We start from the raw sequence: 57,671 nt of genomic DNA, 5'->3' as shown, positions 1-57,671 counted from the left end.
CACCGCCCGCACCCTGCGCGCCTGGGGGCTCGGCGAGGCGGCCGACACGGTGCTGCTGGTCGTCTCGGAGCTGGTCACCAACGCGCTGGTGCACACCCAGGGCCAGGTCCGGCTGGACCTCACGCTCACCGGGGACCGGCTGCGGATCGCGGTCGGCGACGCCTCCCCGCGGACGCCGGTCAAACCGGCGATCATCAACTGGCACGACACCGGCGGCCGCGGCATCCTCCTCGTCGAGGCCATGTCCGCCGCCTGGGGCACGATGCCGCTCAGCGGCGGCAAGCAGGTGTGGTGCGAAGTCCCCGTCCACCCCCCGCACCCCGAGACGACCGGCTGACGCGGCCTTCCGCCCCGCGATGGTTGACGCGGGAGCCGCCGCCCGCCCGAGGACCCGCGCCGAGGGCCCCTCCAACCGTCCGCGCTCAGCGCACGACAGGTCCTCCGGCGATGCCCGGGATCCTGAACTCGACTGAGGCGCACGGCGGTTGGTCAGGTCTCGCGGTCGCGGACGCGACCCCGGACTCGCGCCCGTGTCGTCCCGCCGCGAGCTGCCCCCGCGGGCGTGCAGCTACAAACCGCGTTCAACACAGGGCAGTTGCCCTCAGCGCGGCCGGGCTCGGGCTCGGCGTACCCGGCGCCCGGCCGGGTGGCTGCGCCCCCGCCGCGGGGTGCGCCCACCGGTCCGCGCGGCTCCCCTCCGCGCTCAGCGCCACAACAGGTCCATCCCGTGACACTGCCCGCGAGGGCCGGGACCTGAAACTCGACCGAGGCGCAGGGCGGTTGGACCGATCCGCTGTCGGGACGCGCCCCCGGGCCCGGGCCCGTGTCGTCCCGCCGCGAGCTGCCCCCGCGGGCGTGCGGCTCCAAACTGCATCCAGCGCAGGGCAGTTGCCCTCAGCCCGGTCGGGCCGCGCGGGTCCACGGAGGCGTCCCCGGACCGGAACGCGGTTCGCACCGGGCCTCTCCGTGCGGGGCCGGCCCGGTCTCGGCGTCCGGTAGTCGCCCGGGTCCGGGGGTGGGCCGGACGGCCTGGACTCACCGGTCCCACATCTCCACCTCGAGCCCTTCCCGATCCCGTGAAACCGCCCCGGAAACAAGAGAGTCGGGGGCAGGACCGGGGCCTGGGCGGGCCCCGTCCGGCGCCCGGGCACGCGGTGCTCCAACCGTGACCTGCAGCACCTCTTCCCGACATGCCGACCAGTCGGTATCGTGCGGCCACTCCGGGGCACCGACGCCCCGGGGCGTACCGGCCGAACCTGCCCGTCCCCCACCGCGCCCGCACACCCCTCGCCACGCAAGCCGCTTGGAGACCGCGCGATGACGTACCACGGCGACACCTGGCACCACCGGCAACCACCGCCACCCGGCGAGACGCTGCTGTCCTCCGTGTCGGGGCTGACCCTGGCCGCCGCGTCGTCCCCTGCGCACGACCTGTTCGGGCACGCGATGCGCGACGGGCGCGCCGGCCCGCGCACGGAGCCGGCGGTGGCCCGGTGGGCGGCCGTGGGGATCGGCGCGGCGGCGGTGGCACCGGCCCTCACGTACGCGTTGTTCTGGCGGGGCTTCGGCCGTACCGGCCTGCTTGCCGCGCTCTACGGCGGAACGGCGTGCGTCCTGCTGCTGACGGTGTTCTCGACGGCGGTGTCCGGCGGTCCCATGGCGCTTTTCCCCGGCCGTGACCTCCACTGGTTCCCGCTGCAGACCGCCGGGTTGGTGTCCATCCCCTTCGGCTTCCTCGCCGGCCGGCTCGGCAGCCGCTGGGACCGGCGGCGCCGCGACGGCACGGCCGCCGAGAGCCGACGGCTCTACGAGGCCGGCGAGGCACGGCTGCTCGCGGGCGCCGGCTAGCCGGACTCCCCGTCACCGGGGGCTTGTCAGCGCTTCGGACAGGGGTCACCCTCAGTCGGAACCGAATCCGATTCTGATTCGGTCGGGCTGGGAGGAGCCCTCCCGAACGGCAGGCCACCGAGCCGCCGGAGCGCCGGGCGGCCCGCACGATCCGACCCCGATCCCGATCCCCGACCCCGCCCCTCTCGTCCCGTACCACCCCGCCGAACTCCCAAGGAAGGGTGACTGGTGGAAAGCCTCCTGCGCATCGACGGACTCGAGGTCTCCTTCGGAGGCCTGTCCGCACTCGATGCGGTGTCCCTGTCGGTCCGGCCGGGCGAAGTGCTCGGCGTCATCGGCCCCAACGGGGCCGGAAAGACGACCCTGTTCAACGCCGTGTGCGGCTTCGTGCGCCCGGCCGCCGGGACGCTGCACTGGCAGGACCGGCCGCTGCCCTGGCCCCGACCGCACCAGCTGGCCCGGCTCGGCATCGCCAGGACCCTGCAGGGCCTGGGGCTCTTCCCCCGGCTCACCGTGCTGGAGAACGTCATGGTCGGGGCGACCCGGCACGCGCGGGCGGGCTTCGCCTCCGCGCTGCTGGGCCTGCCCCGTTCGGACCGCGACGAGCGGCTGCTGCGGCACCGCTCGCTGGCCGTCCTGCGGGAGCTCGGCGCGGAGGACGCCGCCGGCCGGCTCCCCGGCGAACTCCCCTACGGGGTGCAGAAGCAGGTCGCGCTCGCCCGGGCGCTGGTCGGCGAGCCCCGCCTGCTGCTGCTCGACGAACCCGCCTCGGGGCTGTCCGAGGAGGGCATGCGCGAGCTCGGCGAGGTCATCTCCGGGCTGCGCGAACGGATGGCGGTCGTCCTCGTCGAGCACCACATGGACCTGGTCATGCGGGTCTGCGACCGGGTCCTCGTCCTCGACTTCGGCAAGGCGATCGCCTACGGCACCCCGGACGAGGTGCGCGACGACCCGCTGGTGACCGAGGCGTACCTCGGCGACGAGGTCACCGCGGGGACACCGGCACCGGGCGGCACCACGACGCCGGCGGCGCCCGGGACGCGAGAGGGGTCCGCCCGTGCTTGAGGTCCGCGAACTCGTCGTCTCCTACGGCATGGTGCGGGCCCTGGACGAGGTGTCCCTCACCGTCGAGCGGGGCAGCATCACGGCCGTGCTCGGCGCCAACGGCGCCGGCAAGACCACGCTGCTGCGCACCGTCAACGGGCTCGTGCGGCCCCGTTCCGGCAGCGTCCTGCTCGACGGCACCGACATCGCCGGGCTGCCCGTCGAGGAGGTCGTGCGGCTGGGGCTGGCCCACGTGCCGGAGGGCCGCGGGGTCATCACCGAGCTGACCGTCCACGACAACCTGCGGCTGGGGGTCCTGTGGCGGGACCGGCGCGAGCGCAGGGCGCTGCAGTCGGCCGGCTTGGAGGAGGTGTACGCCCTCTTCCCCGCGCTGGCCGAGCGGCGCGCGCGGACCGCCGAGACCCTCTCGGGCGGGGAGCGGCAGATGCTCGCCATCGGCCGGGCGCTGATGACCCGGCCGCGGCTGCTGCTGCTCGACGAACCGTCGCTGGGGCTCGCCCCCCGGATCACCGCGCAGATCCTCGCCGTCCTTCGGGACCTGCGGGAGCGGCAGGGGCTCACCGTGCTCCTGGTGGAGCAGAACGCGCGCAGCGCCCTGTCCGTCGCGGACCAGGGCGTCGTGCTGAACCTGGGGCGGGTGGTCGCGGCCGACGCGGCCGCGCGCCTCGCCACCGCGGACGACCTCCGCCACGCCTACCTGGGGTTCTGACATGTACTTCATCAATCTGACACTGGGCGGGGTGACCAGCGGCATCGTGTACGCGGCGGTCGCGCTGGCCCTGGTGCTCATCTGGCGGGCGACCCGGATCGTCAACTTCGCCCAGGGCGGCATGCTGATGGTCACCAGCTTCATCGCCCTCGGCGTGATCCACGCGACCGGTTCGTACTGGCTCGGGCTGCTGGCCGCCCTCGCCTCCGGCTTCGTCCTGGGGGCGGTCGTGGAACGGGTGCTGGTCCGCCCGGTGGAGAACGGGCCGCCGATGAACGCGGTGATCGTCACCCTCGGGCTGCTGCTGTTCCTGCAGGCGGTGGCCGGGATGGTGTGGGGCGGTTCGCCGCGCTCCTTCCCGCCGCTGCTGGGCATCAAGGGCTTCACGGTGGGCGACGCCCGGCTGTTGCTGTCGCCGTCGGACCTGTTCGTCATCGGTGCCGTGCTGGTGGTGATGGCGCTGCTCGTGCTGCTCTTCCGGGTCACCCCGGTGGGGCTGCGGATGCGGGCGGCGGCGTTCTCCCCCGAGGTGGCCCGGATGTTCGGGGTGCGGGTCGGGCGGGTGCTCACGCTGGGCTGGGCGCTGGCGGGGGCGGTCGGGGCGCTCGCCGGGGTGCTGGTGGCGCCGGCGACCTTCGTCGGTCCCAACCAGTTCGACGCGGTGCTGGTGTTCGGCTTCGCCGCCGCGGTCGTCGGGGGGCTGGACAGCCCGCCCGGTGCGGTGGTCGGCGGGCTCGTGGTCGGGCTCACCCTCTCCTACGTCTCCGGGTACCTGGGGTCGGAGGTCGCGCTGCTGGGCGCGCTGGCGGTGCTGATGACGGTGCTGATGATCAGGCCCAACGGCCTGTTCTCGGGCACCTCCGTGCGACGGGTGTGAGGGGCAGATGACCGACACGACCGACACCACGAAGGACCTGGGCTCGCCCCTCGGCGGCCCGGCGGCGGCCGGCCTGCGGGCCCGGCTGCGGGGACCGGCGGACCGCACCGCGGTACGGCACCTGGTGCCTGCGCTACTCGGACTGCTGGTGGTCTGCGGCCTGAGCGCGCTGCTGTCGCCGTTCCAGAACCTGGAGGTGGCCACCGTCGCCACGTACGTGTGCGCGGTCGCCGGGCTGACCGTCCTGACCGGCACCAACGGCCAGATCTCGCTGGGGCACGGCGCGCTGATGGCGGTCGGCGCCTACGGGACCGGCCTGTTCCTCACCGAACTCGGCTGGTCGCTGGGCGTCTCGCTGGTGGCCGGCACCGCGGTCACCGCCGCCCTCGGCGCTCTGGTCGGGGCGGCGGCGGCGCGGCTGCAGGGCCCGTACCTCGCCGGTGCCACGCTCACCCTGGCCGTCGGGCTGCCGGCGCTGGCGAACTACCGGCACCTGACCGATCTGCTCGGCGGTGAGAACGGCCTCGTGGTGGCCTCGCCCCCGCCGCCCGAGGCGCTGGGCGCGTACTTCCCGCTGGAGCGCTGGCAGGCCTGGGTCTGCGTGCTGTGCGCGGTGGTCGTGCTGGTGCTCCTCGCGGACCTCGGGCGCAGCCGGGTGGGCCGGTCGTGGCGGGCGATCCGGGACGACGAGGTCTCCGCGGCGCTGGCCGGCATCCACGTGGCGCGGCTGCGGGTGCTCGCCTTCGTCGTCAGCGCGGCCTGCGCGGGCCTGGGCGGCGGGCTCCTCGCGGTGGTCAGCTCGCTGGCCGCGCCCGGGGCGTTCCCGCTGGCGCTCTCGCTGTCCCTGCTGACCGCGGCGGTGCTCGGCGGCCTCGGCAGCCTGGCGGGCGCCGTGTACGGCTCGGTGCTGCTCGTACTGCTGCCCAACTGGACGGGTGACGTGGCGGACGCGCTGCACCTGTCCCGGGGCTTCTACGCCAACCTGCCACTCGCCCTGTACGGCCTCGCCCTCGTCCTGTCGATGCTGCTGTTCCCGCAGGGCATCCAGGGGGCCCTCATCCGTCTGGTCCGGCGGCTCCGCACCCGGGGCTCCGGTACCTGACCGTCCACATCCCGTTCCCTCGACCAGCGTCACCCCACGTGAAATCCGTTCAGAACCCACCGAATCAGATTCGGTTCCAGGAGGGGTCATGAGAAGAAGTCACCGACACGGCCTGCGCCTGCGCGGCGGCGCCGCGCTGGCCGTGCTGGCCCTGGTGCTCACCGCGTGTTCCGGCGGCTCCGGAGGCGGTTCCGCCGCGCCGGGCGTCACCAAGGACAAGATCGTCATCGGCAGCCACCAGCCGCTCACCGGGCCCGCGGCTCCGGGCTACAGCAACGTCTCGGCTGGTGCCAAGGCGTACTTCGACCACGTCAACGCCAACGGCGGGGTCAACGGCCGGAAGATCGAGTTCCGGTACAAGGACGACGCGTACAACCCGACCCAGACGGTGAAGGTCACCAAGGAACTCGTCCTGGAGGACAAGATCTTCGCGATGGTGGGCGGGCTCGGCACGCCGACCCACACCAAGGTGGTCGACTTCCTCAACACCCGCCGGGTGCCGGACCTGTTCGTGGCCTCCGGCTGCCGCTGCTGGGACGAGCCCGACAAGCACCCGCAGACCTTCGGCTGGCAGCCGGACTACCTCGTCGAGGGCAAGATCCTCGGCCAGTACATCAAGGAGAACTTCGCGGGCAAGAAGGTCGCCTACTTCTACCAGGGCGACGACTTCGGCAAGGACGGCGTCGAGGGCCTGGACCAGTACATCCCCAAGGAGTCGGTGGTCAGCCGGCAGAGCTACCAGCCCGGCGGCACCGACATCGCCCCGCAGGTCACGGCCATCGCCCAGTCCAAAGCGGACGTGGTGGTGCTGTTCACCATCCCGACGTACACCGCGCTGTTCAAGCTCACCTCGCTCAAGCTCCAGTACAACCCGCAGATGGTGGTGACCAACGTCGGTTCCGACCCGACCACCCTGGCGGGCCTGCTGCAGTCCTTCGCCAAGCAGGCGGGCGGCACGGCCGACCCGGCGGCGCTCATGGACGGCATCATCACCGACACCTACATGCCGCCCACCAGCGACACGTCCAACAGCTGGATCAAGCTGTTCCGCGAGGTCCACGACAAGTACATCCCGAAGCTGCCCTTCGACGGCAACGTCGAGTTCGGGATGTCCATGGCCTACACCTTCGTGCAGGCGCTGCAGGGCGCCGGGAAGGACCCCACGCGGGAGTCGCTGGTGAAGGCCGTGGAGAAGGGCGGCTTCACCGGGCCCGGGCTGGTGCCGTTCCGGTTCAGCGGGGACTCGCACGCGGGCTACACCGGTGTCCAGATCGGCATCCTGAAGGGCAGCACCGAAGTCGCCCTGCAGGGCACGCCGCTGGTGACGGACGACGAGCAGGGCGCCATCACGCCGTACACCACGGCGCCGCCGGAGGCCCCGGCAGGCGGCATCCCGGCGTCCTGAACGACCAGGGGTAGTGTGCTGCCCCGCCAGGCAGTGGGTTCACGGCGCCACGCCGCCGTGACGGACGGAAGGTCCCGGGATGGGCGACACACGCGGTGACGAGCTGCTCATCGGCGATCCCGCGGACCTCCCCACGACCGGTGGGGCGTCCGGGCCGGCCCCGGCCCGGACGCCCGGCCGGGCGGCGACCACCCGACAGGCACTGCTCGCGGCGGCCCGCGAGGTCTTCGGGGAGTCGGGGTACGCGGCGGCGGGCATCGCCGAGGTGGTCCGCCGCGCGGACGCCAGCGTCGGCGGGCTCTACCACCACTTCGACGGCAAGGTGGACCTCTTCCTGGCCCTGTGGGAGGAGTTCCGCACCGCGCAGGCGCAGACCACGGCGCGGGCGGTGGCCCGGCTCCGGGCGAGCGGCGAGGACCGCCCGCGTGCCCTCTTCCTCACCGGCACCCGCGCCTACCTGGAACACACCAGGGCGCGGCGCGAGACGGCCGGGCTCTTCTACACCGGGGACACCCCGCCGGGCTTCGACCTGCTGGGCCGGCAGAACCTGAGGACCTGGATCAGCCACAACGCGACCCTGCTCGGCATCACCCACGAGCGGCCGGGCGACCGCGCCCTGCTGATCGCGCTCACGACGACGATCGCCGAGATCGGCCGGGAACTCGTCGCCTGCGACGACGCGCGGGAGGCCGCCGTCCTGACCGACACCGCCCTGGAACTCATCGGCAGGCTTTGCGACTTCGGACTTTCCGACGCTCAGGACGGCCCTCAGGACGGCGCCCGGGACGGCGCCCGGCATGGCGCCGGGGACAGCGCCGCGGGCTGAGTCCGCCCCCTCCTCCGTTCCCACCCGTACGGCCGCCGGACCCGTGTGCCGCGCGCCGTGGATCAGCCCTGCCCAGGGCGCGGCGGGACGGGCCCGAGCCCAGGGCTGAACATTACCTCCGGTAAATCTGCACACCGCACACGCGGGCGACATACGCCCGCACGTCCGCACGCGAACCGGGCCGCCCGTGCGCGCGGTTTGATCCGGAGTGCCCGGTTCCGCCACCACGGAACGACCCCGGGCTGTGAAGGAATTGCCACCGGGGCGTGGGAAATCCGGCACACCGGTGAAGCCGGGAATCCGAACCCAATTCGAACGCACCGGTCGGCAATTGGCCGTCCCAGCTGCCCCCGTGCTTGTATCCCGTGCCGTGGCGAAGAGGTTGCCCCCCTGATGATTCGCCACACGAAATGTGTTCACACGAAGGGAAACCCCCCATGGACTTCACCTCCCAGGTCGAGACCCGCGAGATCTCCGACGCGGACCTGGACAACGTCTCCGGCGGTCTCGTGGGCGGTCTCGTGGCCAACGCCACCGGCACCGTCGAGTCGATCGCCCCCGTCGCCGGCACCGTGTCCGGTGTCGTCGGCACCGTCGAGGGCATCTCGGGCGTCAACACCGGCGCCGTGACCGGCCTGGCCACCGGCCTGATCGCGGGTCTCTGAGACCGATCGATCCGCGGGCCCCGGATACCTCCCTTCCGGGGCCCGCGGACGCCATTGCGGCCTTGGGCCCCAATGGCGGGGGATGCCGCCGAGGGAAGAGTCCGTGCAGTTTCGCCAAAAGGCCCTTGCCAAGCTCCAGTCACCGGAAGAACTCGATCTCCCGGTGCGTTTCGCACGCCCGCAGGGCCGTCTCGTGCTCTCCGTCGCCATTCTCGTGATGGCCGCCGCGGCTTCCTGGGCGGTAAACGGTTCCGTGTCCTCGAAAATGAGCGCACCCGGAATTGTCGGCTACGGGCAGGGCAGTTACGTCCTGCAGAGCCCGGTCGCCGGACAGGTCACCCGGGTCCTCGCCGACGAAGGGGAACGCCTGCCCGCCGACGCCCCGCTGCTCAGCGTGCGCACACCGGACGGCGACACCGTCGTCCGCACCGTGGCCGCGGGCCGGGTCAGCGCCCTGGTGGCCACGATCGGCACCGTCGTCACCGTCGGAGCGGACGTGGCGACCGTGGAACGCGCCGCCCGCCCGGGCGACCCGCTCGTCGCCACCCTCTACGTCCCGGCGTCGGGCGCATCCTCGGTGCCGGTGGGCGCCGCGGTGGACCTCGCCGTCGAGTCCGCGCCGCAGGCCCGGTACGGGGTGCTGCGCGGCCACGTGAAGGTCGTCGGCCGCACCTCGCGCACCGCCCGGCAGCTCGCCGCCGACCTCGGCGACCCGCAGCTCGCCGAGCAACTCGCCCGCGCGGGACGCCCGGTGGCCGTCGTCGTGACACTGGACGCCTCCTCCCGCACCCCGACCGGCTACCGCTGGTCCAAGGGCGACGGCCCCTCGTACGAGCTGGACTCCATGACCCTGGCCACCGGCGCCGTCCACCTGGCCGCACAGCGCCCGATCGATTGGCTGCTCCCTTGACCGCGCCCGCCCGGACCCAGCAGCGGCCGCTGCCGCCCGCCGGCCGCCGCAGACATCGCCCCGAGCCCGCGCGCACCCGCCGGCAGCGTCCGCGCCGCAGGCCGCGCACCGTCCGTACGCCGACCGTGCTGCAGATGGAGGCCGTGGAGTGCGGCGCCGCCTCCCTGGCGATGGTGCTGGGCCACCACGGCCGGCACGTGCCGCTGGAGGAACTGCGCATCGCCTGCGGCGTCTCCCGCGACGGCTCCCGGGCCAGCAACCTGCTGAAGGCCGCCCGCGGCTACGGCTTGCAGGCCAAGGGCATGCAGATGGAGACCGCGGCCCTCACCGAGGTCCAGGCGCCCGCCATCCTCTTCTGGGAGTTCAACCACTACGTCGTCTACGACGGCACGGGCCGCCGCCTCGGCCGGCGCGGCGTGCACGTCAACGACCCCGACAAGGGGCGGCGTTTCGTGCCCCTGGAGGACTTCGACACCAGCTTCACCGGTGTCGTGCTGACCTTCGAACCGGGCCCGGACTTCCACCGCGGCGGCCGCCGCCCCGGCGTCCTGCGCGCCCTGCCGGCCCGGCTGCGCGGCACCAGCGGCACCATGCTCGCCGCACTGGTGGCCAGCCTCCTGCTGGTCGCGGTCGGGGCCGCGCTGCCCGCGCTCAGCCGCACCTACATCGACCTGTTCCTGATCGGCGACCAGACCTCCCTGCTGGGCGTGCTGTTCGCGTCGATGGCGGCGATGGTGGCGCTCACCGCAGCGCTCACCGCGGTCCAGCAGTCCAACCTGCTGCGCGGCCGCATCATCTCCTCCACCCTCGGCAGCGCCCGCTTCCTGCGCCACCTGCTGCGGCTGCCGGTCACCTTCTTCACCCAACGCAGCCCGGCCGACCTCGTCCAGCGCCTGCAGTCCAACGACGCGGTCGCCGAGACCCTCGCCCGCGACCTGGCGGCGGCCGCCGTCGACGGCGTCGTCGTCGTGCTCTACGCGCTGCTGATGTGGACGTACGACCCGCAGCTCACCGTGCTCGGGGTGGGCATCGCCCTGCTCAACGCCGTCGCCATGCGCGTCGTGACCCGGCTGCGGGCCACCCGTACGCAGAAGCTGCGCGCCGACAGCGCACGGCTCACCAACACCTCGTACACCGGCCTCCAGTCGATCGAGACGATGAAGGCCACCGGCGGCGAGAACGGCTACTTCCGCCGCTGGGCCGGCCAGCACGCCTCCACCCTGGAGGAACAGCAGCGGCTCGGCGTGCCCAGCGCCTGGCTGTCGGTCGTCGCCCCGACCCTCGCGACGCTCAACAGCGCGCTGATCCTGTGGATCGGCGGCCTGCGGGCGGTGGAGGGGCACATCTCGATCGGTCTGCTCGTCGCCTTCCAGGCGCTGGTCACCCGGTTCACCGCGCCCATCACCCGGCTCAACGGCGTCGCCGGCCGCATCCAGGACTTCGCCGCCGACGTGGTGCGCCTCAAGGACGTCGAGAACTTCCCCGTCGACTCCCTGTACACGCGCCCCGGCTCCGGGGCGGACAACCGCCGTCTGAAGGGCCACGTCACGCTGGAGGACGTCACCTTCGGCTACAGCCCCCTCGACAAGCCGCTGCTGTCCGGCTTCTCGCTGTCCGTCGCCCCGGGCCGGCAGGTCGCGCTGGTCGGCGGCTCCGGGAGCGGCAAGTCCACCGTCTCCCGGCTCATCGCCGGGCTCTACAGCCCGTGGGAGGGCACGATCCGCATCGACGGGCAGCGCCTGGAGGACATCCCGCGCGGCGCGCTGGCCGCCTCCGTCTCCTTCGTCGACCAGGACGTCTTCCTCTTCGAGGGCACGGTCCGCGACAACGTGGCGCTGTGGGACCCCTCCATCCCCGACGCGGACGTGGAGGCCGCGCTGCGCGACGCCTGCCTGTACGAGGTCGTCGCCCGCCGCCCCGGCGGCGTCCACAGCCGGGTCGAGCAGGACGGCCGCAACTTCTCCGGCGGCCAGCGGCAGCGGCTGGAGATCGCCCGGGCCCTCGTCCGGCGGCCCAGCGTGCTGGTGCTCGACGAGGTGACCAGCGCCCTCGACGCGGAGACCGAACAGGTCATCATCGACAACCTGCGGCGCCGCGGTTGCGCCTGCGTGGTGATCGCGCACCGGCTCAGCACGGTCCGCGACAGCGACGAGATCGTCGTCCTCGACCACGGCACGGTCGTCGAGCGCGGCCGCCACGAGGAACTGATCGCGGCGGGCGGCGCGTACGCCGCACTGGTCAAGGAGCACTGAGGTGATCCCCGTACAGCCCGGCACCGCCGCCGGCGACCCGGTCCTGACCGCCCTCGGCGGGCTCGGCGGCCCCGTCGACTGCGCCGGCCTGCGCAGCATCCCCCTGGAGGGGCCGCACGTGCTGTGGCTCGTGGTGGCGGGCGCCCTCGACCTGTTCGCGGTCGACGCGGCCCAGCAGGGCCACTGGCACTACCTGGGCCGCCTGGAACCCGGCACCCTCCTGCTCGGCCCCGTGGAGGGCCCCCGGCACACCCTCGTCGGCCGCCCCCTGCAGGGCTGCCACCTGCGCCGCGTGCCGCTGCGCGAGCTGTACCGGCCGCCGCAGCCGCACCCGGCGGCGTACGGCGACGGCTGGGACGGGCAGGGCCCGTACGGTGCCGGGCACGACACCCGGGAGCTCGCCCTCAGCCTCCTCGAGCACGCCTTCGCGCTCGGCGTCGGGCGCAGCCAGCGCGTGCTGTACGAGGCCCCGTTGACCGGCCGCACCACGGACGGCGAGCACGTCGCCGACGACGACATCCTGTGGCTGCCGGTCCTGCCGGGCAGCGTGCAGTACGGGGCCGCGTACTCCGCGGAGGCGGCGGGCGACCTGCTCCTCGACGGCGCGATGTGGCAGAGCATGGTCAACCAGCAGTACCGGCTGCTGTCGACCCTGGACGGCTGGATCGAGGGCCTGGAACGCGCCCACGAGGACCGCACCGCCGCGGGCATCAAGGCCGGGGAGGCCGTCCGCGAGCAGGCCGACCGCGATCTTCTGGCCTCCATCGGCACCTCCCGCAAGGCCGCCTCGCGTTCCGCCGCGGCCGCGTCCGACGACGCGACGTACGCCGTCTGCCGGCAGGTCGCCGAGGCCGCCGGCATCACCCTCGTCCCGCCGTCGCGCGGCGGCGCCGTCAGCGACCGCATGGACCCCGTCGAGCGGGTCGCCGTCACCTCGGGCATCCGCACCCGCCCGGTGCGGCTCGACGGCGAATGGTGGCGGGAGAACACCGGCCCCCTGGTGGGGCGGCGCGCCGCGTCCGGCGCGCCGGTGGCCCTGCTGTGGCGGCGCGGCGGCTACGAGGCGGTGGGGCCCGGCGGCAGCAGCCGCGTCCGGGTCGCGGAGTACAACGCGGAGGACTTCGAGCAGCGTGCCGACATGCTCTACCGGCCGCTGCCCGAGCGGGGCACCGGCCTGGCGGGGCTGCTGCGCTTCAGCCTCCGGGGCTCCGCGGGCGACCTGCGCAACCTCGTGCTGAGCAGCCTGGTCACCGTCGGCCTCGGCGCGCTCGTGCCGATCGCGACCGGCCAGGTGCTGGGCACCTTCGTGCCCGACGCGGAGACCGGGCTCATCGTCCGGGCCGCGCTGGCCGTCGCCGTCACCGGCCTGGTGTGCGCCGCGTTCATGCTGACGCAGAACCTCACCGTGCTGCGCATCGAGGGCCGCATCGAGGCCACCTTGCAACCGGCCGTGTGGGACCGGCTGCTGCGCCTGCCGACCGGGTTCTTCGCCGGGCGCTCCACGGGCGAACTGGCCAGTGCCGCGATGGGCATCAGCGCCATCCGCCGGGTGCTCGCGGGGGTGGGCCCGGTCGCCGTCCAGGCGACGACGGTCGGTGCGATGAACCTCGTCCTGCTGCTCCTGTACAGCGTCCCGCTCGCGCTCGCCGCCCTCGGCATGCTGGTCGTCATCGGCGCCGCGCTCCTCGGCCTCGGCCTGTGGGAACTGCGCTGGCAGCGACGCCTGGTGCGACTCGGCAACAAGCTCAACAACGAGGCCTTCCAGACCCTGCGCGGGCTGCCCAAGCTCCGCGTCGCCGCCGCCGAGAGCTTCGCGTACGCCGCGTGGGCCCGCCGGTTCGCCCGCAGCCGCGAACTCCAGCAGCGCGCCGGCCGCGTCAAGAACGTCACGACCGTCCTCAACGCGGTCTACCTGCCGCTCTGTTCACTCATCATGTTCATGTTGCTGGCCGGCCCGGCCCGGGGCGCGCTGTCCGCGTCCGGATTCCTCACCTTCAGCACCGCCATGACCATGCTGCTGACCTCGGTCACCCAGCTCACCGGGGCGCTGCTGTCGGCGGTCGCGGTGCTCCCGATGTACGAGCAGGTCAGGCCGATCCTCGACGAGGCGCCCGAGGTTCGCGGCGGCAGCACCCAGCCCGGCGTCCTCTCCGGCGCGATCGAGGCCCGCAACCTCTCCTTCCGCTACTCCGACGACGGCCCGCTCGTCCTGGACGACGTCTCCCTGCGGGTCGGGCCCGAGGAGTTCGTGGCGATCGTCGGCCCCAGCGGCTGCGGCAAGTCCACGCTGCTGCGCCTGCTCATCGGCTTCGACCGGCCCGCCTCGGGCAGCGTCCTCTACGACGGCCAGGACCTGGCCGCCCTCGACCAGGGCGCGGTCCGCCGCCAGTGCGGCGTCGTACTGCAGAACGCCCAGCCGTTCACCGGCTCGATACTCGACTGCATCTGCGGCGCGGAGGCGTACACGCAGGAGGAGGCGATGGAGGCCGCCGCCATGGCCGGTCTGGCCGAGGACATCCAGCGCATGCCCATGGGCCTGCACACCATGATCGCGGGCGGCAGCACCGTCTCCGGCGGGCAGCGCCAGCGCCTGATGATCGCCCAGGCGCTGATCCGCCGGCCCCGCGTGCTCTTCCTCGACGAGGCCACCAGCGCCCTGGACAACGAGACCCAGCGCATCGTCATCGACAGCACCCGGCGGCTGCGGGCCAGCCGTGTGGTCATCGCCCACCGGCTCTCCACCGTCATGGACGCCGACCGCGTGGTGGTGATGGAGGACGGCCGGGTCGTGGAGGAGGGCCGCCCCGCCGACCTCCTGGCGAACCCCGGCGGACGGCTGCACGAGCTGGTCCGACGCCAGATGAGCTAGTTGGGGGGACGGCGCCCCCGTACCGTGCGGACGCCGTCGAACGCGCCGGCCGGTCGGCTCGGCGGTGGTGCGCGTGGCGCTCCACTTGTGCGCCCGGTCAACGGTGAACGTGCTCAGCGGTGTCGGCATCCCGACACCTGTCCGCAAGACGCCAGACAGGTGGGTGCCCACGTCGCACGGGGCTTCGGCAGGATGTCGCCTCCCCAGAACCCCGCATTGAGCGCCCGGGAGCACGGACCGAACCGCAGCTGCCCGTGGGCGAGTTTGCGCTGGTCAGGGCCCCGACAGCCACAACTCCGCCCGCACCCGGGGATGGACCGGGCGCCGTTCCCGGCGCGGGGGACTCACCGCGCCGTGGCGGCGGAACATCCCCGACGGGCCGTCACGACAACACCGGGTACGACGGATCGTCATACGAACGTGATCTTCCCGTGATCGATTGGAGGTTGGGTGTGACGGACATTCACACCGTTCACTTCATGGGAGGAGACTCGTGGTCACGAGCGCGAGCCTTCGACGACGACGCCACATAGTCGTGGCGTCGGCAATCACCGTCCTAGCCACCCTGTTCAGCGGCCTGGGGAGCACCGGGCCGGCCGCGGCACAGACCGGCACCCCGCTGCCGGACCTGAAGCTGGGCCGGTACGACCACACCCGGGCCGCCCTCACGGGCGGTGGCGCCCTGCACACCGCCGCGCAGCCCGACACCATCAAGGGGCAGTACGTCGTGCGGCTGCGGGAAGCGCCCGTCACTTCGTACACGGGCGGCGTCGAGGGACTCGCGGCGACGAAGCCGGTGGCCGGGCAGGATCTCCAGCCGCACTCGGCCGCGGCCGAGAAGTACCGGCAGCACCTGGGCGATGCCCAGCGTGACGTACTCGGCGACTTCGGTGTGCGGGCCGAGCGGACGTACACGACCGCCTTCAACGGCTTCGCCGCCGAACTGACCGGTGCGCAGGCCGGCAAGCTGTCCAAGGACCCGCGCGTCGAGGCGGTCACCCCGGCCCAACTCGTGAAGGCCGACGCGGCGACGACCCTCACCACGCAGGCGGCGCAGCACACCGCGCAGGCGCCGGCGCGGACGGCGGCACAGACGGCGGCACAGACCAAGCCGGCCCACGGCTCGGATGTGGTCATCGGCGTGATCGACACCGGGATCTGGCCGGAGAGCGCCTCCTTCGCCACCACCATGGCGCCGCCCGCGGGCTGGCACGGCACCTGCCAGACCAGCAGGGACTTCCCCGCCTCCGCCTGCAACGGCAAGATCGTCGGGGCGCGCTACTTCGCCGACGGGTGGCTCAGCGCCTACGGCTCGCTGCCCGACGGTGAGAGCCTCTCGCCCCGGGACATGAGCGGACACGGCACCCACACCGCCTCCACCGCGGCGGGCCTTCCCGTCAAGCACGCGATGGTCCTCGGGCACGACTACGGCGCGATCTCCGGAGTGGCGCCCGACGCGCGGATCGCCGTGTACAAGGCGCTGTGGGGCGGCTCGGGCACGGACGCCGACATCATCGCGGCGATCGACGCGGCCGTGGCCGACGGCGTCCAGGTGATCAACTACTCGATCGGCAACTCGATGGGGGACTACCAGCCGAACAGCCCGATCGGGAACGCCTTCCTCAACGCGTACCTCGCCGGGGTCTTCGTCGCGGCGTCCGCCGGCAACGACGGCATGTCCGGAATGATCAGCAACGCCGAACCCTGGGTCACCACGGTCGGTGCGACGGTGGAGCGGTCCCACGAGGCGACCGTACGGCTCGGCGACGGCACCCGCATCGTCGGCACCTCCATGGACCGACTGCCGTCCCGCCGCAGCACGCCGATCGTCTTCGCCGACCAGGCCGGATCGCTCGACGACGGCGCGCAGTACTGCTGGTCCGGAAGCCTCGACCCCGCCAAGGTCAAGGGCAAGATCGTGGCCTGCGACTTCATCGACTCCGTCGACGCGGTGTCGACGGTCAAGGCCGCCGGTGGTGTCGGCGTGGTGCTGTTCCAGTCGACCGGCAACACCCGCCTCAACGTGATCTACGACTTCCCGACCGTCTACCTGTGGAGCGCCGAGCAGGCGGGCAAGCTCTTCAACTACCTGTGGGCGCACCGTACCGACGGGACCGCTTCGCTGGCCGAGGGCGGGGACGGCAGCAGCGTCGTGGGACTGCCGAGCGTGGCGAGCCTCTCGTCCTACGGCCCCGACCAGACGCACACCGGGCTCCAGAAGCCCGACCTCGTCGCGGACGGCATCGACGTGGTCGCGGCGGTGTCGCCGATGGCCGGCGGGCGCCTCTTCGACGCCTACTCCGGCACCTCGATGGCGGCCCCGCACGTGGCCGGCATGGCCGCGCTGCTGCGCACCCGGCACCCGAAGTGGTCGCCCGGCGCGACCGCCTCGGCACTGCGCACCACCGCCACCGACACCCGGGGCACGACCAGTCCGCTCCGCCAGGGCTCCGGCCTGCCGCGGACCTCGTCGGCCGATGACCCCGGCCTGGTGGTCGAGCCCTCGGCGGCCGAACTGACCGCCTTCGCGGCCGCGGCGACCCCCGACGGCAAGGAGATCAACCTGCCGTCGATCGCGCTGCGCGAGTACGACGGGACGAAGCCGGTACGGCTCACGCGACGGCTGACCAACGTCGGCACGCGGACCGAGACGTACACGGCGCACGTCGACGGGCTCGCCGGGATGAAGGTGACGGTCAGCCCCCGGACGATCTCGGTGAAGCCGGGAGCCACCGCCACGGTGACCATCACCCTGGAGCGCGGCACCGCGACCTGGGACCGCTACACCACCGGCTCGCTCGTCTTCAGCAGCGCCAAGCACCGCGTGCGCCTGACGGTCGCCGGCCGGCCGTGGGGCTTCACGCCGCGGCCGTACGACGACACGGGCATCGAGTTCGGTCGCACCGGCGGCCAGGGCCAGGGATACCTGGAGCCCGGCTTCACCGGCCCGCTGGCCGGCCGCACCACCGGGTACACCCCCGTGACCTGGACGGACAAGCAGCTCACGACCTCCGTCAGCGGCGGCGTGTTCTCCCCCGGCGGGGTGGGCACCCAAGGCACGAAGATCGTCGTGCCGCGCGGCTCGGCCGGACTGATCGTGCAGACCGCCTCCGACGACCCGGACACGAACCTGGACCTCTACCTCTACAAGGACGGCGAACTCGTCGACCGGAGCTGGGCGTCCTGGCACAGCAGCGAGCGCAGTGCCCGGTTCTTCCCCGAACCCGGCGTCTACACCGCCTACGTGCATGCCCAGACGGCGACCTCGGCCGAGGTTCCCTACCGGCTCGGGGTGACCGTCGTCCCCGAGAAGGGCGACCGGCACAACGCCACCTTGACCACACCGTCCCAGGTGGAGCGGGGCGGGTACTCCCAGGTGACGCTGGACCCCGTGGGCCCGCAGCCCGACGTCGAGCAGTGGGCGTACACCGAGTTCCGCACCGGCCGAACCGTCGTGCCCGGCCTGCTGATCAGTTCCCGCTGACCGCGGACCGCACAGCGACGCGCTGACCGGCTCACGCCGGACCGGGGCCGGCCTTCCCGAGGGAAGGCCGGCCCTCCGCCGTCGGGTGCGCTCCCCGGCCGGGCGGTCCGCGCAGGGGCCCCGGCGGCCGCCGTCAGGGGACGACGATCACCGGGCGCTGGGCGCCGCGCGCCAGGCGGTCGGAGATCGAGCGGAAGAGCCGGAGGCCGGCCGCGCGCCCGCTCCCCACGATGATGGCGTTCGCCCGGTAGGTGCGGCCGGCCTTCTCCAGTTCGTCCGCGACGGCGCCCTTGCGGTGGATGAGCGTCCAGGGCAGCCCCGACAGGTGGTCCTCACGCGCGAGTTGCCGCAGGAGCGCGCGCCTGCCGTCGCCGTGCGTCCCGCACCCGCCGGCCACGTCGTAGTAGCCGAGCAGCGACGCGACGGGGTTCTCCCGCGCGACGTGGACGATGAGGAGCGCCGCACCGGTGCGCCGGGCCATCCCTGCCGCGTAGGACAGCGCCCGCCTGCTGGTGGCGGAGCCGCTGTAGCCGACGAGCACCCCGTACTCGTCGACGTTCGCGTGGACGCCGCGGATGACGGGAACCGGCTCCCCGGCGGTGGAGGACCGCGGCAGGGGGTCGTCGCCGAGGGGGCCGGGATCGCGGTGGCCTGCCATGGGAAACCTTTCGGGCTGTGCTGGACGGAGGACGGCCCCCGGGAAACCGGAGAGGGCCGCCCGAGGACGTGCGGGCATCCACCGTTACCGACCGGCGCCGCCCGCGAAGTGTGACAAGCCCGGCACCGCGGGACAGGACGGCGCGCCCGGCGACGCCGGGTTCCCCGGGGTGTGTCACACGCGCGTGGGACGTCCGGTCTCAGTGGGGGAAGCAGAGCCTTGGCGCCGGGAATGCGAGGAACGTGACGTGAGCGAGGAAGGGGTTCCCGTCCGGTGCGGCACGGGGTGCGCCGCGGGGACGGGAGCGGGGTGAGCGCGCCGCAGACCGCCGCCACGGCGTGGCGGCGGCGGATGGTCGCCCGCGTCGCCGACGAGAAGCACCGCACCGCCACCACGCTGGAGCTCTTCTTCGACCTCTGTTTCGTCGTGGCCGTCGCCCAGACGTCCGCCGCGTTCGAGGAGGAACTGGCCGCGGGGCACGTCGGCAGCGGCGTCCTCGGCTACGCGCTGGTGTTCTTCGCGATCTGGTGGGCGTGGATGAACTTCACGTGGTTCGCCTCCGCCTACGACACCGACGACATCCCGTACCGGCTGCTCACCGTCGTGCAGATCACCGGCGCCCTCGTCATGTCGGCGGGCACGTCGGCCGCCCTGCAGCACGGCGACTACACCGTCATCACCTGGGGTTACGTCCTCATGCGGCTCGCCATGGTCAGCCAGTGGCTGCGGGCCGCCGGTTCGGACCCCGAGCGGCGCAGGAGCTGCCTGCGGTACGCGGCGGGCATCCTGGTGGTGCAGACGGGCTGGCTGGCGCACCTCGTGGTGCCCGGGTCCTTCCGTCTCCCGTCGCACGTCGTGCTCGCCCTGGCGGAGCTCGCGATCCCCGTGTGGGCCGAGCGGGCGGCCAACACGACCTGGCACCCGCGTCACATCGCCGAGCGCTTCGGCCTGTTCACGCTCATCGTGCTGGGCGAGTCCATCACGGCCGCCGCCGGGGCCGTGCGCGCCGCCCTCGACACCGACGCGACCTTCGGCGGCATCGCCACGCTGGTGGTGGGCGGCACCCTCACGGTCTGCGCGCTGTGGTGGCTGTACTTCGCCCAGAACGCCTCCCGCCGCCTGGGCGGCTTCGCCACGGCCACGCTGTGGGGCTACGGCCACTACGCGGTCTTCGCCTGCGCCGCAGCGGTGGGCGCCGGGCTCGCCGTCAACGTCGCCCGGTCCACCGGGCACGGCCACCTGACCGCCTATGGCGCGGCGGCCGCGTACACGGTGCCCGTCGCCGGGTTCGTGCTGTCCGTGTGGCTGCTGCACCGCGGCGCCTCCGGGCACCCCGCCGCGCCCGACGTGGTCCACGCGCTCGCCGTCGCGGCGCTCCTCGCCGCCACGTTCGCCCCCGCCCCGGTCCTGGTGACGGGCCTGGTCTGCGCGCTCCTGGTCGCCGCGACCTGCGTACCGCGCGGGCGGCGCACCGGCGCACGGCCCGCGGCCGCCTGAGGGGGCCGCGGACGGAACCCGGCCCGCGGCGGGCACGTCCAACGGCCATGAGCAGCAGGCACTCCGCACGCGCCACCGCCCTCGCGGCCACCGTCGCCGCCGTCGCTGCCGCCCTCACCGGCTGCGCCGACCGGAACGACCGGAACGACCCCGAGCCTCCCCGCGTGGTGTTCCCCACCGCGCCGGCCCCGACCAGCATCCCCTACGAGCTCTACACCCACTGCGGCATCGACGAGGCCCTGATCGGGTCCACGTACTTCGAGGCCGAGACCCCGCTCATCGGCGACGCCTTCAACCCACCGCCGGACTGGGACAACCCCACGCAGCGGGGCACGATGACGCTGCTGTCGCCGACGGCGGCGGTCTTCACCGACGCCAAGGGCCACGAGGTCCGCTTCCGCGCGCGGGTGGGAGCGGACGGCCCCAAGCGCGTCTGCGAGTGACCGCCGCGGTCCGTCACCGCACGGTCCAGGTCGAGAAGACGTGGAGCGCCGCCTCGATCCGGGCCTCCTCCCCCGTGCCGGGTCGTCCCGCGAACCGGACGAAGACCACGGAGGAACCGGGGTCGCGCGCGACGAGCAGGGTCAACGGGACGCGCCCGGAAAGCGGGTACGCGTACCAGCCGTCGCGGTGTTCGGCGTCCGTCGCCGGGAGGGCTCCCTCGACGGCCTGCCAGTCCCCGTCGTCGAACGCGTATCCCGTGAAGAACGACACCGCCTCGCACAGCGGCCGCAGATTGGCCTCGAAGACCCAGTGACCGGTGAAGACCCGGTCTTCGTCCCCGGTGTTCACGTTCGGCTCCCGCTCCCCTGCATCCCGACCGACCTCGCTCAGGGCACCATTGTCGGCCCGCGGGGACCGGGGCGGGTCACGGGGCCGGCTCAGCAGTAGGAGTTCCAGCCGGAGCGGTAGCCGTCGCGGTAGCCGCGGCGGTATTCGGAGTTCCAGCTCTGGGGGCGGAAGGAGTCCCACTGGCTGCGGCAGCGTGGGCGGGATCGGGCGTCGCGGCGTCCGTCGTCGCGTCCGTCGCGGAAACCGCGCCAGTACCGGTTGCTCACCTGCGGGGCGAGGGTGCCCGCGGCCTGGGCCTGGACCGTGCCCGCCGTGACCTGGCCGGCGGTCGCGGCCTGTGCGGGCGCCGCCGGCAGGACCGCCAGGGCTCCTACGGCTACCGGGCCTGCGAGCAGTGCGAGGAATCGCTGTGCGCGCATGGCTGTTCGTCCTCTCGGATGCGTACGGGGTGGGTGCCTCGTCCCTGGTCAGGCCCAAATCCATGCGTGAGGTGCGGCCTTGGGGAGCGGCGGGGCACCGGCTCGACGGGCGGATCGCGCCCACCCCCGACCGTAGCGAGCCGGGTCCAACATGTCCACCTTTGGAGTAATCTGCCACGGACTGATACTTTCGCGCACCGTCCGTGCCCCCTCCGTCACCTTCGGCGCCCCCCGCCGGGCACGCACCCGTCGGCGCGTGCCCGGCGGGCCGGCCGTCAGGTGCCGGGGGTGCGGTCCGGCGCGGGGACCGTGCGCTGGTGCGGCAGCGTTATCGCGTCGGGCTGCTCCTGACGCAGGACCACGTTCCGCGTCGGGAAGGCGATCTCGATGCCCTCCTCCTGGTAGCGGCGGTGCAGGCGCTTGATGAACTCGTGCTTGATCCGGTACTGCTCCCCGTACTCCGAGGTCCGCAGGATCACCGAGAAGTCGATCCGCGACTCGCCGAAGGTGTGGAAGCGGACGACCGAATCGTGCTCGGGGATGCCGCCCTCGACGTGCGCCATGACCTCCCCCGCGACCTCTATGGTCACCCGCTCCACGTGCTCGAGGTCGTTGCCGTAGCCGACGCCCGCCTGGACGATCAGCGACATCTGCTGCTCGGGCTGGTGGAAGTTGGTGGCGATCGCGCTCGCGAGCTTGGCGTTGGGGATGATCACCAGGTTGTCCGACAGCTGGCGGACCACCGTGTTGCGCCAGTTGATGTCGACGACGTAGCCCTCCTCACCGCTGCTGAGGCGTATGTAGTCGCCGGGCTGCACGGTCTTGGACGCCAGGATGTGGACGCCCGCGAAGAGGTTGGCCAGCGTGTCCTGCAGGGCCAGGGCGACGGCGAGACCGCCGACGCCGAGGGCGGTGATCAGGGGCGTCACGGAGATGCCCAGGGTCTGCAGCAGGACCAGGAAGCCCACCGCCATCACGGCGACACGGCTGATGTTGACGAAGATCGTCGCGGAGGCGGCGACCCCGGACCGGGACAGCGCCAGCGACCGCACCGTCTCGGCGACCATGCGGCCCGCGGCTATCGTGGCCGCCAGGATCAGCACCGCGACGAGCACCTGGTTGACCGTCCGGTCCACGACGCGGGTCAGTGGCAGCGCCGCGGCCCCCACCCAGGCACCGGCCGCCAGCGCGGCCCACGGCACGACGGTGCGCAGCGCGGCGACGACGATGTCGTCGCCGCCCCACCGGGTGCTCCTGGCCCGCTCGCCCAGCCACTTCAGGCCCAGCCGCAGCAGCAGCCCCGCCAGGGCGCCGGCGGCGATCGCCGCACCGGCGACGATCAGGTCGTGCAGCGTGAGGGCGCGGTTCACCGGTCGCCTCCCCACGTGCGTACGGATTCACCCACGGGGCGCGGGGGATGCTGTGTCGTCACTGGTCGCCTCATCGTTCGGGGGACGTTCGGGGGACGTTCGGGAGTCGCGCCGAACAGGCGTTGTCCTGGCGCGATCTGACACATCCTGCCGCAGCGGCGGCGCACTCCGCATACGGCCCCCGCCTCCGCCGCCCGATCCGGCGGGGCTCACCCCGGCCGGGCACGGTGGCGGCGGTCGTGCCGGTATCCTTCCTGGTCACGATGCCCGTCCCCGGCCGGGGATCGGGGCGTTCCCGGTGAGGACCCCACCCCTTGGCCCCACGTTTCGACACCGCCCGCTTCCATGTGGCCACCGGCCCCGCGGCGCTGTTCGCACGGGTACGGCACGTCCTGCGCGAACCCGCACGGCTCACCGCGCGCGGGCCGCACGTGACGGAGCGCCTCGAGCGCCGGGGAGCACCGGTCGAGGCGCTCCTCGCCTTCGACCCCGCGTCCTGGGAACCGGTCTCGGCGGAGGTGCGGACCGACACCGGGAAGTGGGTGAAGGCGACGTGGCGGGTCCGCGTGGCCGGACAGGACTGGTGGGCGGTGATCGGCTTCGGCGACACCCTCGTCACCGTCGTCGACGTGGCGCCGCACCGGCAGGGACTCGGGGACGACATCGTGCGGGAGGGTCCGCTGTACGAGCGCGTGGCGGCCGTCAACGAGGCCCTCATGGCGCGGGGCTGAGCCGCCCGACGGGCGCCCGGCCCCGCTCCCCGCACGTGCTGCGGGGAGCGGGGCCGGGCGCGCCGTTCAGCGGGTCGCCGTGCCCGTGGGGGCCGGGGCGTACCCCGCGGGGCGGGTGGTGAACGTGCCCCGGCCCTGCGTGCGGCCACGCAACCGGGTCGCGTAGCCGAACAGTTCGGCCAGCGGCACCGTCGCCGTGACGACCGCCGTGCCGGAGCGCGCCGTGGAGCCGGTGACGCGGCCGCGACGGGCGGCGAGGTCGCCGAGGACGGTGCCCACGGCGTCGTCGGGGACGGTGACCGTGAGCTCGACGACCGGTTCCAGCAGGGCCATCACGCCGCCGCGCAGCGCCTCCCGCATCCCGAGGCGGCCCGCGGTGCGGAAGGCCGTCTCGGAGGAGTCGCGGGAGTGCGTGGCGCCGTCGGTGAGCGTGACCCGCACACCCGTGACGGGGTGGCCACCGAGGGGGCCCTCGGCGAGGGCGTCCCGGCAGCCGGCCTCGACCGCGCGCACGAACTCCTTCGGCACCCGCCCGCCGACGACCGTCGAGGCGAACGCGAACGCGGCCTCCTCGTACGGCTCGACGTCCAGGACGACGTGCGCGAACTGGCCCGCACCACCCTCCTGCTTGACGTGCCGGTGGACCAGGCCCCGCACACCGCGCACGAGCGTCTCCCGGTAGGCGACCCGCGGCCGCCCGACGCGGACGTCCAGCCCCCGCTCCCGGCGGATCCTCTCCACCGCGACCTCCAGGTGCAGTTCGCCCATGCCGGACAGGACCGTCTGACCGGTCTCGGGGTCGGTCCGCACGGCCAGCGAGGGATCCTCCTCGGCCACCCGGGCCAGCGCCACCGCCAGCCGGTCGGTGTCGGTGGTGCGGGCGGCCTCGACCGCGGCGAAGACGACGGGCACGGCCACCGACGGCGGTTCGAGGACCAGGGGAGCCTCCGGGGCGCACAGGGTCGCGCCCGCTGCCGCCGACCTCACCCCGACGACCGCGACGATGTCCCCGGCGACCGCGGCGTCGACGTCGGCGTGCCGGTCCGCGCGGACCCGCAGGATCCGGCCGATCCGCTCGGTGCGTCCGGCGCGCGCGTCCAGCACCGTGTCCCCCTTCCTGATCGTCCCCTCGTACACCCGCAGGTAGGTGAGCCGCCCGGAGGCGGTCACGGTCACCTTGAACACCAGCGCGGCGAACGGCGCCGCCGGGTCGGCCGCCTCCCGTACCGCCGGGACGTCCAGCGGTGACGGCAGGTAGTCCACGACGGCCTCCAGCAGCGGCTCGATGCCGCGGTTGCGGTACGCCGAGCCGCACAGCACCACGACGCCGTCGCCCGACAGCGTCAGGTCGCGCAGCGCGGAGCGCAGGGTCGCCTCCGACAGCGCCGACCGTTCGCAGAACTCCTCGAGCGCGGCCGGGTGCAGTTCCGCCACCGCCTCCTCCAGCGCACGGCGGCGGCGCAGCGCGTCCTCGCGCAGGGCGCCGGGCACGGGGCCCTCGGCGTAGGTGCCGTGGCCGTCGGCCCACACCAGGACGCGCATGCGCAGCAGGTCCACGACGCCCGTGAAGCCGTCCTCCCGCCCGATCGGCGACTGGACGACGAGCGGCACGGTGTGCAGGCGCTCCCGGATGGAACCGACGGCGGCGTCCAGGTCGGCGCCCACGCGGTCCAGCTTGTTGACGAACGCGATCCGCGGCACGCCGTGCCGGTCGGCCCGCCGCCACACCGCCTCGCCCTGCGGCTCGACGCCCGCGACCGCGTCGAAGACGGCGACGGCGCCGTCGAGGACGCGCAGGGAGCGTTCGACCTCGTCGGAGAAGTCGACGTGCCCCGGGGTGTCGATCAGGTTGATCCGGTGGCCGTCCCAGTCGCAGGTCACGGCCGCGGCGAAGATGGTGATGCCGCGGTCGCGCTCCTGCGGGTCGAAGTCGGTGACGGTCGTGCCGTCGTGGACCTCGCCGCGCTTGTGGGTGGCGCCGGTGAGGTAGAGGATCCGTTCGGTGACGGTGGTCTTGCCCGCGTCGACGTGGGCGAGGATGCCCAGGTTGCGTACGGCGGTCGGCGGATTGACGGTGCGCATGGCCCGGTGGCCCTTCGGGTGGTCCTGAGGTGGGCGGCGCGATTTCCGCGGTTCCGGCCCCGGCCCGGCCCCGTGCACGGCGGGCGGCCGGGGACGCGGCGGCAGGGCGTACCCGGCCGACGGCCCCGGCTCCGCGGGTGCGGCTCCGCTGGTGCGGGAGGGGTCAGGAGGTCGTCGCGGACGTCCGGTGCAGGCCGCGCAGCCGGCACCGGGCCGGCGAGGACACCAGGATCACCTCATGCCGTGACGGGGGCACGACGGCAGCGGTACGCCAACGCACGGCCGGGCTCCCCTCGTTCGTCACGGACCGCGCCGCGATGTCGGCGGCGCGCGATCGACGCGAGTGTAGTGAGCGGCCCGGGACCGGGGCACGGGGTTTTTCCCCGGTCCCAGGGAAGGAACGCGCCTGCGGGACGCTGGGTACCCGGTACGGGAGCGCTCGTTCCCCCCAACGTTCGGCGCGGGCGGTTCCGGAGCCCCGGCTACCCGCCGGAGCCGCAGGGGCCCGGCCAGTCGTAGCCCGGGAGGAGGCGCCGCCAGCGGGTGGCGTCCGAGGGGCCGGCCAGGCGGCAGAGGACGGCGGTGCGGTGACGGACGTCCGGGTCCCAGAGGCGGATCGTGCCGTCGTTGCCCGCGCTGGCCACGGTGCCGCCGTCCGGGCTGAAGGCGACGCTCCACGCCGCGCGGGTGTGGCCGGTGAGGGTGGCGGTCAGGCTCCGCGCCGCCGGGTCCCACAGCCGTACCGTGCGGTCGTTGCCGCTGCTGGCGAGGGTGCGGCCGTCGGGCGAGAAGGCCACGCCGCGGACCGACCCGGTGTGGCTGGTGAGGACCCCGGCGGCGTGCGCCCGGGGGACGTCCCACAGGCGGACGGTGCCGTCGTTGCCGCTGCTGGCGAGGGTGCGGCCGTCCGGTGCGAAGGCGACGCCGCGGACGGAGCCGGTGTGACCCGTCAGGACGGCCTCGCGGCTCCCCGTCGCCGGGTGCCACAGACGGAGCGTCAGGTCGTCGCTGCCGCTGGCCAGCAGGCGGCCGTCGGGGCTGAAGGCCAGGCAGTTCACGAAGTCGGTGTGGCCGGCGAGGGTGGTCTCGTGCCGCCCGCTCGCGGTGTCCCACAGGCGCACCGTGCGGTCGGCGCCGCCGGTCGCGAGGGTGCGCCCGTCGGGGCTGAAGGCGAGCGCGAAGACGGCGCCGTCGTGACCGCGCAGCACGGCACGGCCACGCCGGGTCCGGGTGTCCCACAGGCGTACGGTGCGGTCCGCGCCCGCGGAGGCGAGCAACCGGCCGTCCGGGCTGAAGGCGACGTCGTAGACGGGACCGCTGTGCCCGGTGAGGGTGTACGCGGGGGCGTGGCGCGCCATGTCCCAGACCCGTACGGTGCCGTCGCCGCCGGCCGAGGCGAGGGCCCGGCCCGCGGGGTCGTAGGCGGCCTTCCAGACCTCCGTGACCGGCGCGGTGTCCAGGGTGCTGCGGCTGAGGTCCCACAGGACGACGGTGCGGTCGAAGCCGGCGGTGGCGAGGAGGTCGCCGTGGCCGGCCACGGCGACGGAGAGCACGTAGTCGGTGTGGCCGGCGAGGGACTCGACGGGCAGGTGGGTGTGGACGTCCCAGCGGACGACGGTGCCGTCGCCGCCCGCGGAGACGACCGTGTGGCCGCCGGGCCCGAAGGCGAGCCCGTTGACGTCGTCGTCGTGCCCGGAGAGGGTGGCGGTGCGGCGCAGCGTGGCGACGTCCCTCAGGCGCACGGTGCGGTCGGCGCCGCCGCTGGCGAGGGTGCGGCCGTCGGGGCTGAAGGCGAGGGCGAGCACGTCGCCGCTGTGGTCGCGCACGACGGCTCGGCTCCGCCGCGTCCGGGTGTCCCACAGACGTACGGTGCGGTCGGCGCCCGCGGAGGCGAGCAGCCTGCCGCCGGGGCGGTAGGCCAGGGCGAGGACCTCGTCGGTGTGCCCGGTGAGGACGGCCTCCTGGCGACCGGTCGCGACGTCCCACAGGCGTACGGTGCCGTCGGCGCCCGCGGAGGCCAGCGTGCGGCCGTCCGGGGCGAACGCCACGGCTCGTACCGGGCCTTGATGGTGTGTCAGCACGGTGACCGTGCGGCGGCCCGGCACGGACCACAGCCGCAGGGTGCCGTCCGAGCTCGCCGAGGCCAGCAGCCGTCCGTCCGGGGAGAAGGCCACCGACCGTACGGGGCCGCGGTGCCCGGTGAGGACGCCGGCTGCGGTGCGTCCGGCGACGTCCCACAGCCGTACGGTGCGGTCGGAGCCCGCCGAGGCCAGCAGCCGGCCGTCGGGCGAGAACACCACCGCGTTGACGGCGCCGGTGTGGCCGGTCAGCCGCCCCGCGAAGGCGTCGGCCTGGGTGCTGAGCAGGGCGCTGCGGGCCTCGGTGGTGGGGGCGGTGCGGTAGGCGGCCTCGGCCAGCAACATGGCTGCCTCGGGGCGGCCGGAGGCGAGGTGGGCGGATCGGGCGGCCATCGCCTGGGAGAGCGCCGTGGCGCGCTGCCGGTCGGCGCCGAGCCGCTGCTCGACGGCGACGCCGCCCGCCAGCACCGCCAGCACCAGCAGCACGGCGAGGACGACCAGCCCGGTCCGCTGCTGGCGGGCCCGGCGCCGTACGAGGATCCGCCGCAGGTCCTCCTCGTGGGCGGAGGCGGCCAGGAAGTCCGCTTCCGCCGGGCCGAGTTCACCGTCGCGGCGGCCGGGGCCGGCGGCCCACTCGCGGGCGGCCGCCAGGCGTGTGCCGCGGTGGAGCAGGGCGGGGTCGCGGCCCTCGCGTTCCCAGTCGCGGGCGGACGCGGCCAGTTGCTGGTGCAGCAGCAGGTCGGCGCGGGCGGCGTGGATCCAGGTGCGCAGGCGCGGCCAGGCCCGAAGCAGCGCCTCGTGGACGATCTCCACGTGGTCGGTGCCGACGGTCAGCAGGCGCGCGGCCACGAAGGCGTCGAGCGCGGTGCGGGCGGCGGCGGTGTCCGGCAGCCCGTCCAGCAGGTCGGCGGTGCCGCGGGCGCGGCGCGACTGCTCGTTGTCCTCGCCGACCCGGACCAGCCGCAGCAGCAGCCTGCGGGCGGCGAGTTGCTCGGCCGGGGACAGCGCGGTGTACAGCGCCTCGGCGGCGGTCGCGACGGAGCCGTGGATGCCGCCGGCCGCGAGGTAGCCGGCCACGGTCATGGTGCGGCCGGTGCGCTGCCGCCAGGTGGCCATCAGGGCGTGCGCCAGCAGCGGCAGCGCCCCGGGGTCGCCGCCGGGCCCGGCGGCGCCGGCCGGGCCGTCCGGGGACCCCGTCGCGCCGAGGTCCCGCAACAGGACCTCGACCAGGCCCGGTTCGAGCTCGGTGCCCTCCTCCCGGGCGGGCCGCACGATGCACTCGCGCAGTTCGTCCGGGCTCATCGCGCCCAGGGCGAACAGCCCGTCGCTGATGACGGGGACGAGGGCCGGGTACTCCAGGCAGCGTCCGGTCACGTCGGCCCGGATCCCGAGGACGACGACGGCGTCACCGGAGGCGGCGAGCCCGGTGAGCGCGGCGATGAAGGAGCGTCGCTCGGCCTCGTCGTCGCAGAGCGTGAACGTCTCCTCGAACTGGTCGACGACGAGGACGCGTCCGGTGCGCGGCGTGCCGTCCTCGGCCCCTCCTTCGCCCGCCCCGAGGGAGACGACGAGGGTCGCGGCGCGGGCGGAGGGCGGTGCCTGTTCGCCCGCCCCCTCCGGCCCTCCGCGCACGGCGTGGTCCAGCGCCCGCGCGAGGGCGTCCAGGGGCCGCGCGGTGGGGGTGCAGACGGCGACCGGCCAGTGGCCGTACGGGCCGCCGGCCAGGGCGGGCAGCAGGCCGGCCCGCAGCAGCGAGGACTTCCCGGCCCCGGAGGGCGCGACCACGGCCAGCGGTCCCCGGCCGGCCCGGCGCCCCAGCCGTTCCACCAGCTCCGCAACTGCGCGCTCCCGGCCGAAGAAGCGGGCCGCGTCCTGCCTGCCGTAGGCGGACAGACCGGGGTAGGGGCACTGCGCTCCCCCGTCGTCCGTGGCCGGTGGGCGGGTGCTTCGCGGTCCGGGTTCCGGGGGCAGCAGGGCGAGCAGCGCGCCGCCCGCGTCCAGCGCCTCGTCGCAGCGCCGGGCGACGTCGGCGTTGGCCGGTTTGCCGCCCGTCTCGATCTTGCTGAGGTACCCCTTGCTGTAGTGGGTGCGCCGGGCCAGCGCCGACAGCGACACCCCGCGCTCCAGGCGCAGTTCGCGCAGTGCCCGGCCGAAGGGCCCGGTCGGCCTGTGTGGTGTCCGGTCCATCCCGTCCCCGCCGCGTACGGCGCGGAGGGCGCCGACCCCTGTTCCCGGCCGCCTCGCCGGCGGACCCGTCGGAAGGTGAGGAGTGCGCCGGGCGGGGCGTGGTTCCCGGGGTCGCCGGGGACGGGGTGCGCACGGTCGAGAAATGGCCACGGGCCGGCGGGCCCCACCGCCCCCGTGAGCGGTGGGACCACGCCGGCCGTGGCGGACCGGGAAGGTCAGATGGCGCCGCCCCCGGCGCCGCAGGTCGGCACGCCGGACAGCCAGGCGTCGCCGCGCATGTAGATGTTGCTGATCCAGCCCTGGTACTGCGGGAGGTACGACCAGGCGCTGTTGGTGTAGCCCTCGGCCGTGACCTCCTCCGCGTACTTCTGGCAGGACACCGCCACGTCGGTCGGACCGGCCAGCCGGGCCACCACCGCGGACCCGGTGGACGGGTAGCCGTGGACGGCCACGCCGGTGCCCCAGGTGCCGTACGGGCTCGCGCCGGCCGGCGTCGAGGTGCCCTTGCCGTCGCAGGCGGGGACCCCGGCCGGCCAGGCGTCGCCGCGCAGGTAGATGTTGGTGATCCAGCCGCCGTACTGCGGCAGGTAGGACCAGGCGTCGTTGGTGTACCCCTCGGACGTCACGGTCTGCGCGTGCGTCTGGCAGCTGACGGCGACGTTCGTCGGGCCGGCCAGCCGGGCCACCGTGGTCCCGCTGGTCGTGGACGGCTCGGAACGGATCGCCACGCCGGTGCCCCAGGTGCTGTAGGCGCCGCCCTGGGAGGCATCGCCGCCGCCCCCGGTACCGGTCTGCGGGTCGTAGGCGGAGCCGGTGCAGGCGGGCACTTCGGGCAGCCAGGCCGGGCCCCTCAGGTAGATGTTGCTGATCCAGCCCCCGCGGTTGGACAGGTACGTCCAGGCGTCGTTGGTGTAGCCCTCCGCGGTGACGCTCTCCCCGTGCTGCTGGCAGGTGGCGTACACCAGGTCCGGCCCGGACAGCCGGGTCACCAGCGCCGCCGTCTTGTTGGGGTGCTGCCGTACGGCGACGTCGGTGCCCCAGGTCACCTGGAGGCTGCCGTCGTAACCGGGCGGCTCCGTGAAGGGCCCGCCCTGCGGCATGCGCGCCACCCCGGCGAGGCGGTTGTTGTCGATGCGCGCGTTGATGTCGATCACCCGGACGGGGTGCTGCGACTGGTACGCCTCCACGACGTAACCGCCGCCGAGGTAGAGCATCACGTGGCTGATGCTGTCGACGGTGCCGCCGATCCCCGTGAAGACGATGTCCCCGGGCTGCAGGTCGGAGACGGCCGGCTTGCCGCCGCCGCTGCCGTGGACGGCCTGGTAGGTGCGCCCGGCGCTCCGGTACATCGACTCGGCGGTGCCGCCGCCGAGGATGTCCCACCCGACGGCCTTGTACCAGGCCCAGCGGACGAACCCCGAGCAGTCGAAGCCGCGGGTGTTCGGGTCGTTCCAGGTCTCTTCCAGGTCGTGGATGTCGATGGTGCCGTAACTGGCGCCGGGTGCGGGGCCGTGCCCGCCGCCCCACGTGTACAGCGTGCGGTTGCGCCACTCCTGGCAGGCCGCGTCCGCGGCCCGGTGCGCCTCGTCGGAGGCGATGCCCTGCAGGCTGCACCAGTTCTGCTCGCCGGTCCCGGCCGCGTGGGCGGCGGCGGCCGGGACGAGCGCGAGGAGCAGGGCGGTCACCACGGCGGCGACCAGTCCACCGCCCCAGCGTCGTGCTCTCATGCGGTCTTCCCCCAAAGACGGGGCGGCGTCCGGCGCCGCCCTCGGTCGCGTGTCGGCCCTCACGGTGGCCCCGAACGGCCCGCCCGCAACAGGGGTTTCCCGTTTCCTCTTCGCCTCGCGGCCGGAAAACCCCTGGTGGGCGCGGTCAGCCGCGCCAGACCTTGATGTAGGTGACGGCGTCGTTGAGGGCCGAACCGACGTACGGCACGCTCCCGGTGAAGGTGGCGTTGCCCCTCGGGCCCGAGGCGAACGACTTGGTGCAGCCGCCGGAGACGAGGTACGAGGACAGCCGGCTCGACCACCAGCTGTTGGGGCTGAAGCTGTAGCCCGCGGCGTCGCACGGCCCGGCGTCGCCGTAGATCTTGGTGTACTCGCCGCCGTAGTCGGCGTCGGTGGCCCGGGTCATCAGCTCGGTGGCCGCGGCCGCGCGGGGCGCCGCCGCCTCGGCCCGCGCGGCCGCGTCGGGTCCGGTGGAGCAGTCGCCTGCGGCCACCCGGGACACCGTCCGGCCGGGCTCCACCCCGTCGAGGACGACGACGCGGTGCGTCGCCGTCGCGGCCGTGGTGCCGTCGGTGACGGGTGCGGCGTGGGCGGGCCCGCCGACGGCGACGAGGCACGCGGCGGCCGACGCGAGGCCGAGCAGGGTGCGGGTACGGATGCGGGTCTTGTCCATGGCGTTCACGAAGTCCTCCTGGCGTGGGGCGGACGGCCGCACCCGGGGAGCCTCCGCCCGTGCCACGGCGGGCACTTGTCTTGTTCTCGCCGTTGCGCGCGCCGCTTCCCGGCGGCCCTGCCGCCACCACGCCGGCGCCCGCGCGGCCGTGCCGACCAGGGGTTTCCCGGTGGTTTCCCGTCGCCCGCCGGATGGACAACGTGGGGTCGGTGCGGTGATCCGTGTCCGGCGGCGGGAGAAGGCCGACGTCGAGTCCCGCGTGCGGGTACTCGCCGCCGCACCCGCCGCGGTGGACTCGTTCGCCGCCCGGAGCGGCGCGGGCGGACGTCGCGCCAGCGGTCGACCGTGCCGTCACATGAGCTCCCCCAGCTACGCCGGACGATGCCACAACGCAGCGAAGCTCGGGGAGCACCCTCGGATGAGGGCACCCCCGCGACACGGCCGAGCCACCGTCGGGTTGCGGTGGGCCCGGACCGGGTGGTGGCCGTCCGCGCCTACGCCGCACGGCACCTGCGCCGCCGGCCCGCGGCGCGGGTCAGCGGCCCGCGCGGACCCCGTCGAGGGCCACGGCGAGGATGCGGTCGCGCTGCGCGTCGTCCGTGAAGTGGGTCGCGGAGATGCCCGAGACCATGCGGAGCAGGTCGTCGAAGGAGATGTCGCCGCGGGCCTCGCCGGCCTGCTGGGCGCGGTCGAAGAGGGGGCCGCCGGCCTGGAACATGGAGTCGCGGCAGGCCAGGAAGACGCCGGACTCGTTGCTGAGCGCCTCGCGGATGGCGCGCTTGGTCACGGTGTAGTCGACGAAGCGGCCCAGCCAGGAGGTGAGGGCCTCCCACGGCTCGCGGTCGGCGACCTCCTGGGCGACCCGGCACAGGTCGTTGACCTCGTCCGCGTAGACGGACTCGAAGAGGTGCCGGCGGGTGGGGAAGTTCCGGTAGAGGGTGGCGATGCCCACGCCTGCGCGCCGGGCGATGTCCTCCAGGGAGGCTTCCGAGCCGTTCTCCGTGAAGGCCTCGCGGGCGGCCGCCAGCAGGGCGTCGTAGTTCCGCGCCGCGTCCCTGCGGTGCGGGCGCTGGGACGCGACGATCGCGCTGACGGGGAACGTGTCGGCCGTCACTGCTGCCTCCTGACCCGAACGTTTGAAGTGGAGGGTAGCCTCCGCTACAGTGGAGGCATACCTCCACTTTAGCAGTCGGGGTGCGGTTCCCACCGCCGCGTGCCGGGCACGCGGCGGCGAGGCGTACGCACCCCGGTGTGACCCATCCCCGGGCCGTGCGCCGACGCATCGCCCGCCCCCCACCTTCCCCGGCGGCCGCCGCGCGCGGCCACCGGTTCCCCGGGCTGCCCGCGCAGCCCGTACGACCACGGCCGGGACGCCCCGGCCACGCCCCCCGTTCGGAACCGGAGAGGCCTTTTCATGCCACGGAAGTCCACCCGCCTCACCTTCGCGGTCCTCGCGACCGGTGCGGGCGTGTTCTCCATGCTGCAGTCGCTGATCGCGCCGGCCCTGCCGACGGTCCAGCACGCCATGCACACCTCGCAGTCCACCGCGACCTGGGTGATGACGGCCTACCTGCTGTCCGCCTCGGTCTTCACCCCCATCCTCGGCCGGGTCGGCGACCTGATCGGCAAGAAGCGCACGCTCGTCGCCGTCCTGGTCACCCTGACGCTCGGCTGTCTGCTCGCCGCGCTCGCGCCCTCCATCGGCGTCCTGATCATCGCCCGTGTCGTCCAGGGCATCGGCGGCGCGCTCTTCCCGCTGTCCTTCGGCATCATCCGGGACGAGTTCGGCGCGGACCGCGTGGGCCCGAGCATCAGCAACCTGTCCGCCGTGATCGCCGCGGGCGGCGGCGTCGGCATCGTGGCGGCCGGCCCGATCGTCTCGGCGCTCGACTACCGCTGGCTGTTCTGGCTGCCCGTCGGCATCGTCGCGGTCACCGCGCTGATCGCCTACCGCTACGTGCCCGAGTCCCCGAGCCGGGCCGAGGGACGCGTCAACTGGCTCGGCGCCGTACTCCTGTCGGGGTGGCTCGTGGCCCTGCTGCTGCCGCTCAGCCAGGCCACCCAGTGGGGCTGGACCTCCGGCCGCGCCCTCGGCCTGTTCGCCGCCGCGGTCGTGCTCTTCTCCCTGTGGCTGACCACCGAGGCGCGTTCCCGCCACCCCCTGATCGACCTGCGCATCATGCGGCTGCGCGCCGTGTGGACCACGAACACCGCCGGCCTGCTCTTCGGCGCGGGCATGTACGCGATCTGGTCCTTCCTCCCCGGCTTCGCCCAGACCCCGCGCGCCGCGGGCTACGGCTTCGGCGCCAGCGTGACGGGGGCCGGCCTGCTGATGCTGCCCATGCTGATCGCGATGTTCCTCTCCGGCGTGCTCAGCGGCCGCCTGGAGCCCGTGGTGGGCGCGAAGCACCTGCTCACGGCCGGCGCCGCACTGGGCGCCGTGGCCTGCGGCACCCTCGCGGCGTGGCACGACCAGCAGTGGCAGGTGGCCTTCGCGGCCGGCATCTTCGGCCTCGGCATCGGGCTCGCCTTCGCCTCCATGGCCAACCTCATCGTGCGCAGCGTCCCGGCCGAGCAGACCGGCGCCGCGAGCGGCATGAACGCCAACATCCGCACCATCGGCGGTTCCATCGGCGCCGCGGTCACCAGCGTCCTGGTCACCAGCCGGCTCCAGCCCTCCGGCCTCCCCTACGCCTCGGGCTACACGCACGCCTTCGGCCTCCTGGCCGTGCTGTGCCTCGCCGCCGCCCTGGCCGCGCTCCTCGTCCCGGTCCACCGCGCCGCCACGACCCGTCGGGCCGCGGGCGGTCCCGCCCCGGCCCCGGCGGAGGCCGAAGCGGTCGCATCGGGCGCACGCGGCTGACCTCCGGCGCGGGTGCGGCGCCCCTCACAAGGGCCGCCGCACCCGCCGCATTTCCCACGCTGCCCCGGCCGCCGGCCGGCCACGATGGCGGCCGGAGCGGTGAGGTCGGGCGCACGCGGCTGACCCCCGCTGGGACGCACCCTGCGCAGGTTGCCGCGTCCGCCATCACTGCGGACGGCGCCCCCAACCCTCCGGCCACACAGGTGCTTTCGGTTGCCGACGGCGTCGAGCCGACCGCGACGGACACCCTGACGGCGCCTGGACGCACCGTGCGGGCGCGGCCGACCTTGCGAAGGTCACGGCACCTGCCCGCACGGCGCCGTCATTCCCCGGCCGGGAAAGGTGCTCCTGCCCCCGCAGGTGCCCCGCCCCGACGCCGGACATCCGCCGTGGTCACCAGCCGCCCTCCGGCCACAGCGCCGGCCCCGGCCGGAGGCCGCCCTCACTCCCCCGACTCCTCCACGAGTTCCCGGCGCCACTGCGGGTGCCGCTCGTAGATCCCCACCCACTGGGACCAGGCCGGGTCGGCCAGCATGATCTCCAGGGCCTCCTCGGGGCCGCACCGGCCGGGCCCGAGGACCTGCCGGGTGATGACGACGGCGACCGGGGGGCCCGCCTCGGCGGCCAGCCGCTTCTGCAGACCCGTCATGCCCTCGCGCTCGTGCACCTCGCGGTACTCCGCGAGCCAGGGCGCCATCCACCAGTCCCGGAGCGCGGCGCCCCGCGGGGCGCCCTCGAAGGTCGGGGCCAGTGCGTCGGTCAGGCGGCGGCCGTACGCGGCAGCGTCGCCGCCCGACCCGGGGTACTCGGCCACGAAGTGCCGCCACTCGACCGCGGGTACCAGTTCGCCGAGCCCGTCCACGGTGACGGGGCGCAGCGCGTACGAGTCCTCCGCGTCGAGGAAGACGTCGCGCAGCACCTCGTAGCGCAGCCGGCAGGACTCGGCGAGCAGCACCGCGTCGTAGAGGTCCTTGCCCTGCGGGTGCCGGTCGCTGATCAGCCACATCAGCTTCCACGCCAGCGACAGTTCCGGGGAGACCCCGAGCACCGCCGCCTCCGGGCCGCCCGCCGACAGGGCGGGAAGCCGGACGACCTCCGGGGGTGCGGGCAGCCGCTCGTTGAAGACGACGTCGAGCTGGACGATCCCGCCGGGCAGTCCGTCCGCCGTCCACGGCAGGACGAGGCGGCGTCCGGGCACCCGCTCGTACGTCCAGATGTCCTCGGCGACCGCGTCCTCCGCGTGGACCCGCACCGGCCCGGACGCGGAACCGTACCCGGCCGCGCGGGCGATGCCGTCGAACATCGCCTCCGTCCGCGGCTCCTCGATCCGCCACTCCCTGGGCACGACGACGAAGTCCAGGTCGCCGGGCTCCCGGGCGGCGTCCCCGAACCACGCGCGCAGCAGCCTGCTGCCGCGCAGCACCAGGTGCTCCGCCCACGGCGAGTCCGCGACGCCGGCGAGCACGAGGTCCGTCGCCCGGCGACGCGCCTCCAGCCACGCCGCCTCCACCCCGGGATCGGCGAACCGCGGGTCGGCCGCCCGGTACGCGTTGGAGTACTGCCTCAGCGCCGGGTCGAACACCGGCCGCTGCACGGCCCGCCGGTCCTGTACGGCCCGCAGCGTCCGCGGCAGCCCCCGCCGCAGGCGCTGCGCGTCGTCCAGCGGCGCCTGCGGCACCTCGGTGGACGTCCAGTCGAAGTCCCTCCACGACCGTCGCACGGTCCTCCCCCTCTTCCCCTGCATCTCCCTGCCGGGCCCAGCCTCACGACCGCCGCGCCGCCGCGCAACCTCGTTCCGCGGCACCCGCCCGTCCGTTGCCCGGGCCAATGACCGGTGACGTCGCGGCGCGAGCCGAGTACCGTACGCGCAATGCGGATCCTGCATCTCTCCGACACCCACCTCGACCGCTTCGGCTCACCGAAGGCGGGTGGCGTCAACGCGAGGGAGTCGCTGCGCGGGCTGCTCAACGACCTCGAGCCGGTTGCGGACATCGACGTCATCGTCATCAGCGGCGACATCGCCGACGACGGCTCGCTGGACGCGTACCTCTCCGTGCGCGACATCGTCCGGGACTTCGCCCTGCGGCGGCAGGCGCCGGTGTTCTACAGCACCGGCAACCACGACGAGCGGCGGGCCTTCGCACGGGCGCTGGGCAGCGGGCACCTGCGGCCGGACGGCCGCAACCATGCGCAGGCGATGCTCACCTCGCCCGCCGGGGAGCGGGCGGCCGTGAGCCTGGTCGACGGCTTCCGCTTCGTCACGCTCGACTCGCTGGTGCCCGGCATGGGGTACGGCCTGCTCGGCGGCGACCAGCTCGCCTGGCTGCAGGAGGTCCTGGCCACCCCGGCACCGATGGGCACCGTGCTGGTGCTGCACCATCCGCCGATCGCCCTCGACGTCGAGGTGCAGCAGGCGCTGGGCCTGCGGAACCCCGGCGAGCTGGCCGACGCCATCCGCGGCACGGACGTCCGGCTGATCCTCTGCGGCCACTTCCACCTCCAGTTGTCCGGGCACCTGGAGTCGGTGCCGGTGTGGGTGACCCCGGGCGTCGTGGGCCGGGTCGACCTGACCGCGGCGCCCGGCACCGAGCGCGCCGTGCGGGGGGCCGCGGCCACCCTCGTCCAGATCGGCGCCCATGGCGGGCCGTTGTTCCACACCCTGCACGCGCGCGACCCGCGGGCGGGCGAGACGATCTACGAGCTCGACCGTGAGCAGCTCCGTACGATCATCGACCGCCTGGGCCCCCGCGCCTGGGCCGCACCCGGCCGTTGAGCCTCCGGGGAGACCGGCTCGACCTCACCGCACGTCGCGCCTGACGATCCGCCGCGGCGAACGAAGAGAAGACACCGTGTGACTCGGGCACCGGTCGAGGGCCTCGGCGCACCCGCCCCGGCGGCCGGCCTCCCTTACGGCGAGGCCCGCGAACCCCTCGCGGGGCGACCCCCCGCGGACCTGCACCACCCGGCACCGTCCGGCCAGGACCCCACCGCCGCAAGGGCGGCAGCCCCTTGCGGCGCGCCGACCACACCCCGGGCGCCCGTACCGCGCGCCTCGCCACCGCCACGCCCTGACATCGCGCCCTGACACCGCGCCCGCCCCGCCCCTCCCGGAGGATCACGTCACAGCCGTGGACGGCCGGCCGAGCGACCCCCTGCGAACGTGTACTACGCTACTAGTACATTGAGACACCACGTCGTGGAGGTTGTGCGTGTTCGCGTTCCGAGTGCTCGACCGGTCAGGAGTGCCGGCCTACCTGCAACTGGTCGATCAGGTGCGGCGTGGTCTCCTGCTGGGCCACCTCCAGGAAGATGACCAGCTGCCCACGGTGCGCGCCGTGGCGTCCGCGCTGACGATCAACCCGAACACCGTGGCCAAGGCATACCGCGAGCTGGAGCACGCCGGACTGGCCACGGCACGTGCCGGGCAGGGCACGTTCGTCACCGGCCACGTCGAACAGGTGCCCGCCGCGACCTACGCCCGGCTGTCGGGCAGGCTGAAGCAGTGGCTCGCCGACGCACGGGAGGCGGGTCTTGCTCCCGAACAGGTGCGCGCGATGGTCGACGCGATCATGAACGACGATCAGCAGCGGGAGACGGCATGAGCTCCGATGTCGCCGTGCAGATCGATCAGGTGGGCAAGCGCTACGGCCGGCACTGGGCCCTGCGTGACTGCACGCTGTCGCTGCCCGCGGGCCGTATCATCGCGCTCGTCGGCGCCAACGGCGCCGGGAAGACGACCCTGTTGCACCTGGCCATAGGTCTCATGGCGCCCACCGAGGGCACCGTCTCCCTGCTGGGCACACCCCTGCGACCGGGCCGCCCGCAGAGCCTTTCCCACGTCGGTTTCGTCGCCCAGGACCACCCCCTCTACCGGGGGTTCACGGTCGCCGAGATGCTGCGCTACGGACGCATGACGAACACCCGCTTCGACCAGGCGGGCGCCGAACTCCGACTGCGCGACCTCGGCATTCCACTCGATCGCAGGACCGGCCGCCTCTCCGGCGGCCAGCAGGCCCAGGTCGCCCTCACCCTCGCCCTCGCCAAGCAGCCCCGCCTGCTGGTGCTGGACGAGCCCGTCGCCAGCCTGGACCCGCTGGCCCGGCGTGAGTTCATGAGGACCCTCATCGCAGCGGTGGCCGAGACGGACGTGACCGTTCTGCTCTCCTCCCACGTGGTCACCGAACTCGAACGGGTCTGCGACCACCTGGTCCTGCTGCGCGGCGGGCAGGTGCGCCTGGCCGGCGACATCGACGACCTGCTCGCCGGGCACCGCGTCCTGACCGGTCCCCGGGTCAGCGACACCGCCCTCCAGGGACTGGTCGCCGCCACACACGGCGACCGCAACAGCCACCTCCTGGTCCGCCGGCCGGCCACCGCGCCCACTCACCCCCGATGGGAAGCCCACCCCGTGAACCTGGAAGACCTCGTCCTCGCCTACCTCGAAGGGCAGGACTGACCCGTGATCTGGGTAACCTGGCGCCAACACCGTGCCGCGCTGCTGACAGGCGCCCTCCTGCTGGCCGTCGTCGCCGTTCCCACCCTCGTCAGCGGCTTCGCCATGCACGAGGAGTACCGCGCCGACGGCATCGCCGCCTGTGTCACCGATCCCGGCGCCCGCGCGGGCTGCGCGCAGTTGGCCGAGCAGTTCGCCGACCGGTACGGCGAATGGGGCAACAGGATGGTCTGGGTGTCCTTCCTTCCCGCACTGACCGGTGCCTTCGTCGGCGCACCGCTCCTGGCCCGGGAGTTCGAGAACGGGACGTGGCGGTTCGCCTTCACCCAGGGCGTGTCCCGCACCCGGTGGCTCGTCACCCAGCTGACCCTGGTCGGCACCGGGGCAGCCGTCCTGGCGCTGGCCTGCTCCCTCCTCTTCACCTGGTGGCGTGGGCCCTTGGACGCGATGAACGGCCGGATGCGCACCGCGGCGTTCACGGTGTCACCGGGCCTGGTGGCGCTGACGCTCTTCGGCCTGGCCCTCGGCATCTTCGCCGGGGTCCTCCTCCGACGGACCGTGACGGCCATGGGCCTCACCTTCGCCACCTACCTCACGGTGCGCATCACACTGGAGGAGACGGCGCGGCCGCATTATCTGAGTCCCCTGGTCCGCACGGACGCGCCGGACGTGCGGCAGACGGCCGGCTCGCGTCCCCCGGGGGACTGGATCGTGGACGAAGGGCTGGTCAGCAGCGCGGGACACAGACTCTCCGACGGGGAGAAGAGGGACATCATCAAGCAGGTCTACGACGGCGACACGGTCCGCCAGGGCGGCGCCGCCCTCGAGCGCTACCTGGCCGACCACGGCCTGCGGCACTACACCGAGTACCACCCCGCGAACCGTTACCCGACGATGCTGGTCATCGAGATCGCCCTCTACCTCGGCCTGGCCATGGCCCTCTTCGCCGCTGCCGCCTATCTGGTGCGGCGCCGTACGTCCTGACAGCCGGCCTGGCGGTGCCCCCGCCGGACGCCTTCCGCTCGATCGTCCTTCCGTGCCCTGCGCCGCGGCGCAGGGCACGGGCGCGCCGGTGAGCAACTCCTCGGAGCTGCCGGCCGGCCCGCCCACCGGCAGCAGGGTGACGCCGTGGGCACAGCCGGGTGAAACCCTCCCTGTTCCGTAAAGACATGCCCATGCGATGGTCGGCTTTTCCCGACGAACGGGAGGAGGGTGAACCGAGGCGGCCGGCGAGCCGTACAGGCTTGTCGGTGACCCAAGCGTCTTCGGCCGGGGTCATCATCCGTCACTGTGGCTCGTGTGGAAGGAACTTCGGGGTGTCGCTCTCCAGCGCTCATAAGCGGTCGGCAAAGGACCAGGCGGACTCGACGGAGCAGACGCCCCCAGGTGACGCCCCGGAGAAGCCGGTCGCGGAGTCGGCCCCGGAGGAACCGGCCCCGGAGGACGGCACGGAGGCCGCCGCGCCCGAGGCGGCAGCCACCTCCGACGACGGGCCGGACACGGAGAAGGCCCAGAAAAACTCGGCGGAACCGACCCCCGCCGCACCGCTCCCCACCGACCCGGACCCCGAACCCGAACCCGCCGAACCCGAGCCCGAACCCGGCCCCGCGGAACCCGCCCCCGCCGCGAAGAACGCCCTCGCCCGATGGCGGGAGCGACACCCCGACGTCACCCGCGCCCTGTCGTGGAGCCTCACCGTCCTCGCCGCCGTCCTGGTGCTCTTCGCCTTCCTGATGCCCGACCGGCTCACCCAGCTGACCGCGTCCCGCTTCGCCCGCGTCCCGGCGGAGCCCATCCTGCTGGCCGCCGTGCTGCTCGTACTGCCGCCCCGGCCCCGACGCGTTGTGGCGGTGCTCAGCGGGGTCGTCCTCGGCCTGCTGGTCGTCCTCAACTGTGTGGACATGGGCTTCTACCAGTCGCTGGAGCGCCCCTTCCACCTGCTCTTCGACTGGCCCCTGTTCTCCGACGGACTGTCGTTCCTGAAGGACTCAGCCGGAACGACGACGGCCTACGGCACCCTGGCCGGGGCACTGTTCGCCGTCCTCGCCGTGCTCGTGCTGATGCCGCTGGCGGTCGTGCGGCTCACCAAGGTGATGGCGCGGCACGCCTCGGTCTCGCGGCGCGGCACGCTGGTGGCCGGGGTGGTCTGGATGACGTGCGCGACGCTCGGCGTCCAGGTCGCCGGACTGAGCCTCGCCGCCAATGACACCAGCCTGCGGGTCAGAGGCCGGGTCGAGATGGTGCAACAGGGCCTGGCGGACGAGAAGGTGTTCGCGAAGCAGGTCGCCGACGACCGCTTCGCGAAGATGCCGGCCGACCGGTTGCTGTCCGGCCTGCGCGGCAAGGACGTCATCTTCACGTTCATCGAGAGCTACGGCCGCGGCGCGGTCGAGGACCCCGCGATGGCGCCGGGGGTCGACGCCGTCCTCCGCGACAGCACCCGGCAGCTCGCCGAGGCGGGCTTCTCCGCCCGCAGCGGCTGGCTGACCTCCCCCGTCACCGGAGGGGGCAGCTGGCTCGCCCACACCACCTTCCTGTCCGGGCTGTGGGTCCAGGACCAGCAGCGCTACCGCTACGTCAGCTCAAGCGACCGGATGACCCTGACCAGCGCCTTCAAGCGCACCGGCGACTTCCGCACGGTCGGCATGATGCCCGGCGTCACTCGGGCCTGGCCGGAGGGCAAGTTCTTCGGCCTGGACCATGTCCACGACTCGCGCACCATGGGCTACCAGGGCCCCAAGTTCAGCTGGTCCCCGGTGCCGGACCAGTACACGCTGTCGGCGTTCGAGCGCTTGGAGCACGGGAAGGCTTCGAACCAGCCGATGATGTCGGAGATCGTCCTGACCTCCAGCCACAACCCCTGGGCGCCGATCCCTCGCATGATCGACTGGGGCCAGGTCGGCGACGGCTCGGTCTACGACGCGATCAAGAAGGAGGGCAAGGACCGCAAGGAGGTCTGGAAGGACCCCCGGCAGGTGCGCCAGGAGTACGGCAGCGCCATCCAGTACTCGCTGAAGAGCCTCACCGACTTCGTGACGAAGTACGGCAACGAGAACACGGTGCTGGTCTTCCTCGGCGATCACCAGCCGGTGTCGACGGTCGTCGGCGTCAACGCCAGCCGGGACGTCCCCGTCGCGATCGTCGCGCACGATCCCAAGGTGCTGGACCGGGTCTCCGACTGGGGCTGGAGCGACGGGCTGCAGCCGGAGCACGACGCGCCGGTCTGGCGGATGGACGCGTTCCGCGACCGCTTCCTGAGCGCGTTCTCCTCCCCGCGGCCGTAGGGCGGTTCGCGGCGCCCCCCGTGGTCCGCCACGGGGGGCGCCGGGGCGGCAACAAGCGGTGTGCACGAATCCCGAAGCTCCGTGATCAGCGGCGTGGTAGCCTCGCCGCGCAGTGACGACCGAGGAGGTGAGACCCATCAACGCTGTATCAGGACGGGTGCTCCCCTCTCGCACGGCTGCGCGGACCCTCTGACGCAGGTGTCCCCGGGAGTGCCCGAAGGCATCCCGAAAGGCACCGAACCATGCGCTTCCTCTCGGAGACGACCACCGGCGTCTCGGAACACCGGTTCGCCCTCGGCGACGTCACCGGCGTGCTCCAATCCTCCGCCGGCGCGGGCGGCGACCGCCCGCTGATCCCGCCGGCCCGCCGCGGAGGACGGCACGAGAAGGCCCCGAGCATCCTGGCGCACGCCCACCACGATGTGACGACCGGAGGCTTCGCGGTCGCCGCCATCGGCGCGCCCGGGCACGGCGACCGCCCGCGGACCGCCGCCGACGAGGCCGCCCCGGTCCGTGTCAGGGAGGCGGTGGCCTCGGGCGGGCCCGCCGCCCCGCTCGTCGCGGCCCACAACGCGGCGCCGGCCGCCCTCTTCGACGCCTTCGCCTCCCGTGACGAGACGCTCCACGCCAACCCGGGCCGGCACCTGGAACTGCCCGCCTCCGAGGTGGAGAGCGAACACCGCTTCTTCGCCGGCCGTCTCGCCCGGGCGTCCGGTGCGCGGCCGGCACACCTCTGACCCCGCGCCCGGTCACCGCGCTTCCACCGCCACCGCCGAAAGGACCTCCGCCATGCCCTTCTTCCCCTCGTACGACGGCACCGAGCTCGCCTACCACGACCTCGGCTCCGGCCGCCCGCTGCTCTGCCTGCCCGGTGGGCCGCAGGATTCCGTGTACCTCGGCGACCTCGGCGGCCTGTCCGCGCACCGGCGGCTGATCAGACCGGACCTCCGCGGCACCGGCCTGTCGGGGCTGCCGGCCGACCTCGCCTCGTGCCGCTGCGACCGGCTCGCCGACGACGTGGAGGCCCTGTGCGAGCACCTCGGCCTCGACCGGGTGGACGTGCTCGCGCACAGCGCGGGAGCGAACATCGCCGTGCAGTGGGCGAGCCGGCGTCCGGAGCGGGTCGGCAGGCTCGTCCTGGTCACACCGAGCGTCCGCGCCGTCGGTCTCGCCATCACCGCCGGCCTGCGGCGCGAGACGGCCCTCCTGCGCCGGGACGAGCCCTGGTTCCCGGAGGCGTTCGCGGCCCTGGAGGCGATCGCCGCGGGCGAGGCCGGGGCCGGACACTGGGAGGCCCTGGCGCCGTTCTCGTACGGCCGCTGGGACGACACGGCACGGGCCCACCAGGCGGCCGAGCGGGAGCAGATGAGGGACGAGGTGGTCGCCGCCTTCGGGGCCGAGGGCGCGTTCGACCCGGACGGCACCCGGGCCGCGCTCGCCCGGCTGGCCGCGCCGGTCCTGCTGCTGGCCGGCCGGGTCGACGTGGGGGCGCCGCCGGCCACGGTCGCCGAGTTCGCCGGGCTGTTCCCGGACGCCGAGCTCGTCGTCCAGCCCGGGGCGGGACACTTCCCCTGGCTCGACGACGCCGGCCGCTTCGTGTCGGCCGTCGCGGGATTCCTCACGGGTGGGGCCGCCGTCAGGACCTCATGACGTACGGCGGTGGCGGGCCGCCCGCACCGCACGGACCAGGATCGGCGGGACGAGGTCCCTGGCCAGGCACCGGAGGGCGGCGGCCCGTACCCCGGCCGGGGACGTGCGGCCGGGGAGCGACGCGTGGCGGGATACCGGCGGGACGGGTGACGCCGCTTTCGTGCCCCTGATGCGGATCAGGGGCACACCCGCCACCTGGTCGACGGCGTGCCACAGGTCCGGGCGGGCCGTGAGCCACCGCCGCAACTCCTCGCCCGCGGGCGCGGGGTCGCCCCAGGTGCCGTAGAGCTTGGTGCCGGTGACCGCGATGGGTTTGAGGCCGACCGTCGCCACCGCCGCCCACACGGCGGCGGCGACGCCCGGGCAGTGCTCGCTGCGGAAGTCGTCGAAGGCCGCGATGCCGTCCGGGACCAGCAGGGCGCGCGCCGCCGCGATGTCCCCGGAGACGTGCTCGTACAGGTGCGAGGCGTCGACGTGCACGAAGCGGCAACTGCCGGCGCCGACGTGCGAGGTGATGACCGAGGTCGGGCCCTGCACCATGGTGGGGAGCCGGTCGTGGAAGGAGAGGTAATTGGCCTCGAAGGCACGCCGGGTGAGCGTCGCGTACGCCTTGTTCGTCTCGGCGCTGTTGGGGTCGTCCGCCGCCGGGGAATCCCACAGGTCGCACACCGTGAACCGTTCCCCCTGGCGGAGGTAGTTCCCCATGAAGATGGCGCTCTTTCCCATGTAGGCGCCGAGTTCCAGCAGGTCACCCCGGTGTTCCCGGTCGTGCTGCCGTCGCAGGAACCAGTCGAAGAGCAACTGGTCGACCGGCCAGAACCACCCCTCGACGTCGGCGAACCGCTGCGGCCGGGGAAATCCGTCCGCGGTTTCTCCCGAATGCGGCATGAACGGCTCCCTGGGGAAGGTGGTCCGCCGGACTGGAGGCGAGGATATCGATCCCCGGCCGGAATTCCGGGGACGCCGCCCGGCAGGTGTCACGAGGGCGGGCGTACCGGGTCCAGGCGTCCCGGTGCACCGGGGCGGCCCGCGCGGGTACGTGCCGACCGCGCAGCGCCGCACCGGTCACGTACGCCGCACCGGTCGCGGAGCCGGACGCCGGGACCGGAATCGCCTCGGGCAGCACTTCCTCGTACCCCTTCGGCAGCCGGACCGGGCGCGCGTGTCGGGGGTTGCTTGACCTCAAGGACGGTCGAGGTCCTACGGTCGGTGCATGAGCATGGAGACCACGGCCTGGACCCAGCTGCACAGCGTCATGTACGCCACGCAGGACCGCCGCCCCCTGGCCCGCGACACCCTGCGCCGCGTCGGCGCCTTCGCCCGGCCGCACCGGCGGCGCATCATCCAGTTCGTCCTGCTGAGCACCGTGACCGCGCTGCTCGCCGTGGCGACCCCGGTCCTCGCCGGATGGGTCGTCGACGCCATCGTCTCCGGCGGCGACCCCGGGCGGGTCACGACGCTCGCGGTGCTCATCGCCGTGATCGCCCTGGCCGAGGCGGGGCTCGGGCTGCTGGGCCGCTGGCTGTCGGCGAACCTCGGCGAGGGCCTCATCCTCGACCTGCGCACCGCGGTGTTCGACCACGTCCAGCGCATGCCGGTCGCCTTCTTCACCCGGACCCGCACCGGCGCCCTCGTCAGCCGGCTCAACAACGACGTGATCGGCGCCCAGCGCGCGTTCAGCAACACGCTCTCCGGGGTCGTCGGCAACCTCGTCACCCTCCTGCTGACCCTCGCCGTCATGCTCACCCTGTCCTGGCAGATCACCCTGCTCGCCCTCGTGCTCCTCCCGGTCTTCGTCGTCCCGGCGCGCCGCATGGGCACCCGCATGGCCCGCCTCCAGCGGGAGGCCGCGGCGCACAACGCCGCCATGAGCACCCAGATGACCGAGCGCTTCTCGGCGCCGGGCGCCACCCTGGTGAAGCTCTTCGGCCGCCCCTCGGACGAGTCGGCCCACTTCGCCGAACGCGCCCGCCGGGTCCGGGACATCGGCGTGCGGACCGCGATGTCGCAGTCGGCCTTCATCACGGCCCTCACCCTCGTCTCCGCGCTCGCGCTGGCGCTCGTCTACGGCCTGGGCGGCCACTTCGCGCTCACCGGCGCCCTCGACGCAGGCTCCGTCGTGACCCTCGCCCTCCTGCTCACCCGCCTCTACGCGCCGCTGACCTCCCTCGCGGGTGCCCGCGTCGACATCATGAGCGCCCTGGTCAGCTTCGAGCGCGTCTTCGAGGTCCTCGACCTGCGGCCCCTCATCACGGACCGGCCCGACGCCCGCCCGGTGCCGGACGGTCCCGTGGCCGTCGAGTTCGAGGACGTGCGCTTCGGCTACCCGTCCGCCGACAAGGTGTCGCTGGCCTCGCTGGAGGAGGTCGCCACCCTGGACACCCGCGCCGGCGGCGAGGTCCTCCACGGGATCTCCTTCCGCGCCGAACCCGGCCACACCGTCGCGCTCGTGGGCTCCTCCGGCGCCGGGAAGTCGACCATCGCGCAGCTGCTGCCGCGCCTGTACGACGCCGATACGGGCGCCGTCCGGGTCGGCGGCGCCGACGTCCGCGAGCTGACGGCCGCGTCACTGCGGGCCACGGTCGGCATGGTCACCCAGGACGGCCATCTCTTCCACGACACCATCCGCGCCAACCTGCTGCTGGCCAGGCCCGACGCCACCGAGGACGAACTGCGCAAGGTCCTGCGCCGAGCCCGTCTCGAGCGTCTGGTGGCCGACCTCCCCGACGGCCTCGACACCGTCGTCGGCGAACGCGGCTACCGCCTCTCCGGCGGTGAGCGCCAGCGCATGACCATCGCCCGGCTGCTCCTGGCCGGCCAGCGGGTCGTCATCCTCGACGAGGCCACGGCCCACCTCGACAGCACCTCCGAGGCCGCCGTCCAGGAAGCCCTCGCCGAGGCCCTCACCGACCGCACCGCCGTCGTCATCGCCCACCGCCTCTCGACGGTGCGCGCCGCCGACCTCATCCTCGTCGTCGAGGACGGCCGCATCGTCGAGCGCGGCACCCACACCGAACTCCTCACCGCCGACGGCCGCTACGCCGAGCTGTACCGGACGCAGTTCCGCGAGGAGGGCCTCCTGCCGGGCACCGTGGTCTGACCCGCGGCAGCGCGGCCTGGCGGGAAACGCACCGGCCCTCCTCGCCTCGCTCCCGCGTGGCCGCGGCCGCGGCCACGCGGACGTCCTTTCACCTGCCCTACGAGTGGCGGCCTCGCCCGTGGCCCACCAACAAAGAGTATATGCTCCCATTTCTGTGGCCCGGCAAACCGGCTGGTCACATCCCGCTCGGCGTTCAGTCGGAAGCTGAAACGCAGGCCCGCGCCGTGCTCGACCCACGGTCACGGCGACGGCTGCCGACGTGAGCTCGGGTGGAACGAAGGAGGCTACGGCCATTGGACGTGACGCGTACGACGAGGCCACCCGGGGCGCTCGAGGACGAATGGGAGACCCTCCGGCCCGCCGTCTTCGGAGCGGCGTACCGCTTGCTCGGCAGCGTGGCCGACGCCGAGGACGTGGCCCAGGACGTGTGGCTGCGGGCGGCCACAACCGACCTGAGCGACGTCCGCGACCTCCGGTCCTGGCTGCTCACGGTGGCGGCGCGACGCTCGTACGACATCCTCAAGTCCGCCCGCGTGCGCAGGGAGACCTATGTCGGACCGTGGCTGCCGGCGCCCCTGATGACCGGGCCGGACGCCTCCGAGGCGGTGCTGGTGGACGAGGTCGTCGGTTCCGCGATGCTCCTGGTGATGGAGGAACTGAAGCCTCCCGAACGTGTGGCGTTCATCCTCCACGACGTGTTCGCCCTCGAGTTCAGCCACGTCGCCGACGTGCTCGGCACCTCCGTGGCGGCCGCCCGCCAGCTCGCCTCACGAGCACGGCGGAAGGTGAGAGCGGCCCGACGGTCCACGCCCGACGCCTCCCGGGCCGAGCGCGAGCGTCTGCTCACCACCTTCCGCAACGCCTACGAAGCGGGGGACATGGCCGGCCTGGTGCGCCTCCTGCACCCCGACGCCGTCTACGTCACCGACGGGGGCGGCAAGGTCACCGCGGCGCGCAAGCTCATCCGGGGCGGAGCGCGCATCGCCATGGTGATGGGGCGGGTACGACGGCGGTGGCGTACGCACAGCATCGAGGTCGTCGAGGTGGGGGGCGAACCGGCGCTGCTGCTCCGCCAGGAAGGGCAGGCGTTCTGCGTGGACACCGTGGACGTCGAGGACGGCCTGATCACCGCCTACCGCAGGGTCCTCAACCCGGACAAGCTCGCGCACCTGAACACCTGAACGCCCGAAGGCCTGACGCCGGGCGGGGCCGGCCGGTGGACGTACCGTGGCGCCCGCCGGGTGGTACCCCCTGAGCCAGGTCGACGACCTGCCCGTCAAGCTCCTGGCCGGACGGTTCCGGCACATCGTCGACTGGTCGGCCGAGCACCTGGCGCTCCACCCGGAGCGGATCAGCGAGGAGAGCCGGGCCCGCTACGCCGCGGCCTACGACACACCCGAAGCGGTCGCCGCGGCCTTCGGCGTGTACCGGACCTTCCACCAGGACCTGGCCGACAACAACGCCCATCCGCCGCTGACCATGCCCGTCCTGGGCCTCGGCGGGCAGTACGTCGCCGTGGTGCAGGCCATGATGGAGGGCAAAGCCACCGCCATCCGTTACGCCGGCATCGCCGACAGCGGCCACTAGCCGGCGCGCTCGTCGCCGAGCTGGAGAAGTTCTTCGGGTGACGCCGTCGCACCCGCATGGCGGGCCGTCACACCCGTGCGGAGACGCCGCCTCCACGACAGGACGGCACGTGTTCCGCGTACGGCCCACCGCGGACCTCGGGCCGGGAGCCGTCGCCTGATCGAGGGGCGGCCCCCTCGAAACCAAGGGGGCCGCCGCTCCGGCACGCCCCGCGGATCCGCACCGCGCAGTCACACCTGGGTGGGCTGCCTCGTCCACCTGGCAGGAGTCACCTCCCGCCGGCGGGCCCGCGAACGGACCCCTGACGTGGCCCTGCATGCGCATGCGCGGCAGGCGCCCACCGTCCGGACGCGTGCCGGTGGGTCGGCCTGCCGGTGCAGCCCGGACTCCGCACTTCCCTGGACTCGCCGCATCACCGTGTGAGCCACGTTTTCCGATCGGAGAAATGCCGTTGCCTTCCCTTGCCCTGCACGCCGGTTCGATGTTCGACGGGTACATCCTCTCGGGGCCGGCCACCGTGCACGTCTCGGGCGACCGGATCGTGCGCGTGGACCGGACCGGCGCGCTGCCCGCCGACGGCAGCGAGGTCATCGACTTCGGTGTCTCGGCCTGCCTGCTGCCCGGCCTGATCGACACTCATGTGCACCTCGCCTTCGACGCCGGCCCGGACGCCGTGACGTCGCTGATCTCCACCTCCGACAGCGACCTGCTGACGCACATGCGGGGCGCGGCGCACTCCGCGCTGATGGCCGGTATCACCACCGTGCGGGACCTCGGCGACCGCGACTACCTGCTGCTGGACCTCGTGGCGGAACTGGCCGCCCGCCCGGAGCTGGGGCCGGAGATCCTGACGGCGGGCCCTCCGCTGACCACGCCCGGCGGACACTGCCACTTCTTCGGCGGTGAGGTCGAAGGCACAGAGGCGCTCCGCGCCGCCGTCCGCCGGCGGCACGCCCGCGGCTGCGACGTCATCAAGATCATGGCCAGCGGCGGCCACATGACACCCGGGTCGGTACCGCCGCACGCGTCCCAGTACAGCCTGGACGACCTGCGTGCCGTCGTGGACGAAGCGCACCGCCTCGGCCTGCCGGTGGCCGCCCACGCCCACGGCGTCCGGGCCATCGGCGACGCGGTGGAAGCCGGCGTCGACAGCGTCGAGCACGTCTCCTTCCTCACCGCCGACGGGATCGACCACGACCCCGGTCTCATCGACGTGATCGTCAGGAAGGGGACCTTCGTCAGCCTGACGCTGGGCATGGAGCCCGCCGAAGCCCTGCGCATGCCCCCGTCCGTGGCCGCGTTCGCCGAGGCCCTCCTGAACACGTACCGCGATCTGCACAAGCACGGCGCCAACGTCGTCATCGGCTCGGACGCCGGCATCGGGCCCATGAAACCGCACGACGTCCTCCCCCACGCCGTGTCCGACCTCGCCCGGCTGGGCGTGTCCCCGCTGGACGCGCTCAGGTCCGTCACCAGCTCGGCGGCCCGCCTGTGCCGCCTGGAGGGCCGCAAGGGCCGGATCGCCGCGGGCGCCGACGCCGACGTACTGGTCGTCGGGGGCAACCCGGTGGACGACCCGGAGGCCGTCGTCGACGTACGGGCGGTGTTCCGCGCCGGCATCCGCGTGCGGTGAACCGGCGGTCCCCCGCGGGCCGCACGCCGCAGCGCCCACCGTTCGGGCTGCGCACCGAGCGGGACGCACGGCATTTCCTGAACGGGCCGCGGGGGCCGTCTTCCACGAGCCCGGGCTTCCGCTCGGACTCGCCGGCCGGGCGGCCGACCCGCCTTCGGGGACGGACCTACCGGCGATGGTGCGGCGGCGTCGTCGGCCAGGAGTTCCGGCGCCGGCGCTCGAGAGCACTGACCGCCGCGTGACCACGCGGGCCGAGACCATTCCGGGCCGCCCGCAACCATGCCGATCCGATGAACCGAGGTCCTGCACCGGTCATGCCTCTTGAACCCTTCGTCACACCTTATGTGCAGCGCCTCGGCCTTGCTCTCGACGACCACCGCAGGCCCTCGGCAGCGGGGCTGAAGGAGCTGCACAGGGCCCATGTCGAGCGGGTGCCCTGGGAGACCCTGGAGATCCACCTGGGCCGGCCGACGACCGTGGACCCTCACGAGTCGATGGCCAGGATCCTGCGCGGGCGCGGCGGTTACTGCTTCCACCTCAACGGCGCCTTCGCCACCCTGCTGACCGCGCTGGGTTACGGCGTCACCTGGCACCGTGGTGGGGTGCACTCGGACGCCGGCTCGCAGCCGCCCGGCGCCACCGGCGGGCACCTCGTGCTCACCGTGGTCTGTGAGGGCCGGACCTGGGTCGTCGACGTCGGTTTCGGTGAGGCCCTGTACGAACCGGTCCCCTTGCGTGCGGGCAGCTACCGGCAGGGGCCCTTCACCTACCGGCTGGGGCCGTCCGCGGTCGAGCCGGGCGGCTGGCGGTTCGACAACGACGAGCACGGGGCCTTCGTGGGGATGGACTTCACCTTGGCACCCGCCGCACCGGCGGACTTCGCCGAGCACCATGCGGTGATGTCCACCTCGCCCGACTCGCAGTTCGTCCGGACCGCCGCGGTGGTCCGCCGGCGCAAGGACGGCTTCGACCGGCTCCGGGGCTGCACACTGACCCGCGTCGACGGTACCGGCCGTGCACGACGGGAACTCACCACCTCCGACGAGTGGTTCGGCGTCCTGGCAGGCACCTTCGGCATCACGTTGGCCGACGTCGACCCCGCGGAGCGGGCCGCCCTGTGGGAGAAGGTACGCGCCGGCAGCACGGCCCGGCAGGCACGTCGCGCAGGAGGAGGAACCACCTGACGCCTCCGGCCGGACGGCAGGGCGGGCGCACCGCGTTCTCGCCGGGCGGTCACCTGCGGTCCGTCAGTACCCGGCTCAGAACTTTCGCCACTACCTGAAGCGTCTCCTCGGAGGGTGCCTTCAGGCAGACATCGATCTTTGTGTCCGGGTCCTCGACGGACTTGGGCGCCCAGCCCGTCATCTGGCCGTCGCCTCCGATGGCACGGCAGTTGTCGTCGGCGGGCCCGGGGACCCCTCCCGCCGGCGACCCGGCGCTGTCGTCCTTGTCCGGGTGACTCCGCAGGAACGTGATCAGCACGCCGTCCTCGTCCAAGGCGGCCACCGGGCGGCACGTGGTCAGCACGGCATCGGTGATCCTGGGGCACGTGCCGGTCCCGGGTGCGCGCAGCGTTTGCGACGACACGAACGCGGCCGCGGTCCCGTCGTCGTCCGTGACGGAAAGACTGTGCCAGGTCGACGGCAGGTGGAGGGTCACACCCTTCAAGGGGGCCTGCAGTCGCACCGGCACGAATCGCCGGGCCGCCGTGGGAGGTTCAGCCGGTGCGGCACGGTCCGACGGGCCGAGGATCGCCGGCCAGAGGACGGTCGCGACGACCGCGCATCCCGCGGCGAGTGCCGACGCCGTCGTGGCCACCCGTCTGCGTCGCCTGCGCAACCGGATCCGCCGTCTGACCTCTGACACCCGGTCGGACGGCGGGGCGAGAGGGGGCACCATGCGAGCGAGGAGGGCCGGGAGGTGGCGCTCGATCTCCCGCGGTTCGCTCTCAGGCTCGCTGTGCATGCAGATCACCGCCTTCCACCAGGTCCGGAGCGGCTCCCAAGTGCTCGCGCAGCATGGCCAGCGCCTTCGACGTATGACTCCTGACCGTACCGGGCCGGCAGCCGAGCACTTGTGCGGTCTCCTCCACGCTCAGATCCTCGAAGTAACGCAGGACGACCACAGCCCGCTGCCGGGGCGGCAGCAGCCGTATCGCGTCCGACAGCCACTGCTCCCTGTCCACGGTGGCAAAGGGGTCGACGGCCGCACCTGCACCCGGCCCCGCCAGCGCCGTCAAGTGGTCGTGCGGATGGGGTACCTCGCCGCGCCAGCGCCGCTGCCACCACGACAGGTGCGTGTTGACCAGGGCCTTGCGTACGTACGCCTCCGGATTCCCCCCGGCGATGGCCCCCCATTTCGGCCACACCTTCACCAGCACCGTCTGCAGCAGGTCCTCCGCAAGGTGCGCGTCACCCGTGAGCAGCCAGGCGACTTTGAGCAGCCTGTGCCCCCGGGCGGTGACGAACTCGTCGAAATCCGCGTCCGCGCTCTCCACCGTGTCCTGCCATCGTGTTCTCGTTCCGCTTGCTTCGCCGTGCGTGCTTCCGCCCCTGTGGGGTCTCGGGAGAACGGCTTCCTCAGGAAGGGGCACGGAGTGCTTCGACGGGTTCCATACGGGCGGCGCGCAGCGAGGGGTAGAGGCCCGCCAGCAGGCCCACGAGAGCGCCGGCCGCGGGGGCGCCCAGGGCGAGGCCCAGGTCCAGCACCGGGGTCCAGTGCTTCACCGCCGCCACGGAGACGACGACCACCACGCCGAGGGCCGCGCCGACGACGCCTCCGAGAAGCCCGATGGTGGTGGACTCCGTCAGGAACTGCCCGGCCACCTGACGCCTGGACGCTCCGAGAGCGCGCCGCAGCCCGATCTCGCCGGTCCGCTCCATGACGGTGACGAGCGTGACGTTGGCGATGCCGATGGCCCCCACGACCAGCGAGACCAGCCCGAGTATCAGGAACAGGCCGTTGACGTCGCCCTCGACCCCCTTCCTGGCCTTGGACAGGTCCGGTGGCGCCGTGACGGTGAGCGCCTCCTCGTGTCCGGGTGACAGGGCGACGGGGGCCTGCCGGGCGACCTGCTGGGCGGCGCCGAGGGAGGTGTTGACCAGGACCCGGGTCACGTCCTTCAGGCCCATCCGGTCCGCACCCGTCGTCGGGGGCAGGATCACCGAGGCGGACAGCCGCTGCTCGCGCAGGAACCCGCCGAGCACGCCGATCACCGTGTACGACTGGCCCTCGAAGAAGACCGCGGGAGCGTCCCGTACGTCGTCGATGCCGAGCAGCCGGGCGGCCTGGTCGCCGAGGACGGCGACCCGGTCGTGGCGCGCGATGTCGCCGGCGTCGAAGAACCGCCCGGTGGCCATCGCGCCCCGGACCGCCTCCGGCAGCGCCGGGGTGGCCGCGACGACCGCCAGGGTCTGCTCGGTCAGGGCGCCGGGAGCGACCACGTCGTTCGCCCGTACCTGGACGTTCGCACTGCCTTCGGAGTCGGACAGCGCGGCGGCGGACTCCACTCCCGCGAGCCGCTCGACGGCACCGACACCGGACCACTCGACCAGCGGAGGCTCGGATGACGCCCGCGACGCGGGAGGCACCACGACGGTCACCGAGGTGGCGGTGAGGGCGTCGAAGCGGCCGACGATCTGGTTCGCCGCCGTCGACGCCACGCCGATCGTGATGACCAGGGTGCCGATGCCCAGCACCGTGCCCAAGGTGGTCAGGGCCGAGCGCACCGGGCGGGCGAGCACCCCGGCCAGGGACTCCGACCACAGGTCCCGCGGGTCCATCCGCGGGCGCTCGCCCTTGTCGCTGCGGTGGGCCCGGCTCGGACGGCGTCCTTCGCCTCGCCGTGGTGTGGACCGTGCCCCGGCCTCCACCCCTCGCGGGCGGCCGACGCGTCGGGGGCCGGCGGTCATGCGCCCTCCTGGATGAGCCGGCCGTCACTGATCCGCACCCGCCTGCTCGCGCGGCCGCTGACGGCGTCGTCGTGCGTGATCACGAGCAACGTCATTCCCTGGGCCTGCAGTACGTCGAAGAGGGCGAGCACGGATTCGGTGTTCTCGCTGTCGAGGTTGCCGGTCGGCTCGTCGCACAGCAGCAGCGCCGGCTCGCCCATCAGGGCGCGGGCGATGGCGACGCGTTGACGTTCGCCGCCGGACAGGCGGCCCGGCAGGAAGCCGAGGCGGTGCTCGAGTCCGACGCGCGTCAGGGCGGCCCGGGCGCGCTCGGCGCGGTCGCGGCGCGGGCGGCCCGGGCGAGGGGTCCGGTAGGTCTCGGTGAGCATGACGTTCTCGTCCACGGTCCGGTACGGCAGCAGGTGGAAGGACTGGAACACGAATCCGATGCGGCTGCCCCGCAAGGCGGTCCGCTCGGGATCACCGAGGGTGTTGGTGAGGACGCCGTCGAGCCAGTAGCTGCCCGACGTGGGCCGGTCCAGCAGACCCAGGGTGTTGAGCAGCGTGGACTTCCCCGAGCCGGAGGGCCCGACGATCGACAGGTGTTCCCCTCTCCGGACCTCCAGGTGCACGTCGCGCAGCGCGTGCACCGGAGGGTCGGTGTCGAACACCCGGCCCAGGCCGCTGAGCCGGATCACGGTGTCCGGGCCCGGCGCGTGTTCGGAAGCCGGGCGAGGTGGTACGGGTCTGCGCCTCACCGTCCGACCACCACCTGGTCGCCCTCGTGCAGCGACCTGCCGTCCGCCCTCACCTCGACCTGCCCGGCGGCCGAGAGCCCGACCGTGACGGGCACGTCCACGACCTCGCCGTCGCGCTGTACCCGCACCCGGGCCGTGCCGTCGGCGCTGGTGTGCACAGCCGCCACCGGCACCGCCAGGACGGCGCCCTTCGAAGCGCCCACCTCGATGGTCACCTTGGCGGTGCCACCCGACTGGTTCCTCAGCGGACCGGGGTCGGGTACGGAGATCACCAGCTGCACCGGAGCGGACGGGTCCGCGCCCGGCTCGGCGCCGGGTCCGGCCACGCCCTCCTCCTCGTCTCCGCTGCCGGCGCCGGCGTCCGCTCCGGCGTCCGCTCGCGGCCCGGAGCCGCCGACCTGCGCCACGACGCCACGTACACGGGTGCCGTCCGGCGTCTCGATCCGTGCCGGCATGCCCTCGCGGAGCGCGGAGCCGTCGGCCCCGGGCACCACGGCCCGTACCACCACGTCGGAGCTCGTCACGGTGGCGACCTCGCCGTCCGGGGTGTCACCGAGGCGCACCTTGACCTTGCCGACCCGAACCGGCAGGTCGGGCAGGAAGACGACTTCGCCTGCCGGGACCTTCGTGCCGTACGTGGCGGTGAACGCGCTCAGTGCCGCGTTGGCCCGGTCGAGTCGCCGGCGTGCGGCGCGCAGTTCGAGTGCGGCGGCCTCGCCGGAGGGCGACGGGCCGGCCGTGCGGGGGCCACCCTTGCCGTCGTCGCCGTTCTCGCCCCCGCCGTCCGGTCCGCCGTTCTGCGCCGTCAGGACCGCGAGCTGTGCGTCGGTGACGGCTGCCTCCAGGTCGCCCAGCTGCTGCTGGTCGGCGACACCGGGCTCCTGCGGCCGGAATCCCTTGCTCTGGTACCAGCGGGTCACCGCCGACGCGGTGCCCTGCCGGTAGTCCCCGCTGACGGCGCCCGCATCGTGCCCGATCCTGCGCAGCGCACTCTGCAACTGCCTGACGTCGTCGCCCGAACTGCTGGGCCCGAGCGCCCGGTACATCGGGACCGATCCGCGCAGGACGAACACCGGCCGGCCGTTCACCTGCATCAGGACGCTGCCCTCGCGCAGCGTGGCACCGGCCTGCGGGAGCTTGGTGACGCGCTGCGTCGCCTCCCCGTCCCCGTCCGCGGGTCCGACCGGTCCCGACAGCGACACCCCGTGCGGTGCCCCGAACTCCACGCCGCCCTGCGCGATCACGTTCGCGGTCAGTTCCCTGCGCTCCACGGCCACGGTGACCGGGCCCGCCTCGGGCGGGCGGCGGGAGGCGGCGGCGTCGGCCGGCGACTGCATCTGCGTACCGGCGAACCAGCCGCCCGCGCCGACGAGTGCGACCACGCCCACGATCGTCCCGATCTGCTTGCCACGCCCTTTCGGGCCGCGCGGCAGACGCCGGCTCATCCGCCCAGCCCCGAGAAGGGGTGCTCGGCGAGCCGGGGAAAGTACGCGGCCCGGAACTCCTTGCCGCACTCCAGGTCCTTGCGGGCGACGGCGATCTCCTGGGTGAGCTCGGCTCGGGCGGCGTCCTGGTCCATGTTCCGGACGCCGTCCCGCGGAGTCAGCGTGCCCGTCGCGAACTTCACCATGTCCCCGATGGCGGTCGGCTGGGTCGTCGTGACGGCGATGCCCTCGTCGCGCAGGCAGGACGCGAACCGCTGCGCCAGGGAGATCAACCGCGGATCCCCGTTGAGTGCCTGCTTCGCGGCGCGGTCCCGCTCCTCGTTGGCGGCGCGCTCACGATCCAGTTCGGCCTGGGACTTCTCCGGCCCGTATCCCTTCTCGATCCCCTCCTTGACGCACCCCGGAAGCGTCACCTTCTTCCCACTGGGGAGTTGCTTCGCCGTGCCCATCGCCTTGTCGTAGGCCTTCCGCTGCGCCGCGGACAGCGCGTCGAGGTACGCCTGGTCCGGGTTGGTCGTCTCCCGGGCCTCATGGGCCCTGCTCCCGATGACGTCGGGGTCGTTCGGGTACACGGCCGGCGCGAAGAAGCCGAAGCCGTACGCGTCGCGGTACTTCTTCGCGAGTTCGTAGTCCTGCCCGTCGACCGGGCTGGACGCAGCACCCACGCCCGACACGTGCGGCGTGTAGGTGAAGCCCTTCTTCCGCATGCACGCGGCGACGGTGTTCTCCGTCACGTAGATCTGCCTGGTCGTCTCGTCGGCTCCCTCGGGAATCGCCACCTC

46 protein-coding genes (2 of these 46 running past the window's edge) are annotated in these 57,671 nt (G+C 73.7%); 29 read left to right on the top strand and 17 right to left on the bottom strand.

Annotated features, from left to right (window positions below; genetic code table 11):
• The 13 genes from ABZ479_RS16775 to ABZ479_RS16715 form a co-directional block, all read left to right on the top strand.
• Positions 1–337: the 3' end of a SpoIIE family protein phosphatase gene (locus tag ABZ479_RS16775; RefSeq protein WP_500462306.1), read on the top strand. 2,156 nt of this gene lie to the left of the window's left edge; 337 of the gene's 2,493 nt are visible here — the last part of the coding sequence; its start codon lies off the left edge, out of view; its stop codon occupies positions 335–337.
• Between the two features lie 980 nt (positions 338–1,317).
• Complete coding sequence (locus ABZ479_RS16770; RefSeq protein ID WP_500462305.1) at positions 1,318–1,848, top strand: hypothetical protein; 531 nt, start codon at positions 1,318–1,320, stop codon at positions 1,846–1,848.
• Between the two features lie 228 nt (positions 1,849–2,076).
• Positions 2,077–2,913, top strand: a complete 837-nt coding sequence (locus ABZ479_RS16765) for an ABC transporter ATP-binding protein (protein WP_500462304.1) — start codon at positions 2,077–2,079, stop codon at positions 2,911–2,913.
• Complete coding sequence (locus tag ABZ479_RS16760; protein WP_500462303.1) at positions 2,906–3,622, top strand: ABC transporter ATP-binding protein; 717 nt, start codon at positions 2,906–2,908, stop codon at positions 3,620–3,622. The genes ABZ479_RS16765 and ABZ479_RS16760 overlap by 8 nt, the downstream gene beginning before the upstream one ends.
• A gap of 1 nt (position 3,623) precedes the next feature.
• Positions 3,624–4,499 carry a branched-chain amino acid ABC transporter permease gene (locus ABZ479_RS16755; protein WP_499604147.1) on the top strand — a complete coding sequence of 292 codons (876 nt, stop codon included), beginning with the start codon at positions 3,624–3,626 and terminating at the stop codon, positions 4,497–4,499.
• 7 nt (positions 4,500–4,506) lie between these two features.
• The gene (locus tag ABZ479_RS16750; protein ID WP_499604145.1) at positions 4,507–5,601 is read left to right on the top strand and encodes a branched-chain amino acid ABC transporter permease; all 1,095 of its coding nucleotides are present in this window, start codon (positions 4,507–4,509) and stop codon (positions 5,599–5,601) included.
• A gap of 88 nt (positions 5,602–5,689) precedes the next feature.
• A complete protein-coding gene (locus ABZ479_RS16745; protein WP_499604143.1) occupies positions 5,690–7,006 on the top strand; it encodes an ABC transporter substrate-binding protein in 1,317 nt (438 codons plus the stop codon).
• Positions 7,007–7,085: 79 nt separating this feature from the next.
• Positions 7,086–7,832 carry a TetR/AcrR family transcriptional regulator gene (locus ABZ479_RS16740; protein WP_500462302.1) on the top strand — a complete coding sequence of 249 codons (747 nt, stop codon included), beginning with the start codon at positions 7,086–7,088 and terminating at the stop codon, positions 7,830–7,832.
• Between the two features lie 437 nt (positions 7,833–8,269).
• The gene (locus tag ABZ479_RS16735) at positions 8,270–8,497 is read left to right on the top strand and encodes a hypothetical protein (protein ID WP_018558045.1); all 228 of its coding nucleotides are present in this window, start codon (positions 8,270–8,272) and stop codon (positions 8,495–8,497) included.
• Between the two features lie 103 nt (positions 8,498–8,600).
• Positions 8,601–9,407, top strand: coding sequence for a hypothetical protein (locus ABZ479_RS16730; protein ID WP_500462301.1), 807 nt, complete (start codon positions 8,601–8,603; stop codon positions 9,405–9,407).
• The gene (locus ABZ479_RS16725; protein ID WP_500462300.1) at positions 9,404–11,659 is read left to right on the top strand and encodes an NHLP family bacteriocin export ABC transporter peptidase/permease/ATPase subunit; all 2,256 of its coding nucleotides are present in this window, start codon (positions 9,404–9,406) and stop codon (positions 11,657–11,659) included. Before ABZ479_RS16730 ends, ABZ479_RS16725 begins: the two co-directional genes overlap by 4 nt.
• A gap of 1 nt (position 11,660) precedes the next feature.
• On the top strand, positions 11,661–14,528 hold the full coding sequence (locus tag ABZ479_RS16720) for an NHLP bacteriocin export ABC transporter permease/ATPase subunit (RefSeq protein WP_500462299.1): 2,868 nt from the start codon (positions 11,661–11,663) through the stop codon (positions 14,526–14,528).
• 535 nt (positions 14,529–15,063) lie between these two features.
• Positions 15,064–18,012 (top strand): S8 family serine peptidase, encoded by a 2,949-nt coding sequence (locus ABZ479_RS16715; protein ID WP_500462298.1) that lies wholly within the window; start codon positions 15,064–15,066, stop codon positions 18,010–18,012.
• 133 nt (positions 18,013–18,145) lie between these two features.
• Here ABZ479_RS16715 and ABZ479_RS16710 read toward each other — a convergent pair whose 3' ends face one another.
• Positions 18,146–18,670 carry a universal stress protein gene (locus tag ABZ479_RS16710; protein WP_500462297.1) on the bottom strand — a complete coding sequence of 175 codons (525 nt, stop codon included), beginning with the start codon at positions 18,668–18,670 and terminating at the stop codon, positions 18,146–18,148.
• A gap of 309 nt (positions 18,671–18,979) precedes the next feature.
• Here ABZ479_RS16710 and ABZ479_RS16705 point away from each other — a divergent pair, with 309 nt between their 5' ends.
• Both ABZ479_RS16705 and ABZ479_RS16700 read left to right on the top strand, forming a co-directional pair.
• Positions 18,980–20,167: a low temperature requirement protein A gene (locus tag ABZ479_RS16705; RefSeq protein ID WP_500462296.1), complete on the top strand. Its 1,188-nt coding sequence runs from the start codon at positions 18,980–18,982 to the stop codon at positions 20,165–20,167.
• A 47-nt stretch (positions 20,168–20,214) separates the two neighbouring features.
• Positions 20,215–20,610, top strand: a complete 396-nt coding sequence (locus tag ABZ479_RS16700) for a hypothetical protein (RefSeq protein ID WP_500462295.1) — start codon at positions 20,215–20,217, stop codon at positions 20,608–20,610.
• A 13-nt stretch (positions 20,611–20,623) separates the two neighbouring features.
• Here ABZ479_RS16700 and ABZ479_RS16695 read toward each other — a convergent pair whose 3' ends face one another.
• The 3 genes from ABZ479_RS16695 to ABZ479_RS16685 all read right to left on the bottom strand — a co-directional run bounded on the left by ABZ479_RS16695 (position 20,624) and on the right by ABZ479_RS16685 (position 22,748).
• Positions 20,624–20,959 carry a hypothetical protein gene (locus tag ABZ479_RS16695; RefSeq protein ID WP_500462294.1) on the bottom strand — a complete coding sequence of 112 codons (336 nt, stop codon included), beginning with the start codon at positions 20,957–20,959 and terminating at the stop codon, positions 20,624–20,626.
• An 89-nt stretch (positions 20,960–21,048) separates the two neighbouring features.
• On the bottom strand, positions 21,049–21,378 hold the full coding sequence (locus ABZ479_RS16690; protein WP_500462293.1) for a hypothetical protein: 330 nt from the start codon (positions 21,376–21,378) through the stop codon (positions 21,049–21,051).
• Between the two features lie 275 nt (positions 21,379–21,653).
• Positions 21,654–22,748: a mechanosensitive ion channel family protein gene (locus tag ABZ479_RS16685; RefSeq protein ID WP_500462292.1), complete on the bottom strand. Its 1,095-nt coding sequence runs from the start codon at positions 22,746–22,748 to the stop codon at positions 21,654–21,656.
• 314 nt (positions 22,749–23,062) lie between these two features.
• Between ABZ479_RS16685 and ABZ479_RS16680 the strand changes: the two genes are divergently transcribed.
• Positions 23,063–23,479 (top strand): hypothetical protein, encoded by a 417-nt coding sequence (locus ABZ479_RS16680; RefSeq protein WP_500462291.1) that lies wholly within the window; start codon positions 23,063–23,065, stop codon positions 23,477–23,479.
• A gap of 66 nt (positions 23,480–23,545) precedes the next feature.
• Here the strand turns inward: ABZ479_RS16680 and fusA are convergent, their stop codons facing one another.
• The 5 genes from fusA to ABZ479_RS16655 all read right to left on the bottom strand — a co-directional run bounded on the left by fusA (position 23,546) and on the right by ABZ479_RS16655 (position 33,340).
• On the bottom strand, positions 23,546–25,561 hold the full coding sequence (gene fusA / locus ABZ479_RS16675) for an elongation factor G (protein WP_500462290.1): 2,016 nt from the start codon (positions 25,559–25,561) through the stop codon (positions 23,546–23,548).
• A gap of 482 nt (positions 25,562–26,043) precedes the next feature.
• Positions 26,044–29,826, bottom strand: a complete 3,783-nt coding sequence (locus ABZ479_RS16670) for an nSTAND1 domain-containing NTPase (RefSeq protein WP_500462289.1) — start codon at positions 29,824–29,826, stop codon at positions 26,044–26,046.
• A 215-nt stretch (positions 29,827–30,041) separates the two neighbouring features.
• Positions 30,042–31,553, bottom strand: a complete 1,512-nt coding sequence (locus ABZ479_RS16665) for an NlpC/P60 family protein (protein WP_500462288.1) — start codon at positions 31,551–31,553, stop codon at positions 30,042–30,044.
• Between the two features lie 145 nt (positions 31,554–31,698).
• Positions 31,699–32,235: a hypothetical protein gene (locus ABZ479_RS16660; protein WP_500462287.1), complete on the bottom strand. Its 537-nt coding sequence runs from the start codon at positions 32,233–32,235 to the stop codon at positions 31,699–31,701.
• A 526-nt stretch (positions 32,236–32,761) separates the two neighbouring features.
• Positions 32,762–33,340 carry a TetR/AcrR family transcriptional regulator gene (locus ABZ479_RS16655; protein WP_500462286.1) on the bottom strand — a complete coding sequence of 193 codons (579 nt, stop codon included), beginning with the start codon at positions 33,338–33,340 and terminating at the stop codon, positions 32,762–32,764.
• 300 nt (positions 33,341–33,640) lie between these two features.
• On the opposite strand from ABZ479_RS16655, the gene ABZ479_RS16650 reads away from it, so the two are divergent.
• Entirely contained in the window at positions 33,641–35,089 is a 1,449-nt protein-coding gene (locus ABZ479_RS16650) for an MFS transporter (RefSeq protein WP_500462285.1), read from the top strand.
• 442 nt (positions 35,090–35,531) lie between these two features.
• On the opposite strand, the gene ABZ479_RS16645 is transcribed toward ABZ479_RS16650, so the two are convergent.
• Positions 35,532–36,809, bottom strand: a complete 1,278-nt coding sequence (locus tag ABZ479_RS16645) for a nucleotidyl transferase AbiEii/AbiGii toxin family protein (protein WP_500462284.1) — start codon at positions 36,807–36,809, stop codon at positions 35,532–35,534.
• A 150-nt stretch (positions 36,810–36,959) separates the two neighbouring features.
• On the opposite strand from ABZ479_RS16645, the gene ABZ479_RS16640 reads away from it, so the two are divergent.
• The 7 genes from ABZ479_RS16640 (at position 36,960) to ABZ479_RS16610 (ending at position 44,476) form a co-directional block, all read left to right on the top strand.
• Positions 36,960–37,862, top strand: a complete 903-nt coding sequence (locus ABZ479_RS16640; protein WP_500462283.1) for a metallophosphoesterase family protein — start codon at positions 36,960–36,962, stop codon at positions 37,860–37,862.
• 436 nt (positions 37,863–38,298) lie between these two features.
• The gene (locus ABZ479_RS16635; RefSeq protein ID WP_500462282.1) at positions 38,299–38,691 is read left to right on the top strand and encodes a GntR family transcriptional regulator; all 393 of its coding nucleotides are present in this window, start codon (positions 38,299–38,301) and stop codon (positions 38,689–38,691) included.
• A complete protein-coding gene (locus ABZ479_RS16630) occupies positions 38,688–39,545 on the top strand; it encodes an ABC transporter ATP-binding protein (protein ID WP_500462281.1) in 858 nt (285 codons plus the stop codon). Before ABZ479_RS16635 ends, ABZ479_RS16630 begins: the two co-directional genes overlap by 4 nt.
• Before the next feature lie 3 nt (positions 39,546–39,548).
• Entirely contained in the window at positions 39,549–40,526 is a 978-nt protein-coding gene (locus ABZ479_RS16625) for an ABC transporter permease (RefSeq protein ID WP_500462280.1), read from the top strand.
• Positions 40,527–40,858: 332 nt separating this feature from the next.
• Positions 40,859–42,826, top strand: a complete 1,968-nt coding sequence (locus ABZ479_RS16620) for an alkaline phosphatase family protein (RefSeq protein ID WP_500462279.1) — start codon at positions 40,859–40,861, stop codon at positions 42,824–42,826.
• A gap of 242 nt (positions 42,827–43,068) precedes the next feature.
• Complete coding sequence (locus tag ABZ479_RS16615; RefSeq protein WP_500462278.1) at positions 43,069–43,563, top strand: hypothetical protein; 495 nt, start codon at positions 43,069–43,071, stop codon at positions 43,561–43,563.
• A 52-nt stretch (positions 43,564–43,615) separates the two neighbouring features.
• Positions 43,616–44,476, top strand: coding sequence for an alpha/beta fold hydrolase (locus ABZ479_RS16610; RefSeq protein WP_500462277.1), 861 nt, complete (start codon positions 43,616–43,618; stop codon positions 44,474–44,476).
• On the opposite strand, the gene ABZ479_RS16605 is transcribed toward ABZ479_RS16610, so the two are convergent.
• The gene (locus ABZ479_RS16605; protein ID WP_500462276.1) at positions 44,471–45,364 is read right to left on the bottom strand and encodes a class I SAM-dependent methyltransferase; all 894 of its coding nucleotides are present in this window, start codon (positions 45,362–45,364) and stop codon (positions 44,471–44,473) included. The two genes, ABZ479_RS16610 and ABZ479_RS16605, sit on opposite strands and share 6 nt — an antisense overlap.
• A 325-nt stretch (positions 45,365–45,689) precedes the next feature.
• On the opposite strand from ABZ479_RS16605, the gene ABZ479_RS16600 reads away from it, so the two are divergent.
• The 5 genes from ABZ479_RS16600 to ABZ479_RS16580 all read left to right on the top strand — a co-directional run bounded on the left by ABZ479_RS16600 (position 45,690) and on the right by ABZ479_RS16580 (position 51,980).
• A complete protein-coding gene (locus ABZ479_RS16600; RefSeq protein ID WP_500462275.1) occupies positions 45,690–47,576 on the top strand; it encodes an ABC transporter ATP-binding protein in 1,887 nt (628 codons plus the stop codon).
• Positions 47,577–47,869: 293 nt separating this feature from the next.
• Complete coding sequence (gene sigJ / locus ABZ479_RS16595) at positions 47,870–48,757, top strand: RNA polymerase sigma factor SigJ (RefSeq protein WP_500462274.1); 888 nt, start codon at positions 47,870–47,872, stop codon at positions 48,755–48,757.
• A 46-nt stretch (positions 48,758–48,803) separates the two neighbouring features.
• Positions 48,804–49,163 (top strand): hypothetical protein, encoded by a 360-nt coding sequence (locus tag ABZ479_RS16590; RefSeq protein WP_500462273.1) that lies wholly within the window; start codon positions 48,804–48,806, stop codon positions 49,161–49,163.
• 445 nt (positions 49,164–49,608) lie between these two features.
• Entirely contained in the window at positions 49,609–50,796 is a 1,188-nt protein-coding gene (locus tag ABZ479_RS16585) for a metal-dependent hydrolase family protein (protein ID WP_500462272.1), read from the top strand.
• A 314-nt stretch (positions 50,797–51,110) separates the two neighbouring features.
• Positions 51,111–51,980: an arylamine N-acetyltransferase family protein gene (locus ABZ479_RS16580; protein WP_500462271.1), complete on the top strand. Its 870-nt coding sequence runs from the start codon at positions 51,111–51,113 to the stop codon at positions 51,978–51,980.
• A gap of 49 nt (positions 51,981–52,029) precedes the next feature.
• Here ABZ479_RS16580 and ABZ479_RS16575 read toward each other — a convergent pair whose 3' ends face one another.
• The 6 genes from ABZ479_RS16575 to ABZ479_RS16550 all read right to left on the bottom strand — a co-directional run.
• Positions 52,030–52,323: a hypothetical protein gene (locus ABZ479_RS16575; protein ID WP_500462270.1), complete on the bottom strand. Its 294-nt coding sequence runs from the start codon at positions 52,321–52,323 to the stop codon at positions 52,030–52,032.
• A 421-nt stretch (positions 52,324–52,744) separates the two neighbouring features.
• Positions 52,745–53,293 carry a SigE family RNA polymerase sigma factor gene (locus tag ABZ479_RS16570; RefSeq protein ID WP_500462269.1) on the bottom strand — a complete coding sequence of 183 codons (549 nt, stop codon included), beginning with the start codon at positions 53,291–53,293 and terminating at the stop codon, positions 52,745–52,747.
• An 82-nt stretch (positions 53,294–53,375) separates the two neighbouring features.
• Positions 53,376–54,578, bottom strand: coding sequence for an ABC transporter permease (locus ABZ479_RS16565; protein ID WP_500462268.1), 1,203 nt, complete (start codon positions 54,576–54,578; stop codon positions 53,376–53,378).
• 125 nt (positions 54,579–54,703) lie between these two features.
• Positions 54,704–55,444, bottom strand: a complete 741-nt coding sequence (locus ABZ479_RS16560; protein ID WP_500462267.1) for an ABC transporter ATP-binding protein — start codon at positions 55,442–55,444, stop codon at positions 54,704–54,706.
• Positions 55,441–56,826, bottom strand: a complete 1,386-nt coding sequence (locus ABZ479_RS16555; RefSeq protein ID WP_500462266.1) for a peptidoglycan-binding protein — start codon at positions 56,824–56,826, stop codon at positions 55,441–55,443. Before ABZ479_RS16555 ends, ABZ479_RS16560 begins: the two co-directional genes overlap by 4 nt.
• Before the next feature lie 59 nt (positions 56,827–56,885).
• Positions 56,886–57,671, bottom strand: partial view of a hypothetical protein gene (locus ABZ479_RS16550; RefSeq protein WP_500462265.1) — the 3' portion only. Its footprint extends 159 nt past the window's final position; 786 of the gene's 945 nt are visible here — the last part of the coding sequence; its start codon lies beyond the right edge, outside the window; it ends in the stop codon at positions 56,886–56,888.

This window comes from Streptomyces sp. NPDC005722 (assembly GCF_040630935.1).
Classification (GTDB): domain Bacteria; phylum Actinomycetota; class Actinomycetes; order Streptomycetales; family Streptomycetaceae; genus Actinacidiphila.
The sequence above is the reverse complement of the archived record's forward strand: the minus strand, read 5'-3'. Positions and strand labels throughout refer to the sequence as shown.

Coding starts and splice junctions, on each gene's coding strand:
- ABZ479_RS16770 (WP_500462305.1), top strand. CDS start 1,318: ATGACGTACCACGGCGACACCTGGCACCACCGGCAACCACCGCCACCC.
- ABZ479_RS16755 (WP_499604147.1), top strand. CDS start 3,624: ATGTACTTCATCAATCTGACACTGGGCGGGGTGACCAGCGGCATCGTG.
- ABZ479_RS16750 (WP_499604145.1), top strand. CDS start 4,507: ATGACCGACACGACCGACACCACGAAGGACCTGGGCTCGCCCCTCGGC.
- ABZ479_RS16745 (WP_499604143.1), top strand. CDS start 5,690: ATGAGAAGAAGTCACCGACACGGCCTGCGCCTGCGCGGCGGCGCCGCG.
- ABZ479_RS16740 (WP_500462302.1), top strand. CDS start 7,086: ATGGGCGACACACGCGGTGACGAGCTGCTCATCGGCGATCCCGCGGAC.
- ABZ479_RS16735 (WP_018558045.1), top strand. CDS start 8,270: ATGGACTTCACCTCCCAGGTCGAGACCCGCGAGATCTCCGACGCGGAC.
- ABZ479_RS16710 (WP_500462297.1), bottom strand. CDS start 18,670: ATGGCAGGCCACCGCGATCCCGGCCCCCTCGGCGACGACCCCCTGCCG.
- ABZ479_RS16700 (WP_500462295.1), top strand. CDS start 20,215: ATGAGCAGCAGGCACTCCGCACGCGCCACCGCCCTCGCGGCCACCGTC.
- ABZ479_RS16690 (WP_500462293.1), bottom strand. CDS start 21,378: ATGCGCGCACAGCGATTCCTCGCACTGCTCGCAGGCCCGGTAGCCGTA.
- fusA (WP_500462290.1), bottom strand. CDS start 25,561: ATGCGCACCGTCAATCCGCCGACCGCCGTACGCAACCTGGGCATCCTC.
- ABZ479_RS16670 (WP_500462289.1), bottom strand. CDS start 29,826: ATGGACCGGACACCACACAGGCCGACCGGGCCCTTCGGCCGGGCACTG.
- ABZ479_RS16665 (WP_500462288.1), bottom strand. CDS start 31,553: ATGAGAGCACGACGCTGGGGCGGTGGACTGGTCGCCGCCGTGGTGACC.
- ABZ479_RS16650 (WP_500462285.1), top strand. CDS start 33,641: ATGCCACGGAAGTCCACCCGCCTCACCTTCGCGGTCCTCGCGACCGGT.
- ABZ479_RS16640 (WP_500462283.1), top strand. CDS start 36,960: ATGCGGATCCTGCATCTCTCCGACACCCACCTCGACCGCTTCGGCTCA.
- ABZ479_RS16630 (WP_500462281.1), top strand. CDS start 38,688: ATGAGCTCCGATGTCGCCGTGCAGATCGATCAGGTGGGCAAGCGCTAC.
- ABZ479_RS16615 (WP_500462278.1), top strand. CDS start 43,069: ATGCGCTTCCTCTCGGAGACGACCACCGGCGTCTCGGAACACCGGTTC.
- ABZ479_RS16610 (WP_500462277.1), top strand. CDS start 43,616: ATGCCCTTCTTCCCCTCGTACGACGGCACCGAGCTCGCCTACCACGAC.
- ABZ479_RS16605 (WP_500462276.1), bottom strand. CDS start 45,364: ATGCCGCATTCGGGAGAAACCGCGGACGGATTTCCCCGGCCGCAGCGG.
- ABZ479_RS16600 (WP_500462275.1), top strand. CDS start 45,690: ATGAGCATGGAGACCACGGCCTGGACCCAGCTGCACAGCGTCATGTAC.
- ABZ479_RS16585 (WP_500462272.1), top strand. CDS start 49,609: ATGCCGTTGCCTTCCCTTGCCCTGCACGCCGGTTCGATGTTCGACGGG.
- ABZ479_RS16580 (WP_500462271.1), top strand. CDS start 51,111: ATGCCTCTTGAACCCTTCGTCACACCTTATGTGCAGCGCCTCGGCCTT.
- ABZ479_RS16565 (WP_500462268.1), bottom strand. CDS start 54,578: ATGGACCCGCGGGACCTGTGGTCGGAGTCCCTGGCCGGGGTGCTCGCC.